Origin of the sequence: Pseudomonas putida (genome assembly GCF_002025705.1) — a bacterium.
Classification (GTDB): Bacteria; Pseudomonadota; Gammaproteobacteria; order Pseudomonadales; family Pseudomonadaceae; genus Aquipseudomonas; species Aquipseudomonas putida_J.
The window spans coordinates 1,731,158-1,788,828 of sequence record NZ_CP018846.1; the positions used below are offsets into that span (position 1 = coordinate 1,731,158).

General features: G+C 56.4%; 48 protein-coding genes (2 of these 48 running past the window's edge). 37 read left to right on the forward strand and 11 right to left on the reverse strand.

Features of this window, described 5'->3' with window-relative positions:
* The 12 genes from BUQ73_RS07910 to BUQ73_RS07965 all read left to right on the forward strand — a co-directional run.
* Window positions 1-1,083, forward strand: partial view of an aldehyde dehydrogenase family protein gene (locus tag BUQ73_RS07910; RefSeq protein WP_079227332.1) — the 3' portion only. Its footprint begins 426 nt before the window's first position; 1,083 of the gene's 1,509 nt are visible here — the last part of the coding sequence; its start codon lies beyond the left edge, outside the window; it ends in the stop codon at window positions 1,081-1,083.
* A gap of 96 nt (window positions 1,084-1,179) precedes the next feature.
* A complete protein-coding gene (locus BUQ73_RS07915) occupies window positions 1,180-1,359 on the forward strand; it encodes a hypothetical protein (RefSeq protein WP_079227333.1) in 180 nt (59 codons plus the stop codon).
* Window positions 1,356-2,825 (forward strand): cytosine permease, encoded by a 1,470-nt coding sequence (locus tag BUQ73_RS07920; protein ID WP_079227334.1) that lies wholly within the window; start codon window positions 1,356-1,358, stop codon window positions 2,823-2,825. Before BUQ73_RS07915 ends, BUQ73_RS07920 begins: the two co-directional genes overlap by 4 nt.
* A 4-nt stretch (window positions 2,826-2,829) precedes the next feature.
* Window positions 2,830-4,515: a choline dehydrogenase gene (betA, locus tag BUQ73_RS07925; protein WP_079227335.1), complete on the forward strand. Its 1,686-nt coding sequence runs from the start codon at window positions 2,830-2,832 to the stop codon at window positions 4,513-4,515.
* A gap of 359 nt (window positions 4,516-4,874) precedes the next feature.
* Window positions 4,875-6,299, forward strand: coding sequence for a D-serine/D-alanine/glycine transporter (gene cycA, locus BUQ73_RS07930; RefSeq protein ID WP_079227336.1), 1,425 nt, complete (start codon window positions 4,875-4,877; stop codon window positions 6,297-6,299).
* Between the two features lie 81 nt (window positions 6,300-6,380).
* Window positions 6,381-7,910, forward strand: a complete 1,530-nt coding sequence (locus BUQ73_RS07935; RefSeq protein ID WP_079227337.1) for a sigma-54-dependent transcriptional regulator — start codon at window positions 6,381-6,383, stop codon at window positions 7,908-7,910.
* 259 nt (window positions 7,911-8,169) lie between these two features.
* Window positions 8,170-8,547 carry a glycine cleavage system protein GcvH gene (gcvH, locus tag BUQ73_RS07940; RefSeq protein WP_079227338.1) on the forward strand — a complete coding sequence of 126 codons (378 nt, stop codon included), beginning with the start codon at window positions 8,170-8,172 and terminating at the stop codon, window positions 8,545-8,547.
* A gap of 14 nt (window positions 8,548-8,561) precedes the next feature.
* On the forward strand, window positions 8,562-11,432 hold the full coding sequence (gene gcvP, locus BUQ73_RS07945) for an aminomethyl-transferring glycine dehydrogenase (protein WP_079227339.1): 2,871 nt from the start codon (window positions 8,562-8,564) through the stop codon (window positions 11,430-11,432).
* 46 nt (window positions 11,433-11,478) lie between these two features.
* Window positions 11,479-12,735 carry a serine hydroxymethyltransferase gene (glyA, locus tag BUQ73_RS07950; RefSeq protein WP_079227340.1) on the forward strand — a complete coding sequence of 419 codons (1,257 nt, stop codon included), beginning with the start codon at window positions 11,479-11,481 and terminating at the stop codon, window positions 12,733-12,735.
* A 21-nt stretch (window positions 12,736-12,756) separates the two neighbouring features.
* Window positions 12,757-13,881, forward strand: coding sequence for a glycine cleavage system aminomethyltransferase GcvT (gene gcvT, locus BUQ73_RS07955; protein WP_079227341.1), 1,125 nt, complete (start codon window positions 12,757-12,759; stop codon window positions 13,879-13,881).
* A 24-nt stretch (window positions 13,882-13,905) separates the two neighbouring features.
* Window positions 13,906-14,880: a lipoyl synthase gene (gene lipA / locus BUQ73_RS07960; protein WP_079227342.1), complete on the forward strand. Its 975-nt coding sequence runs from the start codon at window positions 13,906-13,908 to the stop codon at window positions 14,878-14,880.
* A gap of 258 nt (window positions 14,881-15,138) precedes the next feature.
* Entirely contained in the window at window positions 15,139-16,701 is a 1,563-nt protein-coding gene (locus BUQ73_RS07965) for a glycosyltransferase family 39 protein (protein WP_152031516.1), read from the forward strand.
* Window positions 16,702-16,929: 228 nt separating this feature from the next.
* On the opposite strand, the gene BUQ73_RS27905 is transcribed toward BUQ73_RS07965, so the two are convergent.
* Window positions 16,930-17,142, reverse strand: a complete 213-nt coding sequence (locus BUQ73_RS27905) for a hypothetical protein (RefSeq protein WP_152031517.1) — start codon at window positions 17,140-17,142, stop codon at window positions 16,930-16,932.
* 368 nt (window positions 17,143-17,510) lie between these two features.
* Here BUQ73_RS27905 and BUQ73_RS07975 point away from each other — a divergent pair, with 368 nt between their 5' ends.
* The 3 genes from BUQ73_RS07975 to BUQ73_RS07985 are packed head-to-tail and all read left to right on the forward strand — an operon-like array spanning window position 17,511 to window position 19,077.
* Window positions 17,511-17,885, forward strand: coding sequence for a hypothetical protein (locus tag BUQ73_RS07975; protein WP_079227345.1), 375 nt, complete (start codon window positions 17,511-17,513; stop codon window positions 17,883-17,885).
* Between the two features lie 46 nt (window positions 17,886-17,931).
* On the forward strand, window positions 17,932-18,564 hold the full coding sequence (locus BUQ73_RS07980; RefSeq protein WP_079227346.1) for a hypothetical protein: 633 nt from the start codon (window positions 17,932-17,934) through the stop codon (window positions 18,562-18,564).
* Between the two features lie 9 nt (window positions 18,565-18,573).
* Window positions 18,574-19,077 carry a hypothetical protein gene (locus BUQ73_RS07985; RefSeq protein WP_152031518.1) on the forward strand — a complete coding sequence of 168 codons (504 nt, stop codon included), beginning with the start codon at window positions 18,574-18,576 and terminating at the stop codon, window positions 19,075-19,077.
* 32 nt (window positions 19,078-19,109) lie between these two features.
* Here the strand turns inward: BUQ73_RS07985 and BUQ73_RS07990 are convergent, their stop codons facing one another.
* The 3 genes from BUQ73_RS07990 to BUQ73_RS08000 all read right to left on the reverse strand — a co-directional run bounded on the left by BUQ73_RS07990 (window position 19,110) and on the right by BUQ73_RS08000 (window position 24,071).
* Entirely contained in the window at window positions 19,110-19,418 is a 309-nt protein-coding gene (locus BUQ73_RS07990; protein ID WP_079227347.1) for a helix-turn-helix domain-containing protein, read from the reverse strand.
* 345 nt (window positions 19,419-19,763) lie between these two features.
* Window positions 19,764-23,054: a VPA1262 family protein gene (locus BUQ73_RS07995; RefSeq protein WP_079227348.1), complete on the reverse strand. Its 3,291-nt coding sequence runs from the start codon at window positions 23,052-23,054 to the stop codon at window positions 19,764-19,766.
* A 204-nt stretch (window positions 23,055-23,258) separates the two neighbouring features.
* On the reverse strand, window positions 23,259-24,071 hold the full coding sequence (locus BUQ73_RS08000; protein ID WP_079227349.1) for a hypothetical protein: 813 nt from the start codon (window positions 24,069-24,071) through the stop codon (window positions 23,259-23,261).
* A gap of 373 nt (window positions 24,072-24,444) precedes the next feature.
* Here BUQ73_RS08000 and BUQ73_RS08005 point away from each other — a divergent pair, with 373 nt between their 5' ends.
* Both BUQ73_RS08005 and BUQ73_RS08010 read left to right on the forward strand, forming a co-directional pair.
* Window positions 24,445-24,720 carry a hypothetical protein gene (locus BUQ73_RS08005; protein WP_079227350.1) on the forward strand — a complete coding sequence of 92 codons (276 nt, stop codon included), beginning with the start codon at window positions 24,445-24,447 and terminating at the stop codon, window positions 24,718-24,720.
* 108 nt (window positions 24,721-24,828) lie between these two features.
* Entirely contained in the window at window positions 24,829-25,401 is a 573-nt protein-coding gene (locus BUQ73_RS08010; RefSeq protein ID WP_079227351.1) for a hypothetical protein, read from the forward strand.
* Window positions 25,402-25,661: 260 nt separating this feature from the next.
* Here the strand turns inward: BUQ73_RS08010 and BUQ73_RS27910 are convergent, their stop codons facing one another.
* Together BUQ73_RS27910 and BUQ73_RS08015 are read right to left on the reverse strand one after the other, a co-directional pair.
* On the reverse strand, window positions 25,662-26,279 hold the full coding sequence (locus BUQ73_RS27910; protein ID WP_152031519.1) for a hypothetical protein: 618 nt from the start codon (window positions 26,277-26,279) through the stop codon (window positions 25,662-25,664).
* Window positions 26,280-26,512: 233 nt separating this feature from the next.
* Entirely contained in the window at window positions 26,513-27,046 is a 534-nt protein-coding gene (locus tag BUQ73_RS08015) for a hypothetical protein (RefSeq protein ID WP_152031520.1), read from the reverse strand.
* A gap of 575 nt (window positions 27,047-27,621) precedes the next feature.
* On the opposite strand from BUQ73_RS08015, the gene BUQ73_RS08020 reads away from it, so the two are divergent.
* From BUQ73_RS08020 to BUQ73_RS08030, 3 genes are all read left to right on the forward strand, one after another.
* On the forward strand, window positions 27,622-27,897 hold the full coding sequence (locus tag BUQ73_RS08020) for a hypothetical protein (RefSeq protein WP_079230500.1): 276 nt from the start codon (window positions 27,622-27,624) through the stop codon (window positions 27,895-27,897).
* On the forward strand, window positions 27,894-28,793 hold the full coding sequence (locus tag BUQ73_RS08025) for a TIR domain-containing protein (RefSeq protein WP_079227353.1): 900 nt from the start codon (window positions 27,894-27,896) through the stop codon (window positions 28,791-28,793). The genes BUQ73_RS08020 and BUQ73_RS08025 overlap by 4 nt, the downstream gene beginning before the upstream one ends.
* 687 nt (window positions 28,794-29,480) lie before the next feature.
* On the forward strand, window positions 29,481-29,852 hold the full coding sequence (locus tag BUQ73_RS08030) for a histone-like nucleoid-structuring protein, MvaT/MvaU family (protein WP_079227354.1): 372 nt from the start codon (window positions 29,481-29,483) through the stop codon (window positions 29,850-29,852).
* A gap of 121 nt (window positions 29,853-29,973) precedes the next feature.
* Here BUQ73_RS08030 and BUQ73_RS08035 read toward each other — a convergent pair whose 3' ends face one another.
* A complete protein-coding gene (locus BUQ73_RS08035; protein ID WP_079227355.1) occupies window positions 29,974-30,978 on the reverse strand; it encodes a DUF4917 family protein in 1,005 nt (334 codons plus the stop codon).
* 282 nt (window positions 30,979-31,260) lie between these two features.
* On the opposite strand from BUQ73_RS08035, the gene hemB reads away from it, so the two are divergent.
* Window positions 31,261-32,271, forward strand: a complete 1,011-nt coding sequence (gene hemB, locus BUQ73_RS08040; RefSeq protein WP_079227356.1) for a porphobilinogen synthase — start codon at window positions 31,261-31,263, stop codon at window positions 32,269-32,271.
* Between the two features lie 154 nt (window positions 32,272-32,425).
* Here hemB and BUQ73_RS08045 read toward each other — a convergent pair whose 3' ends face one another.
* The 3 genes from BUQ73_RS08045 to BUQ73_RS08055 form a co-directional block, all read right to left on the reverse strand.
* Window positions 32,426-33,157, reverse strand: coding sequence for a DUF4198 domain-containing protein (locus BUQ73_RS08045; RefSeq protein WP_079227357.1), 732 nt, complete (start codon window positions 33,155-33,157; stop codon window positions 32,426-32,428).
* Window positions 33,158-33,176: 19 nt separating this feature from the next.
* The gene (locus BUQ73_RS08050) at window positions 33,177-35,288 is read right to left on the reverse strand and encodes a TonB-dependent siderophore receptor (protein ID WP_079227358.1); all 2,112 of its coding nucleotides are present in this window, start codon (window positions 35,286-35,288) and stop codon (window positions 33,177-33,179) included.
* A 129-nt stretch (window positions 35,289-35,417) separates the two neighbouring features.
* Entirely contained in the window at window positions 35,418-36,311 is an 894-nt protein-coding gene (locus BUQ73_RS08055) for a LysR substrate-binding domain-containing protein (protein ID WP_079227359.1), read from the reverse strand.
* Window positions 36,312-36,458: 147 nt separating this feature from the next.
* On the opposite strand from BUQ73_RS08055, the gene BUQ73_RS08060 reads away from it, so the two are divergent.
* The 8 genes from BUQ73_RS08060 to feoB all read left to right on the forward strand — a co-directional run bounded on the left by BUQ73_RS08060 (window position 36,459) and on the right by feoB (window position 46,419).
* On the forward strand, window positions 36,459-37,328 hold the full coding sequence (locus BUQ73_RS08060) for a transketolase (RefSeq protein ID WP_079227360.1): 870 nt from the start codon (window positions 36,459-36,461) through the stop codon (window positions 37,326-37,328).
* A gap of 41 nt (window positions 37,329-37,369) precedes the next feature.
* Window positions 37,370-38,326 (forward strand): transketolase family protein, encoded by a 957-nt coding sequence (locus BUQ73_RS08065; RefSeq protein ID WP_079230501.1) that lies wholly within the window; start codon window positions 37,370-37,372, stop codon window positions 38,324-38,326.
* A 139-nt stretch (window positions 38,327-38,465) separates the two neighbouring features.
* Complete coding sequence (locus BUQ73_RS08070; RefSeq protein WP_079227361.1) at window positions 38,466-39,770, forward strand: MFS transporter; 1,305 nt, start codon at window positions 38,466-38,468, stop codon at window positions 39,768-39,770.
* Between the two features lie 455 nt (window positions 39,771-40,225).
* Window positions 40,226-42,265, forward strand: a complete 2,040-nt coding sequence (locus BUQ73_RS08080) for a pyrroloquinoline quinone-dependent dehydrogenase (protein ID WP_079227362.1) — start codon at window positions 40,226-40,228, stop codon at window positions 42,263-42,265.
* Window positions 42,266-42,329: 64 nt separating this feature from the next.
* Window positions 42,330-43,082 (forward strand): SDR family NAD(P)-dependent oxidoreductase, encoded by a 753-nt coding sequence (locus BUQ73_RS08085; protein ID WP_079227363.1) that lies wholly within the window; start codon window positions 42,330-42,332, stop codon window positions 43,080-43,082.
* A gap of 68 nt (window positions 43,083-43,150) precedes the next feature.
* On the forward strand, window positions 43,151-43,783 hold the full coding sequence (gene grxB / locus BUQ73_RS08090) for a glutaredoxin 2 (RefSeq protein ID WP_079227364.1): 633 nt from the start codon (window positions 43,151-43,153) through the stop codon (window positions 43,781-43,783).
* 570 nt (window positions 43,784-44,353) lie between these two features.
* On the forward strand, window positions 44,354-44,590 hold the full coding sequence (locus BUQ73_RS28915) for a FeoA family protein (protein WP_079227365.1): 237 nt from the start codon (window positions 44,354-44,356) through the stop codon (window positions 44,588-44,590).
* On the forward strand, window positions 44,590-46,419 hold the full coding sequence (feoB, locus tag BUQ73_RS08100) for a ferrous iron transporter B (protein ID WP_079227366.1): 1,830 nt from the start codon (window positions 44,590-44,592) through the stop codon (window positions 46,417-46,419). Before BUQ73_RS28915 ends, feoB begins: the two co-directional genes overlap by 1 nt.
* 308 nt (window positions 46,420-46,727) lie before the next feature.
* On the opposite strand, the gene BUQ73_RS08105 is transcribed toward feoB, so the two are convergent.
* Window positions 46,728-47,639 (reverse strand): LysR family transcriptional regulator, encoded by a 912-nt coding sequence (locus BUQ73_RS08105; protein ID WP_079227367.1) that lies wholly within the window; start codon window positions 47,637-47,639, stop codon window positions 46,728-46,730.
* A 315-nt stretch (window positions 47,640-47,954) separates the two neighbouring features.
* Between BUQ73_RS08105 and BUQ73_RS08110 the strand changes: the two genes are divergently transcribed.
* The 8 genes from BUQ73_RS08110 to BUQ73_RS08145 form a co-directional block, all read left to right on the forward strand.
* Window positions 47,955-48,698, forward strand: a complete 744-nt coding sequence (locus BUQ73_RS08110) for an energy transducer TonB (protein ID WP_079227368.1) — start codon at window positions 47,955-47,957, stop codon at window positions 48,696-48,698.
* 27 nt (window positions 48,699-48,725) lie between these two features.
* Window positions 48,726-49,430 (forward strand): MotA/TolQ/ExbB proton channel family protein, encoded by a 705-nt coding sequence (locus BUQ73_RS08115; RefSeq protein WP_079227369.1) that lies wholly within the window; start codon window positions 48,726-48,728, stop codon window positions 49,428-49,430.
* Between the two features lies 1 nt (window position 49,431).
* Window positions 49,432-49,833, forward strand: a complete 402-nt coding sequence (locus BUQ73_RS08120) for an ExbD/TolR family protein (RefSeq protein ID WP_079227370.1) — start codon at window positions 49,432-49,434, stop codon at window positions 49,831-49,833.
* 97 nt (window positions 49,834-49,930) lie between these two features.
* Window positions 49,931-51,796, forward strand: coding sequence for an extracellular solute-binding protein (locus tag BUQ73_RS08125; protein WP_079227371.1), 1,866 nt, complete (start codon window positions 49,931-49,933; stop codon window positions 51,794-51,796).
* Window positions 51,797-52,855: a microcin C ABC transporter permease YejB gene (locus BUQ73_RS08130; RefSeq protein WP_079227372.1), complete on the forward strand. Its 1,059-nt coding sequence runs from the start codon at window positions 51,797-51,799 to the stop codon at window positions 52,853-52,855.
* Window positions 52,855-53,877 (forward strand): ABC transporter permease, encoded by a 1,023-nt coding sequence (locus BUQ73_RS08135; RefSeq protein ID WP_079227373.1) that lies wholly within the window; start codon window positions 52,855-52,857, stop codon window positions 53,875-53,877. Before BUQ73_RS08130 ends, BUQ73_RS08135 begins: the two co-directional genes overlap by 1 nt.
* Before the next feature lies 1 nt (window position 53,878).
* Entirely contained in the window at window positions 53,879-55,477 is a 1,599-nt protein-coding gene (locus BUQ73_RS08140; protein ID WP_079227374.1) for an ABC transporter ATP-binding protein, read from the forward strand.
* 86 nt (window positions 55,478-55,563) lie between these two features.
* Window positions 55,564-57,671: the 5' portion of a TonB-dependent receptor gene (locus BUQ73_RS08145; RefSeq protein ID WP_079227375.1), read on the forward strand. The gene runs 226 nt beyond the window's last position; 2,108 of the gene's 2,334 nt are visible here — the first part of the coding sequence; it begins with the start codon at window positions 55,564-55,566; its stop codon lies off the right edge, out of view.

Here is a 57,671-nt window from a genome sequence, read left to right on the forward strand (position 1 = left end):
AAGATTCATGGGCGCACCGTCGAGCCTTCATTGCCGGGCAACTACCTGGCTTATACCCGCAAAGAAGCGGTCGGCGTGGTCGGTGCCATCGTGCCCTGGAACTTCCCGCTGCAAACCATGGCCTGGAAGCTCGGCGCGGCGCTGGCGACCGGCTGCACGGTCGTGGTCAAACCAGCGGAGTTGACGTCTCTGTCGGCGCTGCGCTTTGCCGAGCTGGTGCAGGCGGCGGGCATCCCGGATGGCGTGCTGAACATCGTCACCGGGCGAGGCAGCGTGGTTGGCACGGCGATGTCCAGCCACCCGGGCATCGACAAGCTGAGCTTTACCGGCTCTACCCCGGTGGGTTGCTCGGTGGGCAAGGCGGCGATGGACCAGATGAAGCGCCTGACCCTGGAACTTGGCGGCAAGTCGCCGGTGATCGTGTTTGCCGATGCCGACATCGACGCGGCGGCCGAGGCAGTCGCCAACGGCGTGTTCTTCAACTCGGGGCAGGTATGTGATGCCGGTACCCGCGCCTATGTCGAGCGCAGCGTCTACCCGGCCTTCCTCGAGGCGCTGGCCCGGTACACCGCCACGCTGAAGATCGCCCCAGGCCTGGACCCTGACTGCTTCATCAGCCCGATGGTGTCGCGCCAGCAACAGCAGCGGGTGCTGGAATACATTGCCCTGGGCAAGGACGAAGGCGCGCAGGTGTACTACGGTGGCGAGCCGGTGCAAGGCCCGGGCTTCTTCGTGCAGCCAACCATCTTCGCCCACTGCAACAACGACATGCGCATCGTCCGCGAGGAGATCTTCGGCCCGGTGCTGGTGACCATGCCCTTCGACTCTCAAGAGCAGGCCCTGTCGCTGGCCAACGATTCGGAATACGGTCTGGCGGCGGCGATCTACTCCAACGACCTGGGCAAGGTCCATGGGCTGATCCCGCGCCTGCGCGCCGGCACCGTCTACGTCAATGCCCACAGCACACTGGACCCGTCCATGCCGTTTGGTGGCTACAAACAGTCGGGCTATGGCAAGGACATGGGTGCTGAACAACTGGAGTTTCTGCTGGAGACCAAGGCGGTCTGGATCACCTTGCCCTGAGGTACAGGGCTGGCCTGCGTCGCCTGGTTTGGCGAGCGACGCGGGCCACATGAACGCATCGAATTTCAAGAACAAGAACCCGTCGAGGTGATGCCAATGAACAGCCAAGTGGATACCGAGCGTGCACAAGACCTGGAAAGGCGCCTGCGTGCCTATGAAGAACTGGAGGGCAGGGCGCACTGGCCCGGCGCGTTGAGCGCGGCGGATGTTGTCGCCCTTGCCGTGCTGACCCTGGTCATGGTGGCAGGGGCGTATTGCCTGGGGGGCCAGCCATGAGCCGGTCCAGAGAGCAGGAGTTTCGTCTGGCCGCCGAGCGCGGCGATACGCCCTTGTTGCCGGGCGAGCGGGTCTGGGGTTTCTGGGGTTATGCCTACGCCAACTCGGCGTTGGCGGTGGCTACCTGGGTATTCCTGATCGGTGGGGCCACCGCGCTGTTCGTCGGGCCGTTGCAAGGGATTGCGGCGATTATCATCGGCAATATCATCGGCGTGGTACTCGCGGCATCGTCCACTTGCCTGCCGTGCGGCAAGTACGGTGTCGAGCAGTTCACCTTCCTGCGCAGCATGTTCGGCCTCAATGGCAGCCGGCTGGTCTACATCCTTTCGGTGGTGATCCTGACCATGGGTTGGCTGGCGGTGCTGGGGCTGATGTGCGGGCGGGCGCTGGACAACCTGGAAACCCTGGTACAGCACAGCCAGCCCGACAGCAACGACTGGCTGGTGACTGCAGGGGCTTTGCTGGCCATCGTGCTGGCGGCGCTGGTGGCCATGCGCGGGCCGGACATGATCCGCCGCCTGAGCGCGGTGATCGCGCCCAGCCTGATCCTGATCATGCTGGCGCTGATGTACTTCATCTCCCGCCGTTACAGCTTCGGCGAACTGCTGGCCATGCCGCCCTTGCAGCCTCCGTTCGAAAACCCTCACGTCAACTTCATGGTTGCGGTAGAAATCAACATCGCCGCGGGCTTTTCCTGGTGGCCCTACATTGGCAACCTGTCGCGCCTGTGCAGTAATCAGCGTACGGCGTTCTGGCCCAATCTGGTGGGCATCTTCGGCGCCGCTTCGCTGGGTGAGTCGGTCAGCCTGTTCGCTGCCACCACACTGGGCAGTAGCGACCCCACCGCCTGGATGCGGCTGGCCGGTGGCATGGCGTTTGGCGTCATCGCCCTGAGTTTCCTGGCGCTGGCCAACCTGACGGGCATGGTCAACATCCTCTACACGGCGGTCATCGGCCTGCGTCAGTTGGCCGGGGAGCGGTTGCGCAATGTGGGCTGGGGAATACTGATCGGACTGTTCTGCATCATCCCGGTGGTGATCGTGGTGTTCCTCCCGGGTATCTACGACGGCTTCTTCATCTTCCTGGTGTGGACGTCGGCACTGAACAGTGCACTGGCCGGTATCGGCATCGCCGACTACTTCTTCCTGCGCAAGCAACGCCTGAACCTGCGCCATCTGTATGCCGAGCAAAGCGGCTCGCCGTTGCGCTTCTGCAAAGGCTTCAACCCCATCGCGTTGCTGGCGCTGGTGGCTGGGTTTGCCATCTACGTGCTGGTGTTCAACCCGCAGACCCTGGCCCATACCGACTTCTTCACCTTCGCCACCGCCTCGCTGCCGTCCTGCCTGCTGGCCGGGCTGGTGCATTACGGCCTGACCCGGCTGCTGGCCACACGCCTGGGCTGGGGCGGCTACCCAAAGGGCAATGAACGCAACATCGAGGCCGCAGGCCTTCGCGTACAGGACTAGAACAATGAAAAAACGATACGACTACATCATCATTGGCGCGGGCTCTGCTGGCTGCGTGCTGGCCAACCGCCTGACCGAAGATGCCGGCATCTCGGTGCTGGTGCTGGAGTTCGGCGGCAGTGACCGCAGCGTGCTCATCCAGATGCCCAGTGCGTTCTCCTTGCCGATGAATACCAAGAAGTACAACTGGCGCTACGAAACCGCCGCCGAAGCCCACCTGGACGGCCGGCGCCTGCACTGCCCGAGGGGTAAAGTGCTGGGTGGTTCGTCCTCGATCAACGGGCTGGTGTATATCCGTGGCCATGCCTGCGACTTCGATGAGTGGGAAAGCCTGGGCGCGAAGAACTGGAGCTATCGCAACTGCCTGCCGTACTTCAAGCGCGCCGAGAACTTCAAGTTTGGTGGCGATGACTACCGCGGTGGCGCAGGGCCGCTGGCCACCAACAACGGCAACAACATGCAGAACCCGCTGTACGGTGCCTGGGTAGAAGCCGGCGCCGAGGCGGGCTACATCAAGACCGCTGACTGCAATGGCTACATGCAGGAAGGATTCGGCGCCATGCACATGACTGTGAAGGACGGGGTGCGCTGGTCCACCGCCAATGCCTACCTGCGCCCGGCCATGAAGCGGCCGAACCTGACCGTGGTGACCCACGCCATGACCCGGCGCATCCTGCTCGACGGCAAGCGCGCAGTGGGCGTGGAATACGACGAGGGCGGCCAGACCCACACGGTCCATTGCAACCGCGAGGTGCTGGTGTCGTCCGGCCCGATCGGTTCGCCGCACCTGTTGCAGCGCTCGGGTATCGGCCCCGAGGCGGTGCTGAAAAAGGCTGGCATCAAGGTGCTGCACGACCTGCCGGGTGTGGGCGAGAACCTGCAGGACCACTCGGAAATCTACATCCAGTACGCCTGCAAGGAACCTGTGACCCTCAACGGCAAGATGAGCCTGCTGGGCAAGGCCATGATCGGTCTGCGCTGGCTGCTGTTCAAGGATGGCCTGGGCGCCAGCAACCACTTCGAGGCGGGAGGTTTCATCCGTTCGTCCAAGGGGCTGCGCTGGCCGGACATCCAGTTCCACTTTTTGCCGGCGGCCATGCGCTACGACGGTGACAAGCCGTTCAAGGGCCATGGTTTCATGGTGCTGACCGGGCCGAACAAGCCCAAGAGCCGCGGGTATGTGCGGGCCCTGTCGGCCGACCCTTATGAGCACCCGGAAATCCGCTTCAACTACCTGCAAAGCGAGGAGGACCGCGAGGGCTTCCGCCGCTGTGTGCGCCTGACCCGCGAGATCATCGCCCAACCGGCCATGGACCGCTTCCGTGGCGTGGAACTGGCGCCTGGGCCGCAGGTACAGACCGATGAGCAGATCGATGCCTTCGTGCGTGCCAACATGGAAAGCACCATGCACCCGTGCGGGTCTTGCCGCATGGGTGAGGACGACATGGCAGTGGTCGACTCCACGCTGCGAGTGCGCGGCCTGCAGGGGCTGCGGGTGATCGATTCGTCGGTGTTCCCGAGCGAGCCAAATGGCAACCTCAATGCGCCGACCATCATGCTGGCCGAACGTGCTGCCGACCTGGTGCGCGGGCGTGAGCCGCTGGCGCCGGTCAATGTGCCGGTCGGATTGGTGGATGGGTGGGAAGACGCACAGCGAAGCCGCGCGCCACGGCGTGAGGTTGGGGCGTGATCAGGCGTGGGTGAGACTACGCGGTCCCACAGAAATAGCGCTGGCCCAAGAGGCGTGCTGAAGCCGCCCCGGTTGGACCGATAGCGCTCCAATGTAGTGATATCGATACAGCGCAGGGCAGGGCAGGGTATACGACGCTTCGGCGTCGTATACCGCATCATTATCCCCACCCCCTGGAGTGGCTTCATTACAGCAATTAAAGTTGATACCCGCGTAGAGCCGTGTATTTAAAGGCCTATAGCCTTTGGCACAGACCTTGCTCTTTCCCTTGCAGCCGGCCCGCTGTTCAACGGCATATCCGGTCAGAAAGTTGAACTTGTGACGTTATAAAAACAATTAAACTAGCAAGGTAAATAACAATGAATAACCTGCCGCAGGGTCACTGCCCGCCTGAGGGTGACACCCACGAACTCAAGCGCAATCTGTCAAACCGCCATATCCAGTTGATCGCCATCGGCGGCGCAATTGGCACGGGCCTGTTCATGGGCTCTGGCAAGACCATCAGCCTGGCTGGGCCTTCGATCATCTTCGTCTACATGATCATCGGCTTCATGCTGTTTTTCGTCATGCGGGCAATGGGCGAACTGTTGTTGTCCAACTTGCAGTACAAGTCATTCATCGATTTCTCAGCGGACCTGTTAGGCCCGTGGGCGGGGTTCTTTACCGGGTGGACCTACTGGTTCTGCTGGATCGTCACCGGTATTGCCGACGTTATCGCCATTTCCGCCTATTCACAGTTCTGGTTCCCGGATATTCCCTTGTGGTTACCCGCACTGGCCTGCGTCGGCCTGTTGCTGTCGCTTAACCTGATGACGGTGAAGATGTTCGGTGAACTGGAATTCTGGTTCGCCATGATCAAGATCGTGGCCATTTGCGCCTTGGTCTGCACCGGGGGGTACATGGTGGCGGCGGCCTATCAGTCGCCCACTGGCAACGTTGCCTCGCTGGCCAACCTGTGGAACGACGACGGGATGTTCCCCCACGGCGCCATGGGCTTTTTCGCCGGTTTCCAGATTGCGGTATTCGCCTTTGTCGGCATCGAGCTGGTCGGCACCACTGCGGCGGAAACCAAGAACCCCGAACGCAACCTGCCACGGGCCATCAACTCCATCCCGCTGCGCATCATCGTCTTCTACGTGCTGGCGCTGATTGCCATCATGGCCGTGACCCCTTGGCGAGAAGTGGTGGCCAACAAGAGCCCCTTCGTCGAACTGTTCGTGCTTGCCGGGCTGCCTGCCGCTGCGGGGATCATCAACTTCGTGGTACTGACCTCTGCGGCGTCTTCGGCCAACAGCGGCGTGTTCTCGACCAGCCGCATGCTTTATGGCCTGGCGGTGGAGGGGGATGCACCGGGCAGGTTCAGTGCGTTGTCGCGGCGTGCGGTGCCCTCCAACGGGCTGATCTTCTCCTGTGTGTGCCTGACCGCTGGCGCCCTGGTGATCTACCTGATGCCGAACATGCTCGACGCGTTCACCCTGATTACCACGGTGTCGGCGCTGCTGTTCATGTTTGTCTGGTCGATCATCCTGCTGTCGTACCTGGCGTACCGCAAACAGCGTGATCACCTGCACCGTGCGTCGAAATACAAGATGCCGGGCGGCACGGTCATGTGCTGGGTCTGCCTGGCGTTCTTCGCCTTCATCCTCAGCTTGCTTGCCCTGGAAGCGGACACCCGCATGGCGTTGTACGCCGTGCCCGTGTGGTTTGCCGTACTGGGCCTGTCCTACCGCTCCATTCGCCAGAAAAAACAGGAGCACGCCGCGCTGTCGCTTGAAGCGGAGTAACCGCCGCTATCACGTTCTGACCAAGGGGGCAGCGCCGGGTGTGCTGGCCCCTGTTGTCGTTTCGCCAACCAGGGAATCACGATGAGAATCCACGTCACCTTCATCGACCGTGTCGGTATCACCCAGGAAATCCTGGCACTGCTTGGGGCGCGCAACCTCAACCTGGACGCGGTAGAAATGATCCCGCCCAACGTCTACATCGACGCCCCGGCACTGTCACAGGTCGTGCTGGACGAACTCTACGGTGCGCTGTTGCGCGTGATCGGGGTGCAGGCTGTCGATCTGGTCGACTTCCTGCCCGGCCACCGCCGGCGCCTGCAACTGGAGGCACTGCTGGCGTCGATGAGTGACCCGGTGCTGGCGGTCGACCCCGGCGGCCATGTGTTGCTGGCCAACCCCACTCTGGTCAACCTCATTGGCCGCGAGCCGGCCGGTGAGCCGTTGTCGCGGCTGTTTGCCGAGGCCGACCTGGCCCAGACCCTGATCGACAAAGGCTTTCGCCTGCCCATGTGCGAGGTGGGCTTCCAGGGCCAGGCATTGTTGCTGGAAGCCACGCCTATCAGCGGCGGCGCCGATGCCCTGGTGGGCGGCTTGCTCACCCTGTATCCGCCAAGCCGGATCGGCGAACGCCTGGCGTCGTTGCTGCACGACCACAGCGAAGGGCTAGGGGGGCTGCTGGGGGATTCCATAGCACTCAAGGAACTCAAGGTGCGCCTGCACAAGGTGGCAGGCCTTGAGGCGCCTTTGCTGATCCAGGGCGAGACGGGCACCGGCAAGGAGCTGGTCGCCCGCGCCTGCCACGCCCTCAGTACCCGGCGCGATGCGTCGTTCCTGGCCCTCAACTGCGCCGCCTTGCCCGAGAGCCTGGCCGAAAGCGAATTGTTCGGTTACGCCGCCGGTGCCTTCACCGGCGCCCAGCGCGGCGGCAAGCCCGGCCTGCTGGAGCTGGGCGATGGCGGCATCGTGTTTCTTGATGAAGTGGGGGAGATGTCGCCTTACCTGCAGGCCAAGCTTTTGCGGTTTCTCAATGACGGCAGCTTCCGCCGCGTTGGCGGTGGCGGTGAGGTGCGGGTGAACGTGCGGGTGGTCTGCGCCACCCACCGCAACCTTGAAAGCATGGTGGTCGAAGGCAGCTTCCGCGAAGACCTCTACTACCGCCTCAACGTGCTCAACCTCAAGGTGCCGCCCTTGCGCGAGCGCGGCAAAGACATTGTGCTGCTGGCCGAGCACTTCCTGCGCCAAGCCTGCGCGCAGATACAGCGCTCGCCCTGCCGCCTGGCGCTGGCTACCCATCCGTTGCTGCTGAACAACCGCTGGGCAGGTAACGTGCGCCAGTTGCAGAACGTGATTTTCCGCGCCGCGGCCATCAGCGAAGGCGAGGTGATCGACTGCGACGACCTTGAGCTGGCCGGTACCGCCTTGAGCAGTCAGCAGCCTGACGCACACGAAATCACCAGCCTGGAAGCGGCCGTGCAGGGCTTTGAAAAATCCCTGCTGGAAAAGCTCTATGCGACCTATCCCTCGACCCGGCAACTGGCCGCACGGCTGCAGACCTCGCACACCGCCATCGGCCAGCGCCTGCGTAAATACGGCATCGCCACCCGTGCCTGACACCCTGGTGCCAATACGCTCCACTGGAGTGATTCCACTCCAGTTCGGCGAGGCCCCGCGTTCACTGGCACTCCCCGTTGCGCAGGCCTGCTGGTGCGACGAACTGGAGCTTTATCGTTCCGCCCGTGATGCTTGAAATCAAACTGATAATTAACGTAACTAGTTGAAATATAAGTGTTTTATTAAGTTGGCACTGCCCTTGCTCTTGTAGTTTTCAGTCCTGTACCGGGACCCACCTGATAACAAGAGAGGAAGATCCATGAGCATGCTGCGTTTTACCCCCGAACACGAATGGCTGCGTCTGGAAGCGACTGGCGAATTGACCGTCGGCATCACCACCTATGCCCAGGAGGCGCTGGGTGATGTGGTGTTCGTGCAACTGCCGGAGCCAGGCGAGTACGGCGAGGGCTATGAAGTCGCGGTGCTGGAGTCGGTGAAGGCCGCCAGCAATATCAGCATGCCACTGAACGGTACCGTGGTGGCGGTCAACCAGGCGCTGGCCGATGACCCGGAGCTGGTCAATGCCTCGCCCATGCAGGACGGCTGGTTCTTCCGTATCCAGGTGGCCAACCTCGCCGACCTCGACACCTTGATGGACCAGGACGGCTACGACCGCTTCCTGGCCGACAACGCCTGAGCCAGGGTATCGACATGCACAACTCATCTGTTCCATTGACCACGGATAACGAGTTCATCGCCCGCCACATCGGCCCGCGCGAACACGATATCGAGGCGATGCTGGCGCTGACCGGCCATGACTCCCTGCAAACCCTGGTCGACTGCGTCATCCCCGACAGCATCAAAGGCACCAGCGTGCTTGAACTGAGCAAAGGGCAGGGCGAGGCCGAGGCCCTGGCTGCGCTCAAGGCCATCGCCGCGAAGAACCAGCTGTTTCGCAACCACATCGGCCAAGGCTACTACCCGTGCCACATGCCGACGCCGATCCTGCGCAACCTGCTGGAAAACCCGGCCTGGTACACCGCCTACACGCCCTATCAGCCAGAGATTTCCCAAGGCCGCCTGGAAGCGCTGCTCAATTTCCAGACCTTGGTCTGTGACCTTACCGGCATGCAGATCGCCAACGCCTCCTTGCTCGACGAGGCCACCGCCGCGGCTGAAGCCATGACCTTCTGCAAGCGCCTGGCGAAGAGCAAGGCACCGGCCTTTTTCGCCTCCCGCCATTGCCACCCGCAAACCCTCGACGTGCTGCGCACCCGTGCCCAGCCGCTGGGTATAGAGGTCGTCATCGGTGATGAAGCGGCGCTGCAAGACCAGGACCTGCAGGCCTGCTTCGGCCTGCTGCTGCAGTACCCGGCCAGCACGGGCGCCATCGCCGACCACCGCGCCCTGGTGCAACGCGCCCATGCCGTCGGCGCACTGGTGGCGGTGTCCGCAGACTTGCTGGCGCTGACCTTGCTGACCTCGCCTGGCGAGTTCGATGCCGACGTGGTACTGGGCAGCGCCCAGCGCTTTGGCGTGCCGCTGGGCTTCGGCGGCCCGCACGCGGCGTACTTTGCCACGCGCGATGCGTTCAGGCGTGACATGCCCGGCCGCCTGGTCGGTGTCTCCATCGACCGCTTTGGCAAGCCGGCGCTGCGCCTGGCCATGCAGACCCGCGAGCAACACATCCGCCGCGAGAAAGCGACCAGCAACATCTGCACCGCGCAGGTGCTGCTGGCCAATATCGCCAGCATGTACGCGGTCTACCACGGCCCCCAAGGCCTGGCGCAGATCGCTCAGCGTGTGCACCGGCTGACGGCGGTGCTGGTGCAAGGGTTGGTGCAGCTCGGGCACCGGGTGGAGCAGGCGCACTTCTTCGATACCGTCAGCGTGGTCACCGCCAGGCCTGCGGCCGATGTGCTGGCTGCCGCCCAAGGGGCGCGCCTGAACCTGCGCCCGATCGATGCCCAGCGCGTTGGCCTGTCGCTGGATGAAACCTGCGAGCAGGCCAGTGTCGAGGCCTTGTGGCAGGTATTCGCTGCCCCGGGCCAGGCGCTTCCGGATTTCGTCGCCCTGGCTGAAGGCTGTGGCGATTACCTGCCGCTGCAACTGTTGCGCAAAACCCCTTTCCTGCAGCACCCGGTATTCAACCGCTACCATTCAGAAACTGCACTGATGCGCTACCTGCGCAGCCTGGCCGACAAGGACCTGGCGCTGGACCGCACCATGATCGCGCTGGGCTCGTGCACCATGAAGCTCAACGCCGCCAGCGAGATGATCCCGATCACCTGGCCCGAGTTCGGCAACCTGCACCCATTTGCCCCGGCCGAGCAGTCGCTTGGCTATCGGCAACTGACGGACGAGTTGCAGGCCATGCTCTGCGAGGCCACCGGCTATGACGCGATGTCACTGCAGCCCAATGCCGGCTCGCAAGGTGAATACGCCGGCCTGCTGGCTATCCGCGCCTACCACGCCAGCCGTGGCGAAGCGGGCCGCGATGTCTGCCTGATCCCGTCTTCGGCCCACGGCACCAACCCTGCAACGGCGCAGATGGCCGGCCTGCGTGTGGTGGTGGTCAATTGCGACGAGCGCGGCAACGTCGATGTGGCCGACCTGCAGGCCAAGGCCGAGCAGCACCGGGCGCAACTGGCCGCGCTGATGATCACCTACCCATCTACCCATGGGGTGTTCGAAGAGGGCATCACCCGCATCTGCGACATCATCCATGAGCACGGCGGCCAGGTGTACCTGGACGGCGCCAACATGAACGCCATGGTTGGCCTTTGCGCCCCGGGCAAGTTCGGCGGTGACGTGTCGCACCTCAACCTGCACAAGACATTCTGCATCCCGCACGGCGGTGGCGGGCCTGGGGTCGGCCCGATCGGGGTCAAGGCGCACCTGGCGCCGTTCCTGCCCGGCCACGCGCACATGGCGCACAAAGAGGGCGCTGTCTGCGCCGCACCTTATGGCAGTGCGAGCATCCTGCCGATCACCTGGATGTACATCCGCATGATGGGCGGCGAAGGGCTCAAGCGCGCCTCGCAGCTGGCGATTCTGAGTGCCAACTACATTGCCCGGCGCCTGGAGGAGCACTACCCGGTGCTGTACACCGGCGAAAACGGCCTGGTCGCCCATGAGTGCATTCTCGACCTGCGCCCGCTCAAGGACAGCAGCGGTATCAGCGTCGAAGACGTGGCCAAGCGCCTGATCGATTTTGGCTTCCACGCCCCGACCATGTCCTTCCCGGTGGCCGGCACGCTGATGGTCGAACCGACCGAGAGCGAGTCCAAGGAAGAACTGGATCGCTTCTGCGAGGCAATGATCTGCATTCGCGAGGAAATCCGCTCCGTGGAAAACGGCACCTTCGACAAGCTCGACAACCCGCTGAAAAACGCACCGCATACCGCCCATGAACTGGTGGGTGAATGGCCCCATCGCTATGGCCGGGAGCTGGCTGTGTATCCGCTGCAAACGCTGAGCGAGAACAAGTACTGGCCGCCAGTGGGGCGCGTGGACAACGTCTACGGTGACCGCAACCTGGCCTGTGCCTGCCCACCCATGTCGGTCTACCAGGACGCCTGATTGCCCAGGCCCGGACCTTGCCCCCAAACAATAAGGAAGCACCTGCATGTTCCATAAAAGCCTGACCCTGTCCGACTTCGACCCTGCGCTGCATGAGGCCATCTGCCGCGAGGTGCAACGCCAGGAAGACCACATCGAACTGATCGCCTCGGAAAACTACACCAGCCCGCAAGTGATGCAGGCCCAGGGCACCGAGCTGACCAACAAGTACGCCGAAGGCTACCCGGGCAAGCGCTATTACGGCGGTTGCGAGCACGTCGATGTGGTTGAGCAACTGGCCATCGAGCGCGCCAAGCAGCTGTTCGGCGCCGACTACGCCAACGTCCAGCCACACTCCGGTTCCTCGGCCAACGGCGCGGTCTATCTGGCCCTGCTGCAGGCCGGTGACACCATCCTCGGCATGAGCCTGGCCCACGGCGGCCACCTGACCCACGGTGCCAAGGTGTCGTCCTCGGGCAAGCTGTACAACGCAGTGCAATACGGCATCGACACCAGGACTGGCCTGATCGACTACGACGAAGTCGAGCGCCTGGCGGTCGAGCACAAGCCGAAGATGATCGTTGCCGGCTTCTCGGCCTACTCCAAGACCCTCGACTTCCCGCGTTTCCGCGCCATCGCCGACAAGGTCGGTGCGCTGCTGTTCGTCGACATGGCCCACGTCGCCGGCCTGGTTGCCGCTGGCCTGTACCCGAACCCGATCCCGTTCGCCGACGTGGTCACCACCACCACCCACAAGACCCTGCGCGGTCCACGTGGCGGCCTGATCCTGGCCAAGTCCAACGAAGAGATCGAAAAGAAGCTGAACGCCGCAGTATTCCCGGGCGCCCAGGGCGGCCCGCTGATGCACGTGATCGCCGCCAAGGCAGTGTGCTTCAAAGAAGCGCTGGAGCCAGAGTTCAAGAGCTACCAGAAACAAGTCATCGAAAACGCCCAGGCCATGGCCCAGGTGTTCGTCGACCGCGGCTACGACGTGGTCTCCGGCGGCACCGACAACCACCTGTTCCTGGTCAGCCTGATTCGCCAGGGCCTGACCGGCAAAGATGCCGACGCCGCCCTGGGCCGCGCGCACATCACCGTCAACAAGAACGCCGTACCGAACGACCCGCAGTCGCCGTTCGTCACTTCGGGCCTGCGCATCGGCACCCCGGCCGTTACCACCCGTGGTTTCAAGGTCGCCCAGTGCGTGGCTCTGGCTGGCTGGGTCTGCGACATCCTCGACCACCTGGGTGATGCCGATGTCGAGGCCCAGGTGGCCGCGTCGGTGGCCAAGCTGTGCGCGGCATACCCGGTCTATCGCGCCTGAGTCGACTACAAGGAATCGTTCATGTCTACAGCACAACTCAAACACACCCCCCTGCATGAGCTGCACCTGAAACTCGGCGCGCGCATGGTGCCTTTCGCCGGTTACGCCATGCCGGTGCAATACCCATTGGGGGTGCTCAAGGAGCACCTGCATACCCGTGAGCAGGCCGGCCTGTTCGACGTTTCGCACATGGGGCAGATTCGTCTGCGCGGCATCGGCGCTGCCAAGGCGCTGGAAGCACTGGTGCCGGTCGACATCCTCGACCTGCCGGTGGGCATGCAGCGTTATGCGCTGTTCACCAACGACGACGGCGGCATCCTCGATGACCTGATGGTGGCCAAGCTGGGCGATGACGAGCTGTTTCTGGTGGTCAACGCCGGTTGCAAGGACCAGGACCTGCAGCACCTCAGGCAGCACCTGGAAGGGCAGTGCGAGGTCGAGTCGCTGTTCGAAAGCCGCGCCTTGCTGGCCCTGCAGGGGCCTGCGGCGGCCAAGGTGCTGGGGCGCCTGGCGTCCCAGGTCGGTGCCATGACTTTCATGCAGTTTGCCAGCGTGAAGCTGCTGGGTGTCGACTGCTACGTCAGCCGCTCGGGCTACACCGGCGAGGATGGCTTCGAGATATCGGTCCCGGCCGAGGCGGCGGCAATGCTCGCCCGCACGCTGCTGGCCGAGCCCGAGGTCGAGGCCATCGGCCTGGGCGCCCGCGATTCGCTGCGGCTGGAGGCCGGGCTGTGCCTGTACGGCCATGACATGGACGTGCGTAGCACACCGATCGAGGCCAGCCTGGCTTGGGCCATTTCCAAGGTGCGGCGTGCTGAGGGCGAGCGGGCCGGCGGTTTTCCGGGGGCCGAACGCATCTTCGCCCAGCAACGCGAAGGTGTGGCCAGCAAGCGGGTGGGCCTGATACCCAAAGAGCGTGTCCCGGTGCGCGAAGGTGCGCTGATCGTCGATGCTGACGAACAGGAAATCGGCCGTGTGACCAGCGGGGGGTACGGCCCCAGCCTGGGCGGGCCGTTGGCGATGGGGTATGTGCACAGTGCGTACGCGGCGTTGGACACTGAAGTCTTCGCCCTGGTGCGTGGCAAGCGGGTGCCGATGCAGGTGGTGCGTACACCCTTCGTGGCACAACGTTATTACCGTGGCTGAAGCCTTGATTGCCGGAGCATGAATATGAACCAGACCTTGCCTGCCGACACGCGCCCGCAACCCCTGCAAGCCGGCGTGAAACTGCGCGGCGCCGAAAAGGTGGCACGCATCCCGGTGAAGATCCTGCCCACCGAGGAGGTACCGCGCAAACCTGACTGGATCCGCGTAGGGATTGCTACCTCACCGGAGGTCGCGCGGGTCAAGGCGCTGTTGCGCAAGCACAAGCTGCACAGTGTTTGCGAAGAAGCCTCGTGCCCGAACTTGAGCGAGTGCTTCTCCGGTGGCACGGCGACCTTCATGATCATGGGCGACATCTGCACCCGCCGATGCCCGTTCTGCGATGTCGGCCATGGACGGCCGAAACCGCTGGATGTCGATGAGCCGAAAAACCTGGCGATTGCCATAGCCGACTTGCGCCTGAAGTACGTGGTGATCACCTCGGTGGACCGTGACGACCTGCGCGACGGTGGTGCCCAGCACTTCGTCGATTGCCTGCGCGAGATCCGCACGCTGTCGCCAGGCATCAAACTGGAAACCCTGGTGCCGGACTACCGGGGGCGCATGGACGTGGCATTGGCCATCACCGAGCAGGAGCCGCCGGACGTGTTCAACCACAACCTGGAAACCGTGCCGCGCCTGTACAAGGCGGCACGCCCGGGCTCGGACTTTGAATGGTCGCTGGACCTGCTGGAGAATTTCAAACGCCGTCTACCCGGCGTGCCGACCAAATCCGGGTTGATGCTGGGCCTGGGTGAAACCGACGAAGAAGTGATCGAGGTGATGCAACGCATGCGCGAACACCAGGTCGACATGTTGACCCTGGGGCAGTACCTGCAACCGTCGCGCAGCCACCTGCCGGTGCAGCGTTTCGTGCACCCGGACACCTTTGCCTGGTTTGCCGAACAAGCCTTGGCGATGGGCTTCAAGAACGTGTCGTCCGGGCCGCTGGTGCGCTCGTCCTATCATGCCGACCAGCAAGTGCTGCAGGCGAACCGCTAATCCCCGGGGCTGCTGCGCAAGACCACTCTCACACCGTTCGTGCTCGACGTTTCAATGGGTACACAGGGGCGGTATGGGAGTGGTCTTGTGTGGCAGTGGTGCGCAACGTGAACGGGTCGACTTCTTCAAGCTCGGGTGAGCGGACAAGGCGGTAGTCTTTGACAGCAGGAGTTATTGGCGGCAGGCAGTAGTTTCGGTGGATGCTAGCCTTAGGTCGCGTGAATGCGTATTCAGGGACTGGACTGGGCTGGAGGACACATGAAGTTTCACGAATTCAACGTCAGTGGGAAAGCGCCCGTTCCCGGCACGGCGAAGCCATTCCAGACATTCCCTGTATGGGCCAGGAAGCTCTGGCCGCTGCCAATCCTGTTGCTCGCCACACTGGCTCGGCTGTATGGCTCGACCGCGTCTGCCATATGGTGCGACGAGGGCTCCAGCTTGTTGATGAGCCAGTACTCACCCTCGCTCATCTGGACCCACAGCGCCCATGATGTACATCCACCGCTTTACTTTCTGCTTCTACACGCCTGGATAGGCGCATTTGGGGACAGCCTCTTTTCGATCAGGTTTCTCAGCGTATTGACGGGTATCGGTACGGTAGCCCTGGGCATTTGGCTGGTCTATCAGGTTGCAACACGCTATGCGGCCGTCGTGGCCGGCGTGTTGTTGGCTTTGCTGCCCATTGCCGTGCGATATAGCCAGGAAGTACGCATGTACTCACTGATGGGGCTTTGGCTGCTGGGCGCAACCATCGCACTTGTCTATTGGGTAAGAAACCCTGGGCGCCACCGTTACCTGGTCATCTATGCGCTGTTGATGACAGCCAGTTTTTATACCCACTATTTCACTGGCCTTTGCGCACTTTCGCACTGGGCCTACCTGCTTGTTGTGCGCCGCGAAAAACAGCGCCTCATCACGCTGCCGGCATGGTGGGTCGCCAACAGCGTTATCGTGGTTCTGTATGCCCCCTGGATGCCCGGCCTGATAGACCTGCTGCAGCACCTTGACCAACTAAAGGCGGGTGGCGACATTGGCTGGATTCCGCCCATCAGCATGGACTCACTGCCATCGACAATCTGGCTGTTTTTGACCCTGACGGATGGCCAGGAGCTGAAGTGGCCGCTCTACCTCGCATTGCCACTGGCGCTGGCGCTGGTTACAGGCACTGTCTGCCTGCGTGATCGGAGCCCGCACAGATTTCACGTTTTACTGGCGATCTATACGTTTCTTCCGTTGATCGTGGTCTTTCTTGTCTCGTGGAAAGTGCCGCTGCTGGTCGAGCGCTACTTGATGTTTTCCGCCTTGGGGCTGCCGATGATACTGGCAGTCGCGATTGATCGAATGCGGCATCATTATCGCTACGCCGCCGTCGCCATGCTGGTGACAGTGCTGGCTGTGGAACTGGTCGGCTTGCGTAACGACTACCACACGGATGATGAGCAGTTCGACAAGTTGGTCAACTACGTCAATGAAAACTACCAGGCGAATGACCGTATCGTGGTCAGCGACCTTTTCTGGTATTTCGGCTATGTCTACTACAACAAGACTGGCTCGGTGCCGCTGCTCTTTACACCGCCCCAGGCCAATGGCGCTTCCGGGCGACCAGGCAATTATGGGTTTGGCACACTGGTCAACAATGATGCCGACAAGATCTATCTCGACAGCCTCGAAAAACTACCCGTCGGCCAAACCCGAGTGTGGTTGGTGAGCAACAGTGCACCGCCCGATGATTTCGCGTCCATTCCGAATAATTGGAACAAGGTCAGCACGCTGAAAGTTGGCGATACCCAGGTACGCCTTTATACGGTGGGGGGACAGTAGACGTCTTGGGTTGCGCGGGGGCGTTCACGTAGTCATACCAAACCAGGCGCTCGATGCGATAGATAGCTGATTTTGTGGGGGTGACCAAGGTCAATTCCATCGTAACTAACTGACATGCTTATAAAAATCACCAGAATCCATTTTGACTATGGGCAAAATGACGCTCCCGAGAGGTTCGACCTGCCTACCTCAGTTGTAGACCATTCGAAACTGAGCTTACCCCTCTACCTAAGACAGGCAAGCACCATGACTAACTACACGTTCAGAGCTGAATGCCTCGACGACGTCTTCAATTTCCTTAGTGCCTTGACCCTTGTACACCGAATCACCTTCTGCACCATTGAGCCAGACGACTGCTTCCCTGATGTGGAGGTTTTGCTTCGCACCGCAGGTACGCTTCAGCAACTCCGATCCATAGCGGGATCGATTGAAGATGGTCATGTCATCGCTGAGTCCTTGGAGCAGGTTGCTATCCAGTAGACCTTAGCCAAGGCGCCTTCCTTTATAGGTACCTCTCGATCCGGCTCCTTCGGTCACACCATGTGCGGCCTAACCCTCAACGCTCAGACCTCTGGCTCGCTCCTCATGGCCCCAAGTACCCCAAATCTCACCGTATCTCTGGACTGCCACCAAGCGAAAAAGGCTCAAGCCTAGACAGCGGCAGTAATTAGTGATCATAATGAACGCATGCTATAGCATGTTTAACGTGTGGGTTTATCGGTCACGATTAGGTAACCCAGCACGGCCTGGCCGAAGCAAAACCGATATCTCAAAGCAACTGGTCAATATGATTGACACTAGGAGGGCGTGTGGACGAAGAGCTTGAGAAAACTTTGCTCTCTAAGTTTCCAGAAATATTCGGCCAATATGGAGATCTCCCAGAAGGCCGGCGTTGGGGCATCGATTGCGGCAACGGCTGGTTCATGCTGCTGAGCGTTCTCTGTTACCAACTCCAGGACCACGTTGATCGTGGCGGCGGGCCGCAGGTAGTCGCTCGCCAGATCAAGCAAAAAATGGGGATGCTGATGTTCCTAACCTCGGGAGCTGACGAGTACTGCAAAGGGGCGATCGAGGTAGTGCAGTTGCTGTCGTTAAAAACGTGTGAGAGTTGTGGAAATGCAGGCCAAATCCGGCGGACACCTCAAGGCTGGAATCTGGTCCTGTGTGAACCATGCAATAAATAAGCTGACGCCGCCCGAGAGGCAAAATGTGCAGGAGGAGGGTGCCGTAATGATCGCTAGTCCCAGCCACAGGTTGATGTCTCACTGGGATGACGAACGTAGTCAATGCCAAAAACCTTGGCTGTACGTTGAGATCATCCGCTGCGATGAGGCCAACCCGTCATGGAAGCGGTCTCAGATGACCACCATGGGATCAGTCGAAGAGCTTGATGACGCGATCTCAAATGCAATGGGTTACGAAGTGGGCAAGGTGCATCTCGTTACCTACGTAGGCCCCAAAAGTATGATCGAACCAGACTGGCAATTCGAGACGGTACTCGGATTCAGACGCATTGATGCCGGGCTCGTTGCCACCCCAAGCTATGCGCTGGAAGTCGATGGGGGAATAATGCTAGCTGGCCAAATGGCTGCCTTTCGGGCTGACAGCGCGGAGGAAACGCTATTCGAAATTCGCACGTCCGCAGCGTCTGCGGACACCGACCAGATAGAGGAGGCCATTGCAGCACAGCGCAAGGCAGAGATGCTTGCGATTGACGTCTGCCGCGGGAATTTGATCAGCGCAAATCATTGGTTAACCGTTCCCCAAATTGAACTGGGTGGGTTGGCACCGTGTGAGGTTGTGTCAACCGCGGCGCTAAGCCCGCTGATTGGGAAATTGCTCACTGAGCGCGAGAGAAATTAGAGAGGACCAATGGAGAGCTATCGATCGCGTATCGCCGTTACGCATCCCAACATCCAGGGCGAGCTGAGCCTACGGCTGGGTGATATCTGGAAGTTAAAATCTGGCATGTCACCCGGCTGGCTGTTCAGGTCGTTCGTGTTCTCACCCCGGATGTTCGACATTGCGGTTCGGAATCTGCAATGCGAAGGGTATGCACAGGTTGGCGATAGCTTTCTGGATGCACACACCAACCTGGGAGACTGCCCACAAAAAACGTATGCGATTACGCTTTCTGAATGGGAGCGGGTCGGCACCAGCCTGGAGGTGGTGGAGGAGTTCCATTTCCGTGACGAGTCTGTATCGCGGCTTCAGGTTTGGGCAGTAGATCCGAAGGCCCTTTCGTTCGAAGCGTTGCGGATTGCCGTGGCAGTGTCATTTACAGATCTGGAGCTGGCGGACGAGCCGCGACTATCTGGAGCCCTGACGGAGTTAATGAGCGACTACAAAATCGAATTCGATCGAGGTGAAAAATGAACGCAGTATCGTTCGCAGCTCAGAGCTTTTGCTTACTCATCGGCACCGAGCTTGGTCTTAGCAATCGCTTTGTCCAGCTCCTTGAGAAGCTGCTTGGGAGTGATGCCTCGCTGGCGCGAGTAGCAAATGGCCAACGCAGTTAGGGGGTGTAGGCCCAAAAACTCACTGATTTCATCGAGCTTTTTCACCGTCGGGCTTTTGATGCCGCGCTCTAGCTCGCTCCAGTAGGCACGACCAGTCACATGATCGTAAATGTCTGCTTGGCGCAGATTTTTGCCCAGACGGATATCACGCAGGACGTTGCCCAGCTCAACGTTCAGATCCGTCTCATCGTCCGGCATGCCTACCTCGCAAAAAGGTAGGATATAGCCACATTTCTCGAAATTAATAAACCTGCTATAGCATGCGTGGCGGGTTTTGTTCCTTTTGTGTACCTATTTTTTTGCGGGAACGGTGGAGTGCGCGTCTTTCTTGGCCACGTGGAGTTGGGAACCGCATGGCGGAGGAGGGCTGGGAGAGGTGGCCGGACTAATTTCGGCAAGCCTCCCGCAGGCCTTTAGGGCAATCCTTGGCCCGCCCTGCTGACAGGCTGCCGGTAGGACGATGCGGCATCCTCAAGCTCACGGCTAAAACGGCTGAACTGAGAGTGCAAGGTGCTATTTATCCGCTGCCCAGTAGATTGGCGATTAGATTTCTCCAACCTCTTCGATAAATGCCGCAAACGCGTCTGTAGCCCCTCGGCGATTACGCCATTCTTCTAGTGTTCGAATTAGGGCGAGTTCCCTTGATGGCGTGCACAGATCAGCGAATTGACTCGGTAATATTGTTGAGTCTTCTTTGTAGTGCTCCAAATGGCGGCAGAATGCATAGATCCACATGGCGGCTTCCAGCGAACAGTTCCATGTGTTCCAGTTCATCGTGCTGGCCAACGGTTGCTGCACGTTCGCACGAACTTTTTTCAAAAGTTTCAGCAATGTTGCGATGGCATCGGTTTGGGTTTCAACGGTGCTTCGCGATAGCAGAAACGCCGCAATTTCGGTGGTGCGTCCCTCGCGTTCTCGGTTGAAGATCACAGTCTTGCCGAGTAATTTCTGATCAAGGTAAGAAAATAGTTCTTTCATCCATATATTGGATAGCAGCTCTGGTGTTAGTCGACCTTCCTCCAGGAGAGGTACAATTACCCCTGAAAACAACCAAGGCTCAGACCAGCCCAACTCGCGCATATGGCCGCGAAGACCATTTACAAGAAACTCTGTCTCCTCTTTTGTTAATTTGGGTGAGAGCTTTTCATAAAGTGCCTGCTGGACAATGGAGATTGATGCCTCGGATTTTTGCTCCCATGGTAGACCGCTCAAGAGCCAACATAGTGTTCGAATGCTTGTCTCTTGATCAAAGGATGCCAGTCGCTCGGTTACTCTCTTCGCACCGCCTTCAGTCTTAGACTCCTCTCTCAGGCTGGCCAGCCCCATCCACTTAAGCAGACCATTTGAACTTTGCAGTAGGCTTTCTTTTTGCTTATCCCCGATTCCAAACGCAATCGTGAGTGAAATCTCTCCAATAATTTGGCTCAGCAGGGATAGCTTTATAGCATCTCTATGATGATCGTTATCGAGTACAGACGCGTGTTGTTCCGACAGTTTTACCAGCTTTTCTGGAGCAAGGTGCCAAAGAATCTTGATTGCGTAGGCATCTGCCCATGTCAGCTTCTGGTATCTGGTCCGATATCGGAAGTGTTCATGTGAATAAGATCCGCGAAGAAAGATCTCCAAATTTTGCTGGAACAGTTGAGGTTGAACGGACTCAAAGGAAGTATCAGGGCTAATGTCGCTGATTCGCGAAAAAGCAGTGTTGAGAAATTTCTCAAGGAAATTCACAAGTTCATTTCTGTGCTCGCCAGTAGTATCCAGTGGTGCATCGCCGTGAGGCGTATGTGCGAGAATTTCAGCTATAATCTCCCATAGTTTGTGTGGTGCAGCTTCGGGCGCAACCAGGGACGCGACACACGCTTTAAAACCTGATGAATTAGAAATGCGCAGAGATTCGCCTTTAAGTAGGCCCAAATCATCTAGCTTCGAACGTAGGCATTCGTTGTGAAGGCCTCGCAGCGAATCTTTGCCGGTCCAAGTGGCAAGGACCGTGCCTGCGAGATCCAAACGTAGGAAACTCAATCGTTCGACTGCTATCCGGACTGGCTGATCTTGAAGTTTAGAGTCGAAAATTGGCTCTATTTCCTCGCCTTCAGCGCTGGTTCTATTCGCGGCCCTCGATATCAGTCGTGTGGCATAGTTGACGACTTCATGTAAGGCATCCATAGGGATCGGGGTGATAAGCAGAGGGTGATGTTCGTTTGCTTTTTGAATAGAGTTTGAAAGGTTGAAGCCTGAAACTGGAAGGCCATCTCGATCCACAATCAGCATATAACGATCATGTAAAGCGCCGGGCTTGAGTCCATAGATTTTAAGGTCAATACCCCGTCCTAGTGGCTTTAACTTCTTACAGCTAGCCAATAGGTTTTCGATGCGTCTGTCATCGGGGTCTTCGACGGAATCACTGGCCTTAGTGGTCGCTGAGCGCGGAGCGGCGGTGAAGACGATGTACTCGCCATTTTCGGACGCATTCGGGAAAAAAAGACCAATCCCAGCGTCTTCAAAGTAGGGGTCGAAAAATATAATTTGGTGATTCTTGTGCTTCGAGAATTGCACCTTGATCCATTCAACAAGTTGTAGGCGCTCGGTGCCATCGCCCTCGCTTAAACGACCAAAAAAACGTGCCTCGGATTTGGGTGGGTGTATAACACCGAGTAATTTACTGATCTTTTTGTTAGCAGCCACCCAGGGGTCTTCTTGCCGCCCACCAACTAGCGAGGAAAAACCCCTGTCGCCAAGATTTACTGATTGCGCAGCTTTCACCCTAGTAGAGCCGCGCAGGTGCTTTTTGAGGGCTCTGTCGAGCCAACCCAGTTTGACCTCCGCGCTGGATCCTCCTATCGCAATTCCAGATATAGAGATCTCACGGATATAATAGATCTTCCACCTACAACACAATGTGGCAGCGGTCTGCTCATTGGTCATTCCATAAATTTCGACTTCCGCCGAGTCAGAAATATCCCCCAGTCCTTCCGGTAAATCAAAGCTGCACTCGATCGTATCCTGCTTTTCTCTGTCGATCGGCATGATGCTTGAAAATACGCACTGTTCATCGTTCGTTATCTTTGCGTGAACGAGGAACTTCGAAAATCCTTGTAATTGATTCAGTCTTAATCTGATCGCTAGCCTGTTGCGTTCATCTCCCCAAGACACATCTAGCAGTTCTCTCTCGTAGTCGTCTAGTGTAGGGAATACGAGTAACTCTAAATCCCCGAAACGTGTTGCATCTTTGTTGGCGAAATCCAGGCCTGTACCTTCGTTCATTCGTTTGACAAGGAAACGAGCCATTTCTGAATCGTGGCCCCTCACTGTTGAGAATAATTTCTCCTTATCTAAGGTTGTGATGGCTGCGCTGAACACCGAAGCACTACCGTGTGGGCTCTGCGGGCCTGTTCTTTCATGTGCATCACGATTCAATAAGAAGGCGGCTGGCCTGTATGCGTAGTTGTCGGTTAGGTTGAAAGTTCCTATGCGTTTATTAAGCGAGTCAGATAGCTTAAGGCCAAGCTGTTGGCTAACTGTCTTTATGTCTTCGCCTTGAACAAGCTTGTTCAGTAATTTATCCGCAAGGGAGCTGTCAAAGTACAGTGTGGCGCGAATCACTTGAGCGCGACAGTCGCCCACAGCCTCAAATTTATCCTCGCTGGAGGCATTCCATCCGCCCGACGCATAGCTATATGGTAGAAGGCGACCATATATAAATCTATTTTCGAGGCCTTCTTCGGTCTGGATTTGTGCGATCCAAATCTGCAATGCGCATGCGCGTCCGGATGTGGTGAACAACCGGCTTAGTCTGGCGTCCTTGATCAAGTCATTAAGTTCGATTGGCATACCTTATCTCTCAGAGTGTCCTTTCTATACGATTCTTCATTGCGCAGCGAAGTTATTGTAGGGTCGTGAGGACGCCAAGCAATTTGATTGCTCCGCCAGTATTGCCGTTTGACAGTCGTCGAGTACTGGCTCTTGATCTGTCCTGCTTGGGGGAGAGGGCCACAAATGCCCAGGCCCAAAAAGAAACCTGGGCAGTCGCTGCTGTCAGTCGCGGAGGCCGGCGTCCACGTTGTCAAAGAAGTTAACGTTCAGCTCAAGCTGAAGGGAGCCGAAGCGCTTCATGAGTTTCTCTCTTACCGCGCCAGTGGCAACCGGTTCGAGATCAATCCAATAGCCATAGCGAAGGCCATCAGTCGAGCTATTGTCTGAGATCTCGGCGTCAACCAGCTCCTCGCACTCCTGAACGCTAAGCTCAAACTCGGCCGCCAGTGCCTCGGCCATAGTCAACGGACCGGGTGCCTGAGCCCAATGCGCCCATTCTGCCTCTCGATCGCGGTCGGCATCAGACTCCCCGCCAGTGATCGATAACCCCTCATCAGCCAACTGCCACTCTCCATCGCGGCGGCGAACCTTCAGTGTCGCATCAAGGTACAGAGCAGTGCCGTGGTACATGCGGTCCTGATCTTGCGTCCCCTGATAGGCTAGGGATACCGCAAGGGTCAGTAAGCCAAGCGCATCAGAGTACTCGGCTGACTTGACCTCTACGTTACGGATTTCGAAGTCAGAGGCATTCATTTCCGAGGTCGCGTCCGACAGCTGATCATCCAGTTCTTGCTGGAAGCTGCTGTAGACATCGTTCTCGTAGAGTGCGTCACGTAGGTCCTTTACCCCAAACGCCGCCTTGATCAGGCGCGAGTCGAGAGGGGTACGCTTTGCGACCTCGGAAAGCTCGTGGTAACTCGAAAATCCCGCTTGCTGCGCAACTCGTTCTAAAGCTGACGAAAGCTTGATAGCTTCAGCTTGGGCAAGCTGCTTCGCGTGGGTTTTGAGAATGTTGAGGCAAGAAAAATCAGACATGGAAAGGCTCCAATACCATCGACGCTATGGTTCCGATTGCCTGCTCACCGGGCAGCGTCATGGGTTGGCGTGCCGATGTCGAAATGGGGTGTTGCGATGGGCTATTGCTTCGCGAAACAGGCGCCAGGCGACCATCACCGCCTGGTGCGAGCATAGGACAGGTGACTGCCTAAGGCAACATGCCAGAGGTGTGGATCGTTGTGACCTGATGTAGAGGGGGCCGGCGTCCTAAAGCGGTAGTGACTGGCGGCGCAGGCATCAGGTTGACATCGCACTGTTCTAGTTCAGGAAGGTCTGTTGCTACCATGTGAGCACGTTGTGGAAATGCGCCAAGCCCGCAGCATCAGGGACAGTGAAGAGAAGGAAATTGCTAATGCATGAGAAGGAATCAGGTAAACCCGCTCTGCTACCCGAGGTAGCGTCCCCGCGTAAAATGTCTACCGCTTGGTCCGCTGCTGCGTTTGAGGAACTGGCAGCAGCCATCGAGTTCATCGAATTAGGTGTCGATGAGATTACGCCTTTGCAGCGAAAGATCTGGGAGCGGTACAAAGCCCAAACTGCGCAGTTCGCCCATGACATGCTCCTAGCCGAAGGGGATCTTAGCGAAATCGAAAGACGGCTGGGGGTAGACAGCACTTCCCCTCGCTAGCTGACCTGGTGCGCAAGGTCCTGCCTTGCAGGGCTTCAAAACAAGAGCGATGTTGCCCGACAAGGTCACGCATACTCGTTGATCATCCACCTCAGAGAAAGGACTCCTATGGACTATACCCTCCAAGAAATCATTACCCGCGATCGAGGTGAAGAAGCGTACGCCGAATATGAGGGTTTCCAGATTGTTGATACCGATCTGATCGTCCAGGCGGCTAGGCAAACGCTGGATGCAATCCCGCCATCCTTCGGGTCATGCGTAATGGTCAGTGCGGGGTTTGCGGCGATTCTCGATTCGCTTGGTGTACCGGCCGTTGTGGTTCTTGGAGATCTGAAGGTCGATGGCCGCTTCGCATTCGAATGCCGAGGCAACATTCCAGGAGCAACCTACGACGGAGAGGTAGTTGAGGCGACGTGGGATGGCCATGCTTGGGTTATGGTCGACAACGTGATCTGCGATCTCTCAATATTCCGTAGTGCCTACAACACCCCTAAGCCAAGCCATCTCCAGATCTTCATCAACCGTCACTTTGGCGAAGGGAAGGGAGCTTTGCTATGTCCGCCGGGCACGTTGCCACAAGATATGGAGTTCGTCCCCAAGTACGCTCTGACCGACGATCAGATCTGCGGCATCCTGGACGGTTTATCCAGGCAAGCAGCGCAACGAAGCGCATCGGCTTGAGGGTAGTTCCCACGAATTTTTGGAGGCGTGAGACGACGTTCATTCTACGATCTAAGCCATGATGACATTGCAGAGGCCGTCGCTGTGAGCACCCGAGATGCAGAATCCATCGCCGAAGAACTCCGCCTCTGTGAGGGGGCTAATTTGTCCTTTAGATCGTATGAGGAGGCTAAGGGGCAGGAAAGCTGCCTGCCGTGACGGGCTGTATCGGGTCGAAAGCGGTCGATCGCCAACGAGAGTTTATTAAAAATGGTAGTGGTTTACTTTGGCAGTGCTCCCAATAAATCAATAAGGGTGTCGGATCCAGTTGGAGATAGTATTAATTTCGGGAGAGTAATAACTGTCGCGCAAAAAAAAGTAATCGCAGTAATTAAAGCTGTTGCGAGCCAAGAAAAACTGTTAAGGAAATTAGATTTTGGATTGGCTTCCATGGTTGAATAAAGCCAAAGGAAATTATACAGCGCGAGCAGGATCACCATCGCTAAGCCAGCCCAGACAAAACCTACGGTAAACCAGCGATGATCATAGGCTGAAGCCGCCATTGCTTGCATGGTTGGCAGGGCTAAAAGTATGGCAAGGCATAGGGCCAAATTTTTAAGTCCATCAAAAAGAGTTTTAATGTCAGCGATAAAGGACTTGCTGATGAATGGTTCTGTCTTTCGTATTATAAGGTTCCTTTTGATTATCAGAAAATCCGTGCTATTAAGTTTATTGACTTTTTCTTCTGTATCTAGAAAGTAAGTTTTTTGTGATGTGATAACGGTCTGTCCGCCACGACCTCTCGGCTCTTTAGTTTCTTTGGTTTTTTCAATAACGATGTAAGTTTCTTTTGATTTACATTTGGCTTTGAAGCGACGGGTCTCGATAGCAGATGTCATTTTTCGTCTTTGCGTGTCGGATGAGATGAGTGATGTCGCATTGATATTATAGCGAATATCGGTCCCAACCCCCATGCGGCACGGCACTCATAAGCTTTGAAGGACAAAGGCATCGCTGATCTATCGCAGACCGAAAACTGGGTCCGCTATGGATCGACCCCGGCCTTTTAGACGGATGTAGCACCGAGCGAGCAACTAGAGATCGGTGAGTGGTTATGCCGGCCGAAGGGCCCCTAGGCAGGGGAGATCACCCCGGCGAGGCTGAGGCAGAAATACCCAAGAAGAAGGCAGGCTGCGCTCATGCCGCTGACCACTGTCGGTACCAGGAACACGAGCCAGACCTTTTGCGAGCATGTGCTGAAGTCTTGAAAGGCCTTTTCGAATTCAGAAATAACGTTGGCGTGAGGCCGTTTCGCCAGGATGGCTTGGGTCGCCCGCATATGTTTGGCGCTCCAAAACATCTTTACGATCTCCCAGGTGATGAATAGGGTGAGGGAGAGCGTGATGGCAAGGCCGCAGGCGTTGAAAAGCCAGTTGGGGATTTTCCCAGACAAGGTCGACCAGAAGGCGAAGTAGCCTGCGTAGCCCGCCACCATGATTAGGTTGGTATACGCATTGGCGTTGCCCATCAGTTTTTCGTTGAGTTGGATGAACGCGCTGATTTGCTTCTCTACGATCTGTTCTTGCTTCATTTCCTCAACCTCCTTGAACAAGCCATCAACCACGCGGTGCATATCACGGCACCACCGATCCCACTCGCTGTTCATCCTAAGCTCCCGATTCTCGGCCATCCATTATTTGGCGCCAACGCTTGCTCCATACACTGGACGTGCGGCGGTGCTTCCGCAAGCGGCGAACCTCAGTCACATCGGATTCAAATATTTCGCTTCTAATTCGAGAGCCTACATTTGAGGAGTGGCGGCTAGAGTCGTTAGCAGCCATTCGTAGCTGACCGCTAAGGACCCAACACTGACGCGAGTCCATTCAGCGGGTTTGAACTGCTGACTCGGTTACAGCCCGTGCCCTTCAACGTCACTCCCTGGACCGGACTCTTCGCGGGACAAGCCCGCTCCCTCAAGACCGCTGCTGATCTCCTTGGCGGCACCAGGTCCAAAGCACTACTCCATGGCCGGCAGCAATAGCCCTATGGGGGGGCTTACGATTTCGTGGAATAGACCCGCAACAGCCGCTAATCTCGGCTCTCCGGACGAGGCACTCCATGCTGTCCTCAATCCCGGGGCTTATCGGGCCTTCCTATCAAAATCCGGCACTGCCAAATCAGGGGCTCTACACGCACAAATTTAGTGATATCGTTCTGAGACCATACGCAGGGACCAGGACCATGATCAAAGGACTCGATAAGCTTCAGCGTCAGCTCAAAGAAGCCCAGGAAGTACTACAGCGCCTCGACGGTGATTTGTGTACCGTAAATTTCGATCCTCATGATCCTGCGAGCATTGAGCAGGCTGTACAGCAGGTCGAAGTCGTCATTGATGAGCTTGTTGGTCAGCATGGATCTAATCCGATCATTCAGCCTCTCGCAGCTGAGATGAAGGAGCGCTATCGCTCGGAAATTCTGGACCGCGCTGCTGCCGCGAGGCTGGAGACCGATGAATGATCCAGGTTGACCTGTTCTCGCAACTGAATAACGCTTTGTTTGACCTGCAAGCGGCAACTCCACAGACGTTCGAGCGCCCGCTGAAAAAGATCTCTGTACTGCTCAACAGCCCTGATCTTGAAGAAATCAATGCCTCCCTAAAAACCGGTCTTGATTTAAATGAATTTTTAACGAGTAGCGAAAAGACTAGCGGAAGTATGGTCGGGAGCGCAACGCTCCTGTGGCCTGACGATCAGCAGCAGACTTTTGGTCTAACTCTATTGTTAATCGATAAATTAGCAGTCGAGCCAAGTTTTGCAATAAATTTTGGGTTCCACTTCTTTTATTCGGGCAATAAAACAATTGCTGGTGTTAGGCAGCTAACCAAGCAACTTTTAATCCCTTTCATCAGGGATTACAAGCTGTTCGTTGAGGCGAGAGGAAGATCGGAGCAAGTCTTGAGGCTACCCATGTCAAATAAAGTATTCATCGTCCATGGTCATGACGACGGCGCGCGCGAGGCGGTAGCTCGTTTTCTCGAACGGATAGGCCTCGAGGCTATTATTCTTCATGAACAGGCTAACCAAGGTCGCACGGTGATCGAAAAGGTTGAAGCACATGGAGATGTCGGCTTCGCTGTTGTGCTCTTGACGCCTGATGACGAAGGCAGAGTTAAGGGAGGCGATTTGGAGCCTCGGGCACGGCAGAATGTGCTGCTGGAGTTGGGCTACTTTATCGGCCGACTTGGGCGCAGCAGGGTCTGCGCCCTTAAACGGGGCCAGCTGGAGATACCTAGTGACTTTGCCGGCGTAGTGTGGGAACGAATGGATGACACTGGCGGCTGGAAGCAAGCTTTAGGGCGCGAATTGCAGGCGGCTGGTCATCAAGTCGATTGGAATAAGGTCATGCGTGTGTAAGGCCTCTAAACGCAGTGTAACCAAGCTCTGGAGAGCTTGGATGAAGCCCGCGGGCGGAGCTTAAGCCTCTCTGCCCCGTTGCTGGCCGTGCAGCTCAGAGTACGATGTCACAGGTTTTGAGATGCTTTGGAGCAACTAGGATCTTGCCGGCCCGTTCACTCAGGGATGTTTTCTGCACGCCTCTTTAATATCACTGCGTTCCACCTGAATGCCGGGTGCTGCTTTTTCCTGCGCCTGCAATTTGGCAGCATCGCCTCAGCTTCGACTCCTTCTACTCGCCCTAGCTTTCTCGATCCCAATCCTTTCGATAGCTGTGTTGATCTGGGTGTGCCAAGCTGCCTAGTAATGAGCCGATTATTCGGACAATATCTCCTTTAGGTCCATCTGGTCCGCTGTGCACCGCACGGATTTTTGTCTGTCGTTTTGGGCCTCAGATTGTGGCCACTGGAACGATAGCGTCGACGAGGGTCTAGAGCTTACGGAAAGACGGATTTCATCATCTATTGTTACGTTATCTGCTAGCATCCAGTCGACCTGCTACATTAGAATTCTAGTGCAATGTAAGGCGTGCCATCACATGGTCAGGTGGGCGAACTAACCCTCCTAAGGCAGCTCTGAATATGAGTGCTGCGCTTCAATTTCAGATGTCACCCGACGACTTACTCACCTACTAAAGGGATATTCCTCATGTCGCGTTTAGCCGAATACAGAAAACTTGAGCAGACGCTGGCGGCACAGCTTGCTGAACTCGAGACGATGAAAAACGACGCGAGCTTGAAAAAGGAAATCGAGTTCGAGAAGAAGCTCCGCTCGCTGTTGGAGAGCTACGGTTTCAGCCTTCGCCACGTCGTTGATATTTTGGATCCGCAGGCGTCGTCGCGTCGTGGACCAGCTACCGCATCGGCAGCTAGGCCCGCCCGCAAAGCTCGTGCGGTGAAGGTCTACAAGAACCCGCACAATGGCGAGTTGATTGAGACAAAGGGCGGCAACCACAAACTCTTGAAAGAGTGGAAGCAGGAGTACGGTGCTGACGAGGTCGAGTCCTGGATCGCAAAGTGAGATAACCATCTCAGCTAGCTAAATGGGGGCAGTATTGCCCCCATTTTTTTGCCCCGTAACTTGTCGTGCTGTGAGTAGCGGGCTGAGCGGGGCAGGTTAGATCGTCTTGCGTTTCGCTTCCTCAATCCTCTTGCAAAGCCTCGGTAGGATTGTTCCAGCAGCCCAGGCTTTCTGAGTCATAGAAATCGACTTGGTCTACCCCGGCACGATGCATGATCTCCTCTGCTCGCTGAGCGAAAGCCTGGGATCCGCCTCGTACAGAAATCGCGACCCGCTGCGGTGGATTTCTGGTGATCTGCTCTACGATGTGCTGATCCTGATCCGACAGGCTCCAGCCGTAAATGGTGACTGATTCACCCATGGCGGGGATGACCTCCCGGAAGACGCGCTCCAGGTAGGACGAGCTTTCAATAGATTGTTTTTTGTGGTCGGCAGTCCCTTCGCACACGAAGAGCGGAATGGCGGCTCCCATCTCCCAATGCGCAAGAATCGCATCTAGCAGCCGTCCGCCCTCGGCCGCTCCTAGCTTGCTCTCGCGGCGGTCGTCGGTTCGTGTAAGAACCAGATTTCCGTGAGGGTAGAAGAACAGTGTGCTTCCGGCGGCGCGGTATGGAGCACGCAAAGCGTCCCAGTCATCGGTGAAGGTGCCGCCAATGAATCCATCCTTGAAATGCATCCCCAGCTGCCGATTGCCAAGCATCGCGGCCCAGTAAACGATTAGGTCATAATTTAGCGAAACGACCGTGTCGAAGTGGGTCATGAACGGATAGATCAGGCGCAGATGGGGCAGGGCGTCATCATAGTCGACGTGGGTGTCACGCACAGTGGAGATCAGGGCGGTTCGAACTTCGTCGTAGGCTTCTTCAACCCTTCCATGCGGAATTTCAAGAGCCTGGTTGACCAGGCTGGCCTGCCAGAGGCGACGAAGAACCAGTTCGAAGTCATTCACGCCAAAACGGTCGAAAATACCCGCCACTGCCGGCGTGATGTGCTCCAGCTCCTGCGCTTTCTCGAAAAGCGAGCCATATCCAAACTCGGGATGTACCGCCATGCTGGCCCCGTTGCCGAGTAGCAGGCTGTCGGTGTACCGATCCTGAATGTCTCTCCACTGCACAATCTCTGGCATGCCGCCGTCCTCCATTTTCGGGACGGTGGAGCGTAATGTTAAATCGACATGATGTCCTCAGCTTCGCTTGAGTAAGCTTATCGTCGACCAGGGGGCAAATGTATCGAGCTTTATTGCAATGATATAACATTTTAATTAATCGGCCCGCGTCGGTGGTATCGGTTACGGCGGCGGGGAAGTGATTGTCGCAACAGATCTGCGCTGCTGCCGAGCGCAATCGTTCTGCCAAAGCCGAGGCTGCACCAACTCTTGATTTTATAGCCCGTTCTACCTAGGAGCCCCATGACTCAGTTGTCATCAGCATTTGGAACCTATCCTGCCGTACGCCTTCGTCGTAATCGCGCCGATGACTGGACGCGCAGGCTAGTCGCAGAAAACAGCCTTTCTAGCGACGACCTGATTTGGCCGATCTTTCTCAAGGAAGGATCAGGTAAAAGCGAGGCCGTCAGCTCAATGCCGGGCCAAGTGCGTGTGAGTCTGAATGAGCTGACGGACCACGTGGGCCGCGCGGTGGAACTGGGCATTCCTGCCATCGCGTTGTTCCCGGCCACGCCCGTAGAGAAGAAGGACAGCGAGGGTAGTGAGGCTGTCAATCCAGATAACCTGATGTGCAGCGCTGCCAGGGTGCTCAAGTCGACGTATCCCGCGCTAGGTCTGATCGGCGATGTCGCCCTGGATCCTTATACGGACCATGGTCACGACGGAGTGATACGCGGTGGTCAGGTAGCTAATGACGAAAGCATCGAGGTGTTAGCGCGACAGGCTGTGATTCAGGCTCAAGCTGGGATCGACACAATTGCGCCGTCAGACATGATGGATGGGCGTATCGGACAAATCCGGGCTGCGCTGGATCATGCAGGCCTCATTGATACACGCCTCATGTCATATGCGGCGAAGTATGCCTCTGGCTTCTATGGTCCCTTCAGAGACGCATTAGGGTCATCGGGCGCACTCAAAGGCGACAAGCGAACCTACCAAATGGATCCTGCGAATAGTGATGAAGCTCTACGGGAGGTTGCGCTGGACCTCCGGGAAGGGGCGGATATGGTGATGGTCAAGCCCGGCATGCCCTACTTGGACATCATTCAACGGGTGAAGACGACATTTGCCGTACCTACATTCGCTTATCAGGTGAGTGGGGAATATTCAATGATCAAGGGGGCGATCGATCATGGATGGCTTGATCCAGATAAGGTCATCCTTGAGGCGCTAATGGCCTTTAAGCGGGCTGGATGCAGCGGAATCCTGACGTACTTCGCTGTCGAAGCCGCCGCACGGTTGAAGCGCGGCTGACTCTCGCCGCCCAGGTACCCACTGCCGGAAGGAGAAGCCCGTTAAGGGCTCCCTTCCTTGCCTAGTTGCCGGAGGATGGAATGGAGTCATCTGTGAAGGGTGGGCTTCATATCAATACCCCCTCGCATCTTCCATCGCATGGGGCAGCGAATGCTCAGTGGTGGTGCGGGGTCCCCACGAAGGTCAGGGAGGTGAATAGCCCACGCGATTCAATGTCGGCGTTGTCCTTCACTGGAACCTTCGTTTCGGCTGCAATGATGTTCAGTCCTTCATTGCGAACCACAACATTGGCTCGCCCTTGGGCATCAGTCTCGACGCTCACCGTGTCGGGCTCACCGCGGTAGTCGCTGAACAGCTTGATCCCTGCGGCTGGCTTCCCATCGACCAGCACTTGTACCGGCAATGTTTTCCCTGGGCCAACCTCAATCGGGTCGACCTGAGGGACAATAACCATCTTCAGCTTGTCCAGCGAGGGCAGCTTCGCTCCATGCTCGTTGATCGCCAGGGTGTACTTGAAGGTGTGGGTTGAGCCGGTGCCGCCGGCAACCTTGCTGCGGCCTTCATTGACCCACTTCTTGTCTTTGCCCTGCGTCCACAGCCCGTTGTCTAGCGCTACAGCCACGACGGCAGCCGGCTTGATCGGTTTGAGACGAACATGGTCTTCCAAGCGCTCGACAGTGACAGGTATCTGATGTCCGGCTACGTCGTACGCCCAAGCACCCTTAACCTTCTGGGGTTTGAATGCATCGTCTTCGGGGCCGTGGCCATAGACCACCTCGATATTGCCGCGACGTTGCTCAGTCCAGAGGCCGTGAGCGTTGGCTTGCATAGAAATTAGAGCACTGCCGGCAAGACTGATGGCCAGCAACGATTGGGAAAAGCGCATCTCAGATTCCTTCTGTTGGTCACATGCTTAGGGTGAGGCTGACGGTGAAGTTGCGAGGTTCGCCTGGGGCGATCCAGTAATTGCTATAGGACCGCTCGTAGTATTTCTCGTCGAACAGGTTGTTCAGGTTTAAACCGACAGTGACGTTGTCCGAAGCCTTGTAGTGGGCGAGCAGGTCCACGGTCTGGTAGGCGGGCAGCTCGAAACGGGTGCCTGCCTCGCCCGAGCGGTCACCCACGTAGCTGAATGCTGCGCCGACGTCTGATCCTTTGAGGGTGCCGTTCTGGAATTCGTAAACGCCCAGCACGCTACCACTTCGTTTTGCAACGCCAAGGATGCGACTGCCGGTGGGAATGGTGCGGTCGCCTTTAGTGACTTCAGCGTCTATGTAAGCGAAGGCTCCGATGACCCGGAAGGCGTCAGTGAGCTGACCCGTTACTTGCAGGTCCAACCCTTGGCTGCGAGCCTCTCCCATGGCGCGACTGGTATCGGTACCTGGGTCGATGGCCAGGACGTTTTCCTTTTCGATATGGAACGCCGCCAAGGTGGTGCTCAAGCGATCGTCGAATAGCTCACTCTTGATCCCCAGCTCATAGCCGACACCCTCTTCAGGATTGAAGCTTTTGCCTTGCGCATCTAAACCGTTGTTAGGTTTGAATGAGGTCGAGGCATTGGCGAACACGCCAACCTGTGGCGTCAGCTGATAGAGCAAGCCAGCACGCTGTGTGAAGGCGTCGTGCCTCTGTTTTTGGGTCGTGTTATTGGCGCGGCTGTCGATCTGCTGATCAATGTGTTCATACCGTGCTCCTATCATCCCTCGCAGATTCTCGGTGAAGATGATCTGGTCCTGAAGGTTCAGCGCGCGACTCTCAACGTGCTCGAGGTAGTCCGGTCCTGACCCGATCCCGCCCGGCTTGGACTGGCCGTAGACGGGATTAAAAATGTCGATAGCGTAGGGGATGTTCGTGAAGCTGATCTCGCGATGTCTCTTGCGGTAGTTTTCATACTCGCTGCCAATCAAGACCTCATGCTGCAACGACCCAGTATCAAAGAAGCCGCGTAGCTCGAGCTGAGTGATGCTGTCGTGCCACGTGAAGTCGCGAACCCGGTAGCGTCGATTTACGGTGTGTCCGTCGGCGTTAAGAGGGCGGGATTCGCTGGAGGTACCACTCAGCTCACCTTCCTTGTAATGACTGGCCAGGCGCACAGACCAACTGTCGTTGAGACTGTGGTCGAGAATGCCCTGGATCAGGTTGTTGTCGTTGTCGATTTTGTCGTCTGGCTCCCCGAGGAACGTTGAGCGCGAAACACCACTGAAGCTGTTGTTTGGCGCAACGATGGCTCGGTCAAAAATCGAGTCGTGGCGGACGAATTCAGTCTGCACCAGCAGTGTGGTCTCCGGGCTTAGCTCCCAGCGCAGGGAGGGAGCGACGAAGACACGGTGGCTTTCTACATGGTCACGGAAGCTATGGTTGTCTTCTACTGCCAGATTGACCCTGGTTAGCAACCTGCCTTCGTCATCGACAGGCGTGTTGAGGTCCAGCGCGGTGCGGTAGCGATCCCAGCTGCCGGCACTGGTTTCAAGGGTAGTGAAGGCCTCTCTTTGAGGCTGTTTGGTCACGATGTTCACCGTGCCACCTGGGTCGCCGCGGCCGTACAGACTCGCTGCTGGACCCTTGAGCACCTCAATTCGCTCGACATTGGACGCATCGGGAGTGGCTGGGTAGCCTCGGTTGGCGCTGAACCCATCCTTGTAGAATTCGGACGTCGTGAAGCCGCGAATGCTGTACTCGTAGAGAGTGAGGCCGCCGAAGTTGTTCTGCTTGGACACACCACCCGCGTAGTCCAAGGCGCGCTCCACCTGTGTAGTCCCCAGGTCCTTGAGCACCGAGGCGGGTACGACACTGATCGATTGGGGGATGTCCTTGATCGCCGTATCAGTCTTCGTGGCAGTGGCCGAGCGCGTAGCTCGGTACCCTTTTACTGGGCCGTTGGCCGTCTCATAGTCGCGATCGGCTGTGACTGTCACACCCTCAAGCTCGATAGTTCGAATAGGTTCTGCGGCGTAGAGTGGTGCACCGAGCACGCCGAAGGCGAAGCCGGTCAGGGAGGCGATTTTGCGGGACGACATGGACGTGGTTCCAGGTTATTATCGATACAATATAACATAACCCTTGCGTGGTATTGATAATCGTTTTTAGTGCTTTGAGTGAAATTTCGATGTGCTACGACGGCGGCTAACCGCGGCGTTAGGCTATGCCTAGAGCGGGTTTGACTTTGCCAGCTCGTCAAACAGCCAAGCCTTGAACTGGGCAAATGCATCGTGCTGGCGGTGGCGGCGGGGGTGGACCAGGTAATGGCCGACGTACCGGACGGAATTGCTCACGTCTCGAAGCGGGCAAACCAGCTTTCCCGACCTGAGTTCTCTATCAGCCAGCATGGTTGATTCCAGCACGACACCCAAGCCATCAACAGCGGCTGAAATCCCCATGGAGCTACGATCGAACGCCAAACCAAAATGGGAGGGGGTTTGCATGCCGTTAGCGGCAAACCAGCCTTTCCATTGCACAGATTGCCCGTCGCTTTGAATCAAGCTTTGCGAGTAGAGATCCTGCGGGGATCGGATCTGGCTGGCCAGCTCTGGACTGCACAGCGGCGTCAGCTCCTCAATCAGCAGTGGGATTTTTTCGTGTGCGGTGCGGTGGGGTTCGCCGTAGACGATATCCAGATCGAAATCGTCGTTTTCAAAGGTGGCGTAGTCCGTGCTGGCGGAGATTCTAAGCTCAATGCCGGGATGTTCGCGGACAAAACTCGTCAGCCTTGGAACGAGCCACTGACTGGCAAAAGTCGGAGCCGTATGCAGGCGCAGAGGAGCAGCTGGCTCAGCCGTTGCGATCGCAAGTCCTCGGCTCATTTCCTCCAAACCTCTTTGAACATGCTCGAGCAAGACACTGCCCTCAGGTGTGAGGGCAGTGTGGCGGGTACTGCGTGTGAAGAGCGCGATGCCGGCCGCGGTTTCCAGTTTTCGAATTGCGTGGCTTACCGCGCTGGCTGAAAGGTCCAGCTCTTTGGCTGCCATTACGAACGAGCAGGTCCGTCCCGCGGCCTCAAACACCCGCAGAGCTGGTAGGGGCAGGCGTTTGATACCTTTCATTAGTGAATCCCATTCATTGATTGGCGAATTTAAACCTTTTGTCGACCGCTTATTTTTGCATGAAGATCAAGGCGTTGCTCTATCTGTACTCGATGAATTTTTTACATCACTGAATGCAGATATCCCAGGTCACTAACGGAGGACAAGATGACCGAGAGTTCACTTACACACGCCGAAGATGTGTTTGCACGACTGTCTACTCACGCATGGCGCATCCGCCGATTCGCCCTGCGGATGGGCGAAGTACAAGGCCAAGGGTACGTAGGTCAGGCGCTTGGTTGGGCAGATGTATTGGCTGTCGCCTACTGCCACGCGATGAACATCCAGGCCAATGACCCAGAGTGGGATGGTCGGGACCGCTTCCTTCTTTCACACGGTCACTACGCCATTGCGCTTTACGCGGCACTTCTTGAAGCGGGCGTGTTGCCGGAAGAGGAGCTGGAGACCTACGGCTCCGACGACAGCCGACTGCCAATGTCTGGTATGGCCACCTACACCCCGGGCATGGAGATTTCGGGTGGCTCACTTGGGCAAGGTTTGGCGATCGCGGTTGGGCAGGCCCTAGGCTTGCGAATGAAGGGCAGCTCTTCCTTTATCTACAACTCCATGTCGGATGGTGAGCTGGACGAAGGCGCGGTATGGGAAGCAGCAATGTCTGCCTCTCACCACAAACTTTCGAATCTCATCAACCTGGTCGACATCAATCGTCAGCAAGCTGATGGACCGTCCCACGACATCCTCCAGTTTGAACCGTTGGTAGACAAGTGGGCAGCCTTTGGCTGGCATGTCCAGCGGGTTGATGGCAACGATTTGCAGGCGGTTATCGATGCGTTCGATCAAGCTCGGGCAGTTACTGGGGACAAGCCACGGGTGATTTTGTTCGACACACTGATGGGCAAGGGTGTGCCGTTTTTGGAGAACCGTGACAAGAATCACTTCATCCGAGTTGAGCCGGACGAGTGGCAGCGAGCTATTGCCGACCTCGATGAGATCTATGCGCCAAGGAGCCAACAGTGACTGCCGCCAATCCTGCAAAACCGAAACTCACCACTTCTTCGATGATCGCATCCATCGCGAGTGAAGGGCAGCGCACGACGTCAGCGCCTTTCGGTCACGCGTTGGTGAGGGAGGGCGAAAAGAACCCCCGGATCGTCGGCATGACTGCCGACCTCGGCAAATACACAGACCTCCACATCTTCGCTCAGAAATACCCCGAGCGCTTTTTGCAGATGGGCATGGCCGAACAGCTGCTGATGGCTGCTGCCGGCGGTATGGCTAAGGAAGGGTTCGTTCCATTTGCGACGACTTACGCTGTTTTTGCCACGCGGCGCGCGTATGACTTTATTCACCAGGTAATCGCTGAGGAAAACCTCAACGTAAAAATCTGCGCTGCATTGCCGGGTTTGACCACGGGCTATGGGCCGAGCCACCAAGCTACCGAAGATTTGGCCATGATGCGCGCGATCCCGCAGATGATGGTGATTGATCCTTGCGATGCGCTTGAAACCGAGCAATGCGTTGCAGCGATTGCTCAGCATCAGGGGCCTGTGTACATGCGGCTTCCTCGGGGTCGGGTCCCGCTGGTACTCGATGAGTACGACTATAAATTCGAGCTGGGCAAAGCGAAGCTGCTGCGTGATGGCAAGGACGTTCTGATTATTGCCTCTGGTTTGATGACCATGCGCTCCCTTGAGGTGGCTGACGCTTTAGCAAAAAGCTCGATCGAGGCCGCAGTCCTTCACGTTCCAACGATAAAACCGCTTGATGCTGAAACCATCCTTGAGCAATGCCGTCGCTCCGGTCGCTTGGTAGTAATCGCCGAAAACCACACCCAGATTGGCGGGCTCGGCGAAGCTATCGCGATGAGCCTTCTCCAAGCTCGAGTACACCCCGAGGTTCGCCATGTTGCACTCCCGGATCAGTTCCTCGATGCAGGTGCGCTGCCCACCCTGCATGACCGTTATGGCATCTCGACGGATGTGATGGTTGCGAACATTCAGCAATGGCTGAACTGAGCTAGCTGCTGATATCCGCTTCGCTGTCGCCGCTCTGCACTACTACTACCCACTGCCTGGGTGTGTAGGGCGGCCTTCGGTTGAGGCTCACTGGATTCCCCGTCACTGAATCGTCCCAATAAATATAAAGGAGATGGCGATGCAAAAAGACTCAGGTCTTCTGAGGAAGAAGCGCGTCTGGATCTATGCGTTTCTGTTCACGCTGACGTTGATCAATTACGTTGATCGGGTATCGCTTTCGGTTGCGTCGAAAGTGCTGAAGGAAGAGTTCGACATTTCGCCTGTGGCCATGGGCTACCTGTTCTCCTCCTTCGTCTGGCTGTACTTCCTCGCCCTGATTCCTATGGGCTACCTGGTCGGCCGCTTCGGGCCTAAAAAGGTCAATGGTTATGGTATCGGCGTATGGTCTGTCGCTACCGCCTGCACGGCTTTCTCTACAGGGTTCATCTCTTTGCTCAGCTGCCGGCTGATCATGGGCATGGGGGAGGCGACCACCTATCCCGCCGGCGCGCGTGTCATCCGCGAATGGATGCCGATGAAAGAGCGTGGCATGGCTACTGCCGTCTTCCATAGCGGCAGTCTTGTGGGTCCCGCTGTCGGTGCTATCGGCTTTGGGTGGCTCATCAGCACGTTCGGTTGGCGAATTGCTTTTGTGGTTGCTGGTGCTCTGGGCTTCATCTGGCTCGCCGCTTGGCTCAAATGGTACAGCCACCCTTCGAAAGCCCCTTGGCTGGGTGAGGATGAGCGGCAGGAAATTATTCAGGGCGGCGCTAGTGGTCAGGGCGATCAGTTGGACACGCCGTCACTTGGCCTCTCAGGGCTAGCGCGTTCTAGCACCATGTGGGCGATTGCTTTGTCCCACGGATGCGCTGTCTACGCGACTTACTTCTTCCTGACCTGGCTCCCTAGCTACCTTCAGGCTGAGAAGGGGCTGACGGTGATGACGAGCGGGATCTACACCGCAATTCCGTACCTGGGCGCCGCCGTACTGGCGATTCTCATCGGTCGTCTCAGTGACAAGGTGATGCGCCCTGGGGCGGCTGAGTCTGGTCAGCGCCGCATGGTTGTCGCCAGCGTGCTCCTTGCATCTGCCGTGATCTTCCTTGTTCCCGCCTTGGATAACACATGGGCAATTCTGTTTGTGATCACTATCTCCCTCGCCACATGTGCCTCGGCGGTTTCGCTCAATTTGTCGCTGGTGAATGACCTCGTTCGCTCTGAGGACGATGTCGGCACGGCAGCTGGATTCATCACCGCTGTGGGCAACTTATTTGGATTGCTGGCTCCGATTGTGACGGGCTACGTGGTTGCGGGCTCAGGCAGTTTCGCCCTCGCGTTCGTTGTTGTCGGTGCACTGCTCGTCGTGGGTGCCATGTTGTCGATGTTCTGTACCCGCCGCCCGATTGGCGTCCTCACGTCTGGCTCAATCGCAGTCGCGAGCTGATTCACCTGCCTGGTTTTTCTGAAGTAAGGAAGCATTAGAGTCATGAGCTTAAGTAGTAGCAGTGTGTCGCAGGAAGAGGGACAAGCCCGGCTTGTCCCTGGAGCTGGATGGCGGTGGGCGACAGCTAGTGTGTCCATAGCGCTCGGATTGTTTGGCATAGCCTTGCTTGTTGGAGGCGTGTGGCTAATAGCCCTCGGTGGGAGTTGGTACTACGGATTGGCCGGGGCTGGGTCGTTGTGCACGGCTGTACTGTTGTGGCGACAGCGCCAGGGGGCGCTGTACCTCTTTGCTGTGATCTGGGGGCTGACAGTTGTATGGGCTCTTTGGGAGGTCGGCTTGAATTGGTGGGGGCTTGTCCCCCGTCTCGTAGCCATGACCGTGATCTTGATTCTGATCCTGCTGCTGTCGCCCGCCTTGCGTCGCGTCCGTCACGACGCCCAGTAAAGAGACTTCTCATGCTTAAGCCCATTACCCACGGTGGCGCGCTCGCCATCGCCATTTCGAGTGCGCTTCTGACACCATCATCATATGCTCAGGAAGGTCTGCCCCAGCCCCAGGTGGGAAGTGACTGGCCTTTCTATGGAGGAGACGACAAGGCGCAGAGGTTTAGCCCCCTCAGCCAGATCACGCCGGAGAACGTAGGGCGTTTGGAACGCGCTTTCGTTTACCACACGCGGGACCTGCCAAACCCAGGGGCGCGATATTCTCCAGAAACAACGCCGCTGAAAGTCGGCAACGATCTGCTCATGTGTTCGGCCAAGAACATCCTGATTTCGATCAATGCAGCCAGCGGCAAGGAGAACTGGCGGTTTGATCCAGGTGTGCCCGATCAAGCAATCCCTCACGCTGCCGCATGTCGTGGGGTCGCTGTATACACGGCGCCAGAACTGCCAGAAACAGCGCAGTGCCGCACCCGTGTAGTTGAGGCTACGCTCGATGCACGCTTAGTAGCAGTGGATCTCCACACGGGTGAGCAATGTCGGGACTTTGGTCAGAATGGCTCAGTCGACCTGTGGGAGGGCATTGGTAAAAAGGTACCGGGTTGGTATGCGGTAACTGCCCCGCCTACGATCGTTAACGGTGTTGTGATCACCGGCGCCCAGGTCCGCGATGGTCAAGATGAAGACGCCCCCTCTGGTGTCATCCGCGGCTACGACGCGGTCACCGGCAAGCTTGCCTGGGCATGGGATCTGGGCAACCCTGACAACGTGCATGGACCCGCAGAAGGGGCTACGTACACTCGGGGTACTCCCAACATGTGGGCAGCTGCGGTCGGTGACGAGAAGCTTGGCTACGTCTACCTACCTATCAGCAACTCGTCGATCGACTACTACGGCTCAAACCGAAGTGAAGCCGAGAACAAGTACTCGACTTCGTTGGTGGCTGTTGACGTGAAAACGGGCAAAGATGTCTGGCATTTCCAGACTATCCGTCATGACGTCTGGGACTACGATTTGGGCAGTCAGCCGACGTTGCTCGATTATCCGGGGAAGGACGGAAAGCCCATTCCTGCTGTCCTCTTGCCCACCAAGCAGGGTGATATCTACATCTTTGACAGAGCTACGGGTGAGCCGCTGATTCCGATTGGAGAAGTGAAAGCTCCGAAAGGTGGTTCGGTAGAGCCAGAGTTCCTTGCCGACACTCAACCGACCTCGGAATGGCACACGCTGCGCAAAGCGCCAAAAACCGAAGCCGATATGTGGGGCTTTTCTCCCCTCGATCAGTTGATGTGCCGTATCCAATTCCGACGCGCGAATTACGAAGGCTATCTGACGCCTCCGTCGGCCGATCGCCCATGGATTCAATACCCCGGCTACAACGGTGGGTCGGATTGGGGCTCTGTTGCGATTGATCCTGTGCGTCGGCTCTTGATCGCCAACTACAACGACATCCCCAACCTCAATCAGCTGATTCCGAGGGAGCAGGCCGATGCAATGGGCCTGAAACCGATCTATGCGCCCAAGGCAGATGAGACGTCGTTGAACAAGGCGGGTAGCAAATCAGGCAAAGGTGAGGGCGGAGCTTCGGTCTATCCCCAAGTCAATGCGCCTTACGCGATCAGCGTGAACGCCGGCTGGCGCAATTGGGGCACAGGTGTCCCTTGCTCTGCACCTCCATACGGTGGCATTCGTGCGATCAGCTTGGATACCGGCAAGACCGTGTGGGATGAGCCTTTGGGAACTGCGCGCCGCAACGGCCCCTTCGGAATTCCTTCGCATCTCCCGTTGAACATCGGCTTGCCTAACAACGGCGGAACGGTGCTGACCGCGGGCGGCCTGATCTTCATCGGCGCCGCGACTGACAACCTGTTCCGTGCGATCGATACCGCAACCGGAAAAGTGGTGTGGGAGGATGTTCTGCCTGTTGGTGCTCAGGCCAACCCAATCTCCTATGAAGTAGATGGAGAGCAGTATGTGCTCGTCTCTGCTTCCGGTCATGCCTTCATGGAGACCGGTACCGGCGACGAAATCATTGCGTACAAGCTACGCAAGTAACACCGGAAAGGGGCGCTCGAATCAGGAGCGTCCCGTTCCCAAATACGTTTAACAGGAGGTATCCATGGATCTTGGTTTGCAGAACAAACGTGTACTCGTAAGCGGCGCCTCAAGAGGCATTGGGCGAGCTATCGTAGAACTCTTCCTGGAGGAGGGTGCTCAGGTCGAGTTCTGTGCACGTGGTCGCCAAGGTGTGGAGAACGCCGAGAGAGAGTTGGGCAACCGTGCCTTTGGTACCGCCGTTGATGTGACTGATGCGAAGCAGGTCGCCTCGTGGGTTTGCGCCGCGGCGGAGCGCATGGGTGGGCTTGATATCGTAGTTCCCAATGTCAGTGCGCTCGCTGGCGGTGAGGATCTTGAGACTTGGCAGCGTGCTTTTGAGACTGATCTCTTGGGCAGTGCAGCCATGGTGAAAGCAGCTCTGCCGTCTCTTCGCAATTCAGGTGCAGGGTCGATCGTGCTGATCTCCAGCGTTTCCGGGCGTGAGGTCGATATGTTCGCTGAGCCCTACGGCATTCTTAAAGCCGCGCTGCTCCATTACGGCAAGACCCTCTCTGCCCGTCATGCGGCCGATGGCATTCGCGTGAATTCTGTCTCACCTGGAAATGTGTATTTCAGTGATGGGGTGTGGGGAGGCATTGAACGCGAGCAGCCTGACACATTCGCCAAGTGCTTAGCTGACAATCCCATGGGCCGTATGGCTACACCTCAGGAGGTCGCCCGTGCAGTAGTGTTCCTGGCAAGCCCTGCTGCGAGCTTCACTACGGGGACTAACCTGCTCGTAGACGGAGGCCTTACCCGCGGCGTCCAATTCTGACCTCATACGGTACGATGTTGTCGTCGATAGCACGGCGGGAACCTCTGGAGATTTGCTAAGGAAGACGTATGAAACTGTACATCTACGAGCATTGCCCGTTCTGTACGCGGGCCAGAATGATTTTTGGTCTGAAGGGGCTTTTCGTCGAGACCTCCGTGATCATGGAGGGTGACGCAGACACTCCAATTCGGCTGATCGGTAAGAAGGCTGTGCCTATCCTCGAACGCCCTGATGGTAGCCACATGGGGGAGAGCCTCGACATCGTTCGGTATGTCGATTCGATTGGCGCTTCGGTGCTCACTGCACCAGTCGATGAGCACTTGGAGGACTGGGTCAAGAAAGCCTGGCCGCCTGCTCTCAAGCTATTCATCCCTCGCTTTACCAAAGGCACGTTTGCGGAGCTGGCCACGCCGGAAGCGCGCGAGTCTTACCGACTGAGGGAGGAGCGGGCGTTTGGCGATCTTCATGGACTGATGAACGCAACGCCCGAACTGCTGGTGGAGGTGAACACGCTGCTGCTTGAGCTTGCTCCACTGCTGAGAGAGAGGGAAAAAATTGGCATGACTGACATCGTCTTGTGGCCAGTGCTCCGGTCTCTAACCATCGTTCAAGGCATCGAGTTCCCTGAGGTTGTACTTCGTTACCTTGGGCGATTAGCTGAGAGAAGCGAGGTGCCGCTGCTCTTCGATCAACAAATCTGAGCGAACCATTTGGCGCTTCCAGCTCGCCCTGGAAGTGCCTGACTCTGCTTTAGCCATGGGCCGCTTTCAGCGAAAGAACCCAGCGGGTTGGGTGGGGGTTAGGAACCTGATGCCTCAGGAGTCCGTGGCTTGATCTTGGCCACAAACGGAGATTGCCTGAGTCGCCATCTATGGCCGCAGGACTCCCGTTGGCAGTCTGCTGAAAATCTTCCAGTCGGTCGTGGCAATTGGGCCTGTGGCCGCTTGTGCTCGAGCAGCCGTGAACCTTCAAACTCCCAAGACCCGTAAATGGCGAATTCCTCATAAAGCACTATGTCTCCGCGTCGGCACTTGGGGCATTTGATATCAATTCGGTCGCCTGCTTTCACGTGAAAACTCCTTCCTGAAGCAATCCACCAACAGTCTGACTGAGCCAATGGCCAGGTCGAAATTACCTGTTGGTCGAATTTTGATGACATCTGACCTCACAGCAGGCTTGGAGATGAAGATCCCTTCATAAACCTTGTAAATCGAGGCTTCCAGCCAATAGGCTTTCGCAACTATTTATCATTCTCATTATCAGGATCTCCTATGCGTTTGTGTGACTTGCCGGGGCGGCAAGAAGCCTGTGTTACTCAGGTGGAGCGAAATGGCGACACGGATCTGGTAGGGCAGCGCTTACAAGATATCGGCTTTGTTCCCGGGGAGCGTGTATCGATAGTCGCGCGTGCGCCCTGGGGCGGTGACCCCGTGCTAGTCCAAGTCGGCAGTACCCGCTTCGCCTTGCGGCTTTCAGAAGCACAAAAGATCCTAGTCAAGGAACCATGATGTCTGATTTACGTTTGGCCTTGGTTGGGACCCCCAACTGTGGAAAGACTGCGCTTTTCAACCTGCTTACAGGGGCAAAGCAGAAGGTTGCCAACTACGCCGGAGCAACGGTTGAACGCAAAGAAGGTGTCGTGCGGACCGCTTCTGGTAAAACCTGTCGAGTTTTGGATTTGCCCGGCACCTACAGCTTGTCTTCTCTTAGCCAGGACGAACAGGTCACGCTGAGAGTGCTCAAGGGCGAGTATCAGGGGGAGCGTCGGCCGGATCTACTTTTGTGTGTCACTGATGCTACCAATCTGCGGCTGCATCTTCGCTTTGTGCTTGAAGTCCAGCGGCTAGGAGTGCCTGCGATTCTGGTGCTCAACATGGCAGATGCGGCGCAAAATCGCGGCATTCTGATCGACACAGCCAAGCTTTCCGAGGCACTGGGAATGCCAGTGCTGGAAACAGTAGCGGTTCGGCGCGACGGGGCGGATGAGCTTCTTCATGCCCTTGATGAGCTGGGTCAGACCATACCGGCGCCGGCACCAGTACAGAATGGGGATTTGCATGCCCGCGTTCGAGAAATTTTAGAAAGCTGCGTGCGAACACCAGCGCTTACCGACAAACGAGTCGATGCAATTGATCGGTGGCTGATTCACCCCGTAGCGGGGCCGCTAGCGCTCCTCGCGGTGATGTTCCTGGTTTTCCAAGGCGTCTACTTGATCGGCAAACCCATCACGGACTGGGTCACAGGCGGCTTTGATGGCTTTTCCACGATGGTCGGAAGCGTGTTACCCGACGGCCCCCTGCAAGGGCTGATATGCGATGGGTTGATAAGCGGTTTAGGGACAGTCCTTGGCTTTATGCCAGAAATTCTGGTCCTGTTTTTCTTCATCTTCGTTCTCGAGGAGTCTGGCTATCTTCCCCGCGCCGCGTTCATCCTTGATCGGTTGATGCGCGGCGTGGGGCTTACAGGCCGCTCCTTCATCCCGTTGCTATCAAGCTTCGCTTGTGCAATCCCCGGGATCATTGGCGCTCGTAGCATCACTGACCGCTATGACAGGCTCACAACGATTCTCGTTGCGCCTTTGATGACGTGTTCAGCGCGGTTGCCCGTCTACGCGCTTTTGATAGGTGCTGTTATTCCCGACATTAAGGTCGCCGGAGTTTTTGGGCTACAGGGCATGGTGCTGCTATGGCTCTACCTAATGGGGATTCTCGGTGCCATGGCGGTTGGCTGGGTGTGCAAGCGCCTGCGTCCCACTGCTATGGAGCAGCCTATCTTGATCATGGAGCTACCGGCCTATCGACTACCCCGCCTACGTGATCTCGCACTGAAGCTTTGGGAAAGGGGATACCTATTTCTCAAGAAGCTGACAGGGGTCATCCTCGCGCTAACCATCATCATGTGGTTCATTTCGAGCTTCCCAGGACCTCCAGACGGAGCTGCTGGCGCTGCTATCGATTACAGCTTGGCAGGTCAACTCGGCAAAGTGCTTCAACCGCTGTTCGCGCCCCTTGGCTTTAACTGGCAGATCACGTTGGCTCTCATCCCTGCGTTCGCGGCGCGTGAGACCGCAGTCGCAACCTTGGCTACGGTCTATTCGGTGGCCAATGCTGATGATGTCGTTTCTCTGAGTCATGCGCTGGCTACTCAGGTCTCGCTCGCCAGTGCGTTGTCATTGATGGTGTGGTTCGCGTTCGCCCCGCAGTGCATGTCCACATTGGCCGTGATCCGCAAGGAGACTGCAAGCTGGAGGCAAGTCGCGCTGGCGTTCACCTATATGTTCGGCGTCGCCTATGCCATCGCCTTTCTGACCTACCAGCTCGTGCAGGTCTTCCAATGAACATGGGGCTGATGATGCAGTATGGGATAGTCAGCGTATTGGTGATCTGCGCGTTGAGAAGTTTATGGCGTCGCTTGCGACCCTCCAAAGCAGGGGGCTGCACAGACGGAGGATGCGGTTCCTGCTCGTCGGGATGTGGGCCCGCCGAACCGAATGCTTCAAGAATTATTGCGCAATCCACCATCCAGGAACGCGCCGCTCAACTCTATCCACCGACAAGCCCTACGCCTACCGCGACGGAAAAACGTGTCCCTCATCACCCTTGAGGTGTCGAGAGCCTCGCACCGGGCCTGTCAAGTCGCTCTAAATCAATGCTTACAGACCGATATGATGAACTGTTTGAACATACGTGATGACTCAGTGCCTTCGTCAGAGGCGCGACTGAGTAGGCCCACGTTTACAGCAGGTATGGAGTCTGCCAGCCTCCGAATGACGACCCGTTTTCCATCAAGCGTATAGTTGCGATGCAAAAAATCTGGAAGTATGGAAATGCCAAAGCCTCGCGAGATCATAGACCGCAAACCTTCCAGGGAGCTGGTGTTGAACCTCAATGAGAACATCGAGGATTCATCTGAGATGAAGGTTTTGAGCGAGTCATCTAGGCCATCGCTTTTAAGCACAATCAAGAGTTGAGACGCTATTTCCTCCAAGCCCAGAATTGTTTTGGACGCCGCCAAGCTGTGGAGCGGTGACATCCAAAGCTGCTGCTTTGAGCTAAAAAGCTCGGTGTAAACAATATCGTTGGGTAATGCCTCGTCAGCTCCCAAGGTAATCGCTAAGTCGATGCGTCTCTGCCTGAGGGCTGAAACCATTTCATTCCTATCAAGCTCGACCAGGTCAATCGGCTGGTAAGGAAAGCTACGGACGTACCGCGTAAGGTAGTCAGGCATGAAATAGCCCAGCATCAGCGCCGTGACTCCTACCCGAACGGGATCCGCTTGAGTTTCCGTCCTTCTCAGTTCAACTAGGGCCTGCCGTAAGCTGAGGACAATACCCCGAGCATGACCTTCAAAACGCTGGCCTTCGACGGTCAGACGGACTCCGTGCCGCTCGCGTTCGAAAAGCTTGCTTCCCAGGATGTCCTCCAACTGTTGGATTGCAACAGTCATAGCGGACTGAGAAACGTTAACGTTTTCAGCAGCTTGGGAGAATCTCCCGGCTTCAGCGGCTGCTAGGAAGTACCTCAGATGCCGCATCGAAATCTCGGTTTCTTTTGACATTAGATAAACAGATACCTAGATAAAAGTTTTTTGCGTTTTACAGAACTCACTATGCCTTCGTAAGCTCAGTCCTGTCTACGGCACCGAATCGTAGATAGCGGTAGAGCTAGCATCTGTTTTTGCTTAATAGCAGTGCACAGAATGCAGCGCCGCACCAAGCAAGGGCGTACAAGAAAAATCTAATAAGACGCGCGCCATGTTTTTTTCTTTACTGCCCGTTTTTCATAAGCCGTCCATGAGGGTGGCTTAACCAAAATCAGACCTCGTGCCTACTGCATATTTTGTGGCGGCGAGAAGGTTAGAAAAAGGTGGAGCATGGGCAGTTTGAATTCCGGTGATTTAGTCGACCAGTTGCCAGCGTCGGCAAGACCCTTCCAGTTTGATGACAGCGTCGAGCAACCGCGCGGAATTGCGCCTCGGTATGTCTTATCTGCTCTAGTCATTTCTTTTGCCATGCATTTCAGTGCCGTGTGGGTATTGAGCTTGCAAGAGACAGCTCCTTTGCAAGAACCACCGAAGGTGCCTGAAATGGCCATCGAGTTCGCAGCGCCGCCGCCACCACCTCCGCCACCTCCGCAAGTTGAGCCCGAGCCCGAGCCAGCAGAGGAGGCGAAACCGGTGGTCGAGGATGCTCCGCCGCCGCCGAAGCCGAAGGTTGTTCCTAAGCCTGTGCCTAAACCGAAGCCAAAACCACAGCCTAAACCGGTCCCGCAACCACCACAGCCGCCGCAGCCTGCGCCACCGCCGACTGCCCCGACTCCACCTGCGCCTCCACGGGAGACTCAGCCTTTGGCATCAGCGGCTGGCCTTCACAACCCTCCGCCACGTTATCCAGCGCAGGCGCAGAAAAGAGGGCAAGAGGGCACTGCTGTGCTCCGAATTCGCGTACTTGCCAACGGACGTGCTGGCGAGGTTCAGATCCAGCGCTCCAGCGGTCATAAGTCTCTTGATGACGCGGCCGTAGAAGCAGTGAGGGGATGGAGCTTTGTACCGGCCAAACGTGGGGACACGGCAATAGACGGCTGGGTTGCCGTTCCCCTGACTTTCAAACTGAATTGACCCGCACCAACGCCTGAGGACTTAATCATGCAAGCTGATTTGTTTAACCCATTCTCGTCTGTTGAGCACGCAACCATCTGGCTGCTGGTGTTGTTTTCCATTCTCACCTGGGCCATTGCGCTCATGAAGGGTGTGCAGTTTGGTCAACTGAAAAATGAAGACAAGCGTTTTCGTCGTGACTTCTGGGAGGCTAGGAATCTCGAAGAAGCGATCCTAAAAACGGCTGACCAACCAGGACCGACAGCTCGGATGGCTCGAGCTGGCTTTAAGGCAATTCAAGTTAAGCAGTCAAAGCAACCGGATCTGACTCAAGCGATTAATAGGCAGGACCGGCTCGAGCGTGCACTTCGTCAGCAGATCCAGCGTGAGCGCCGGACTCAAGAGTCAGCGTTGGCAATCCTTGCATCGGTTGGCTCTACATCTCCATTTATTGGTCTCTTTGGGACCGTTTGGGGAATCATGGAAGCGCTCAAAGGCATTAGCCTTTCTGGCAGCGCGAGCCTTGAAACCGTTGCAGGCCCAATCGGTGCGTCCTTGATCGCCACGGGTGTTGGCATTGCTGCCGCGGTTCCCGCAGTACTTGTGTACAACTACTTCCTGCGGCGTTTGAAAAGTAACGCAGCAGATCTCGATGATTTTGCGCACGACTTTTACGCCCTTGCGCAGCAGAGTGCATTCCAGCTTCAGGAACCGGTGGCGCAGTCGCGCAGTGCAGTTAAAGAGGTAAGCTGACATGGCATTCTCGACTCAAGATAGCGACGAAGTACTCTCAGAGATGAATGTAACGCCACTGGTAGATGTGATGCTTGTCCTGCTTGTGGTGTTTATTGTTACTGCTCCAATGCTGACTAATTCGATACCCATCAATTTGCCTAAGACTGATGCGGTGGCACCGGCTGATCAAAAAGATCCTCTCGTTGTAAGTATCAACGAAGAAGGTCGGTTTTATGTGAATAAGGACGAGATTCAATTTGAGTCCTTAGAGGCAAACCTCACCGCTGCAAAGCAGGCAAGCCCAGATGTCCGTGTTCAACTGAAAGCCGATGATGGCGTGAATTATGGTCAGGTGGCTAAGGCAATGGCTGCAATCGAGAAGGCGGGTATCACCAAGTTGTCGGTACTAACCGCTCGCTAAAGGATATGCGCAGTGATCTAAAAGCTTGACAGTTTCTGCACGCATTAATGATGTGCCGTATGCCACTTGCTACCCAGGCTATCCAGGATAGAGAGTTATGAATTTTCGTAAGCTGAGGCCATTTTTAGCGGCTTCCTTCTTGATGTCACAAGCGGTTCTTGCCACGCCGCAGCCTGCATTGACGCTCTATGGTGACACGCCCCGTTATGCAGCTGGATTCGAGCATTGGGACTATGTAAATCCCAATGCTCCGAAGGGAGGCATCCTGCGAATGGCACTGCCTGATCCCGTTCCGTTCGATCATCTGATCCCATATGTGGACGACGGAATGGGGCTAGCGCAGATTGACCAATGGGTATATTCACCGCTTGCTGTCCAAGCGCTTGACGACCCTTACGCAGTTTACGGCTTGGTTGCCCAAGGTATCGAGACCGCGCCTGACTCTAGCTGGGTCCGCTTTTCAATCAACCCGGCTGCCAGGTTTGCTGATGGAACGCCTATCACCGCGCGTGATGTGAAATACACATTTGACTTGTTGATGACGCAGGGCAGCCTGCGCTATCGGATGCAATATGCGGGTGTGAAGTCAGTCACTGTTGAGTCGGATAGAGAAGTACGTTTCGAGTTCAAAACCCCTGGAAATCGAAAACTCGCTATGAGTCTAGCGGATCTACGCCCGCTGCCCGAACATTGGTGGAAATCTCGAGATTTTTCCAAGGGCGGTGGATTTGAGCCTCCATTGGGTAGTGGTCCCTATCATGTTTTTAGCGTGGATCCTGGTCGGAGCGTAGTGTTCGCAAGAAACCCGGAGTGGTGGGGTAAGGATTTACCAGTTAACAAGGGGCAGTACAATTTTGAACGTATAAAAGTTGATGTCTTTACCGACGATACCGTGGCGCGTCAGGTGCTGATCGGTGGTGATTACGACCTGCGAATAGAAAAATCTGCTGCCGGGTTTGCAGTTGGGTATCAAGTGGATGCACTTAAGGACGGCCGCTTACAGAAAGATCACTTAGCAAAAGGAGAAATTTCTGGGCCGCAGGGGTTCATATTTAATCTCCAGCGTCCTGCGCTGAAAGATGTTCGGACACGCCAAGCCGTTGCCCAGCTGTGGGATTTTGAGTGGACCAACCGCAGCATGTATTACAACCAGTATCAGCGGCTGCAAAGCTTCTTTCCAAATAGTAACCTGGCCGCGACTGCGCTTCCAGACGAACAAGAGTTGGCGATCCTGGAACCTTTCCGTAATGAGGTGCCAGAGCAGGTTTTCAAACAGGTGTTCCAGACGCCAACTACCGACGGAAGCGGTGATATTCGCGATCACCAACTGGCGGCACTTGAACTGCTAAAAGCAGCGGGATGGCGCCCCAAAGGGAAATATCTCGTAGACGCGGAAGGTCAGCCGTTAGTTATCAACTTCATCGCGATTCAAAAGAGTTTTGAACGCGTATTCTTGCCCTTCAAACGTAACCTCGCGCAGATTGGGGTGACGTTAAACATCCGTATTCTGGACGCTGCGCAGTTCCAGCAAAGGCTTATGCGTCGTGATTTTGATCTGACCATCTCTCGGTTGCCGATGACCGCAGCACCGGGGCGTGAACTCTTTAGTTACTTTGGTTCCGCCGCGGCCACTGACCCGGGGGCAATGAACTTCTTTGGCTTGAAAAGTCCAGTGGTGGATAGGCTAATCGACGGCGTAGTGAACGCCAATTCTCAGGGCAGCCTTATTCACCATGCGCGAGCACTCGACCGAGTCTTGCAGTGGAATTATTACTGGATTCCCAGCTATGCAAACCGCGGCACAGGCGTCGTCTGGTGGAATCGGTTTGGCAGGCCGGCAAAAGAACCAGAGTTAAAGCTTAGCTTCGATACTTGGTGGCAGGTTAGCGAAGTTGCACTCAATAGTCGGCAAATGGAACAGCAAGTGGCTGCTACCGCTAACCATTCGCAGAAGGAGTTCTAAGTGGCTTCCTACATTATTCGCCGGCTGTTACTGATCATTCCGACGCTGCTGTGCATTCTTCTAATCAACTTCGTGATTGTTCAGTTTGCTCCTGGTGGCCCTGTGGAACAGGCAGCAGCACGACTGCAAGGGTTGTCTGGCCCAGCTTCAGGCTTGAGCAGCTCAGCGGAAGGGGCTAGTGCAGGGGCGGGCTTTTCACTGTCTCCGGAATTACTCCAACAGATCAAAGAGCGGTATGGGTTTGATAAAAGCCCGATCGAGCGGTTCGGGATGATGATAAGGCAATATGCCCTATTTGATTTCGGTGAAAGTTTTTTTCGAGGTGCTTCAGTCAATGATTTGGTGCTCCAAAAGTTGCCGGTAACCCTATCGATTGGGTTTTGGTCTCTGTTGATTACCTATCTAGTATCGATTCCATTGGGGATACGAAAGGCAGTGCGCAATGGTACCCGCTTCGACGTATGGACAAGCTGGGTAATCGTTACGGGATATGCAATGCCAGGCTTCCTGTTCGCAATGCTACTGCTAGTGTTCTTCGCTGGCGGGTCGTACTTCAACTGGTTCCCAGTCCGTGGGCTGGTTTCAGATGGCTTTGAGCAGCTATCTTTTGTAGGGAAAGTGGTTGACTACTTGTGGCACTTGGTTCTTCCGGTAACTGCATTGGTGACGAGCAGCTTTGCCGCTTTGACGATCTTGACTAAAAACAGCTTCCTGAATGAGATTGGTCGTCAATACGTAACAACAGCGCGTGCGAAAGGACTTACAGAGAATCAGGTCCTCTATAAACATGTGCTGCGAAACGCGATTCTTTTGGTGGTGTCAGGTGTGCCTGGTGCGATGGTGTCAATTTTCTTCGGTGGGGCATTGCTGATTGAGGTTGTTTTTTCTCTTGATGGAATGGGCAGGCTTGGCTATGAATCAGCAGTTGCTAGAGACTATCCCGTAGTGTTCGGTCTTCTTTTTCAATTTACTCTGGCAGGATTGTGCCTCAAGTTGATTGGCGATATTTGCTATTCCTTGATAGATCCTCGCATCAACCTCGCGGCGAGGAACGCCTGATGCTAGTTCTTACACCCATTGGTCAGCGACGTTGGAATCGATTCAAACAGAATCGTAGAGGGTGGTGGTCACTTTGGGTTTTTCTTACGCTCACCATATTGTGTTTGTGCAGCGAGATGATCGCTAACGATAAGCCCCTGGTGATGAGCGTTAAAGGAGAGCTATTTTTCCCGGCTTTTGTAAGCTACACCGAGCAGGAGGTCGGAGGTCAATTGCCGTTTGAGCCCGATTACAAGAGTCGCTACGTTAAAAATCTTGTAGAGAAAGAGGGTGGATGGATGATGTTTGCTCCGGTCTCATTCAGCTTCGATACGGTTAACTATGATCTTGCAGTCCCAACACCAAGCGCCCCGAGCACGGAAAATTGGTTAGGTACCGATGATCAGGCCAGGGATGTATTTGCAAGGGTGATTTACGGTCTGCGAGTGTCCATTGTATTTGCTTTGGCGATTACTCTCATTAGTTCGGTGATTGGCATAGCAGCAGGAGCAATCCAGGGATATTTTGGCGGCTGGGTTGACTTGGGTGGGCAGCGTTTGCTCGAAGTGTGGGCAGGTCTTCCTGTGTTTTTCATGCTGATCATTCTTTCGGGATTCATCGAGCCGGGGTTTTGGTCGATGCTAGGAATAGTCGCTGTATTCACTTGGACCGCGTTGGTTGAGGTGGTGCGAGCTGAGTTTCTTCGCGGTCGTGGCTTGGAGTATGTAAAAGCCGCTAGAGCCTTGGGGCTGAGCAATCGGACGATTATGTATCGGCACATTTTCCCAAATGCACTCACGGCAGTCGTTTCATTCCTTCCATTTGTTGCTACCGGCACGATCGGAGCCCTATCAGCTTTGGACTTCCTGGGCTTGGGAATGCCGTCCGGTAGCCCGTCAATGGGGGAGTTAATCGCCCAAGCACGAGATAACTTGCAAGCGCCTTGGCTAGCACTGACTGCTTTCGTAGCCATGGCAATGCTCCTCTCCCTTCTGGTTTTCATCGGCGAAGCCTTGCGCGACGCATTTGACCCGAGGTCCTGACATGAGCCAGAAACTAGTTCAAATCGCAAATTTGCAGGTTGCATTCAACGAGCGTGAAGTCGTCCACACCATCAGTTTTGACATACACAAGGGCGAATGCCTGGCGATCGTTGGTGAGTCCGGGTCGGGTAAGTCCGTAACCGCACATTCCATACTGCAACTGCTGCCTACAGCGACCACCACGGTGAGGGGCAGTATTCGGTATGAAGGAGAAGAGCTTCTAGGGTGTGATCCAGCGCGACTGAGGCAGTTGCGTGGTAACCGGATCGCGATGATATTCCAAGAACCGATGAGTTCCCTCAATCCGTTACAACGTGTAGGCACTCAGGTCGCAGAGGTTTTGCGGGTTCACCAAGGAATGAGTGAAGGGGAGGCCTCCGAGCGAACGCTGGGGCTGCTGGAGCTGGTTGGCATCCCGCAGCCGGAATACAGGATGCGCGCTTACCCCCATGAACTGTCTGGTGGCCAGCGTCAGCGTGTAATGATTGCGATGGCATTGGCATGCGAACCGGACTTGCTAATCGCCGATGAACCGACTACTGCCTTGGACGTGACTGTACAAGCCAAGATCATCGATTTACTGCGCGAGCTTCAGGGCAAGCTCGGCATGAGTCTGTTGATCATTAGCCACGATTTACATGTGGTACGTCGCATTGCCCAGCGCGTGGTAGTGATGCGTAAAGGGGAAATCGTGGAGCAGGGCGACTGCGAACAAGTGTTCGATGCGCCTGCTCATCCCTATACCCAAGAGCTACTAAATAGTGAGCCAGAGGGCTCACCTTATGCAAAAAGCGACCAGGGTGTTCTCCTCAGCGTTAAGGATTTGCGCGTTTGGTTTCCAATCCGTAGCGGGTGGTTTAACCGAAAGCCCAAATTTATTAAGGCTGTTGACGGAGTAGGGTTTCAGCTGGCGCGCGGCCAGACCTTAGGGATTGTCGGCGAATCGGGATCGGGAAAGTCTACCTTAGGACAGGCAATTTTGCGCCTCCAAGAATCGCAAGGTTCTATTTCATTTGCGGGAGAGCGGCTCGATCAACTTAACTCCAAGCAGATGCGCCCTTGGCGCAAAAAGATCCAAGTGGTTTTTCAGGATCCCTACGGAAGTCTCAATCCCAGGATGACAGTCGGTCAGATCATTTCTGAAGGGCTTGAGGTGCAGGGATATGGAAAGCCTGAGCAAAATCAGCGAGTCATTCGTGCGCTTGAAGAAGTAGCTTTGGATCCTGAATGCCAGCACCGATACCCCCACGAATTTTCAGGTGGACAGCGGCAACGCATAGCCATTGCACGCGCTCTGGTTTTGGAACCGGAGTTAATCTTGCTCGACGAGCCAACTTCCGCGCTTGACAGAACTGTGCAGAAGCAAGTTGTCGAGCTGTTGCGCAGTCTTCAAGTGAATCGTGGACTAACTTACATTTTCATTAGTCATGACTTGGCTGTGGTTAAAGCGCTGGCTCACGATTTAATGGTGGTGAAGGAAGGCAAAGTGGTCGAGCATGGGCCCGCTAAGTTGCTGTTTGCCCAGCCACGCCACCCCTACACAAAAGAGCTATTCAGGGCTGCATTCGTATGCGAAGAATCCGAACGAGAGTTTGGATGAGCGTGCCTGAGTAGCTTTGCATCGCAGACAACAAAAAGAAATAGAACCCATAAAACCTGCCAGGCCAATAATAAAGCGGAGTAAGTATGGATCACTGCAAGCTAAAGCGGTTGAGTGTCGCTGTTGCCAATGCTATCAGGTGTTCGTCAAAGCACTGTCACGCCGTAGTCCTTCTTAGCGCTGCGAGCTTGGCTTTTCCTGTCATGGCGGAAACAGGAAACAACAGCGACAGCTCGATGGCTACCCAGGAAGAGGTGCCGGTCGGCACTTTACAGGGAGTCATGGTCACCGCTAACAAGCGTGACGAAGAGGCGAAGGATGTTCCGATGTCTATCTCGGCTGTACGGAGTGATACGTTGATCCAGGAGGGCACTCCTACGATTGAAACCTTTTACACAAAAGTTCCGGGTTTGAGCCTTTCCTCGAGCCCTGGCGGCAGGACTGAGGTCGCAATGCGTGGCGTTACGACTGGTGCAGCAGCTGCTGGCAACCCCGTGGTTGGCTTCACGATCGATGATGCGCCTTTCGGCGGGTCCACTTTCGTCGGCGGGTCAAGCGTACTCGTTCCTAACATTGATCCTTTTGATCTAGACCATATTGAAGTTCTCCGGGGTCCACAGGGGACTCTCTACGGCGCGTCTAGCTTGGGCGGGCTCATAAAATATGTGACCGTAAAACCGGATACGAACAAATTTAGTGGTCAGCTTCAAATTGATGGCTCAATGGTAGACCATGGGGGGACTGGGTATGGCGCGCGCGGAGCTGTAAACCTCCCCATCATTTCGAACACCTTTGCGCTGCGCTTGAGTGCTTTCGATAGAGAGGATCCGGGTTGGGTTGACGATCCCCGACTAGGCAAAACGAATGTGAATGCTACCCGAACTACCGGTGGCCGTATTTCGAGCCTGTGGTTCCTCAACGATGAGATCACCGTACGCACGTCCTACCTACAGCAGCACACTGATGCTTACGCAGGTGCGGGGATTGACCGTACAAGTGCTTATGGCTCCTGGGTTGACGGTGATAATGACCATCGACGTGTAGACGAGGCAGATGGTTATTCGCGGACAATTAGATTTCTTGATACCAATGTAGAGGCAGATCTCGGATGGGCAACCCTTACCTCAGTCTCGGCCTATAGTGAGATTCGCAACAAAATTGGCCAGGATCTAAGTTCCAGTTTCGGATATTTGATCACGAGACAAGTCCCCGTGCTTGGAGCTGCATTGGGTTACGATCCCTCCACCATGGGGATGCGGTCTGAGACGCCAACTAGCGTGAACAAATTCTCGCAAGAACTGCGGTTGGACTCCCCTCAAGACGGGCGTGCATTTGACTGGCGTACCGGGTTGTTCTTTACCCGTGAATTGGTCTCTACCGGGCAGGATGTGTATATCGCTGATATCCAGACTGGTGTGAACCTAGGGCGACCTTCGCTTTATGACCTGGGAAGCGAGTTGGACTACCGAGAAACGGGTGCATACGCGATGGGAACCTATCATTTTACCGAACGGTTCCAGTTGCAGGCAGGTGTGAGGGCGGCACATAACAAGCAACGCTTTACGGACAGTACTGGTGGGCTGTTGAACGGTGCAACTGCGACAACGTTCTCTAAATCCCAAGAGACTGGCTACACCTTCATGGTCAGCCCTTCTTATAAAATCACTGAAGACCTGATGGTCTATGGTCGCGTCGCCACAGGCTATCGTCCTGGCGGTCCTAACCCGTCTAGTAATGTAAGTTCATCAATTCCAAGCTCATATGATTCAGATACAACTACTAACTATGAGCTTGGCCTGAAGGGTGAATTCTTCGATAAAACCCTATCCCTTGAAACCGCGCTGTTCTACATTGACTGGAAAGATGTTCAAACCACCCTTACAGACTCAGCCAGTAGCTTTAACTATATGGCAAATGGAGGGAAGGCTCGTAGTCAAGGCATCGAGAATAGCTTTACCTGGTTGCCGACCGATCGCCTTACGATCAATGGAACCTTGACCTATACCGATGCGCGATTTGTCGAGGCTGATCCACGCAATCCGGTAGTGCAAAACGGTGATCGCTTGCCTTACTCCCCGCGCTGGAGTAGCTCTCTCTCTGCGACTCAAGAGTTTCCCATTCTGGGGGCTTATACCGGGTATGCGGGGGCTACGGTCACGTATATGGGGGATCGTGGAGGAAGCTTCCCGAATCG

Bases quoted from the DNA above. Each gene is read 5' to 3' on its own strand.
- BUQ73_RS08110 (WP_079227368.1), top strand. From the start codon at position 47,955: ATGGGCAGTTTGAATTCCGGTGATTTAGTCGACCAGTTGCCAGCGTCG.
- BUQ73_RS08140 (WP_079227374.1), top strand. From the start codon at position 53,879: ATGAGCCAGAAACTAGTTCAAATCGCAAATTTGCAGGTTGCATTCAAC.
- gcvP (WP_079227339.1), top strand. From the start codon at position 8,562: ATGCACAACTCATCTGTTCCATTGACCACGGATAACGAGTTCATCGCC.
- BUQ73_RS08035 (WP_079227355.1), bottom strand. From the start codon at position 30,978: ATGCCAGAGATTGTGCAGTGGAGAGACATTCAGGATCGGTACACCGAC.
- BUQ73_RS08120 (WP_079227370.1), top strand. From the start codon at position 49,432: ATGGCATTCTCGACTCAAGATAGCGACGAAGTACTCTCAGAGATGAAT.
- BUQ73_RS08125 (WP_079227371.1), top strand. From the start codon at position 49,931: ATGAATTTTCGTAAGCTGAGGCCATTTTTAGCGGCTTCCTTCTTGATG.
- lipA (WP_079227342.1), top strand. From the start codon at position 13,906: ATGAACCAGACCTTGCCTGCCGACACGCGCCCGCAACCCCTGCAAGCC.
- cycA (WP_079227336.1), top strand. From the start codon at position 4,875: ATGAATAACCTGCCGCAGGGTCACTGCCCGCCTGAGGGTGACACCCAC.
- BUQ73_RS08105 (WP_079227367.1), bottom strand. From the start codon at position 47,639: ATGTCAAAAGAAACCGAGATTTCGATGCGGCATCTGAGGTACTTCCTA.
- BUQ73_RS07915 (WP_079227333.1), top strand. From the start codon at position 1,180: ATGAACAGCCAAGTGGATACCGAGCGTGCACAAGACCTGGAAAGGCGC.
- BUQ73_RS07965 (WP_152031516.1), top strand. From the start codon at position 15,139: ATGAAGTTTCACGAATTCAACGTCAGTGGGAAAGCGCCCGTTCCCGGC.
- grxB (WP_079227364.1), top strand. From the start codon at position 43,151: ATGAAACTGTACATCTACGAGCATTGCCCGTTCTGTACGCGGGCCAGA.
- hemB (WP_079227356.1), top strand. From the start codon at position 31,261: ATGACTCAGTTGTCATCAGCATTTGGAACCTATCCTGCCGTACGCCTT.
- BUQ73_RS07920 (WP_079227334.1), top strand. From the start codon at position 1,356: ATGAGCCGGTCCAGAGAGCAGGAGTTTCGTCTGGCCGCCGAGCGCGGC.
- BUQ73_RS08135 (WP_079227373.1), top strand. From the start codon at position 52,855: ATGCTAGTTCTTACACCCATTGGTCAGCGACGTTGGAATCGATTCAAA.
- BUQ73_RS08005 (WP_079227350.1), top strand. From the start codon at position 24,445: ATGCATGAGAAGGAATCAGGTAAACCCGCTCTGCTACCCGAGGTAGCG.
- BUQ73_RS08065 (WP_079230501.1), top strand. From the start codon at position 37,370: ATGATCGCATCCATCGCGAGTGAAGGGCAGCGCACGACGTCAGCGCCT.
- BUQ73_RS08010 (WP_079227351.1), top strand. From the start codon at position 24,829: ATGGACTATACCCTCCAAGAAATCATTACCCGCGATCGAGGTGAAGAA.
- betA (WP_079227335.1), top strand. From the start codon at position 2,830: ATGAAAAAACGATACGACTACATCATCATTGGCGCGGGCTCTGCTGGC.
- BUQ73_RS08015 (WP_152031520.1), bottom strand. From the start codon at position 27,046: ATGAACAGCGAGTGGGATCGGTGGTGCCGTGATATGCACCGCGTGGTT.
- BUQ73_RS07985 (WP_152031518.1), top strand. From the start codon at position 18,574: ATGGAGAGCTATCGATCGCGTATCGCCGTTACGCATCCCAACATCCAG.
- BUQ73_RS08050 (WP_079227358.1), bottom strand. From the start codon at position 35,288: ATGTCGTCCCGCAAAATCGCCTCCCTGACCGGCTTCGCCTTCGGCGTG.
- feoB (WP_079227366.1), top strand. From the start codon at position 44,590: ATGTCTGATTTACGTTTGGCCTTGGTTGGGACCCCCAACTGTGGAAAG.
- gcvT (WP_079227341.1), top strand. From the start codon at position 12,757: ATGTCTACAGCACAACTCAAACACACCCCCCTGCATGAGCTGCACCTG.
- BUQ73_RS08115 (WP_079227369.1), top strand. From the start codon at position 48,726: ATGCAAGCTGATTTGTTTAACCCATTCTCGTCTGTTGAGCACGCAACC.
- BUQ73_RS08070 (WP_079227361.1), top strand. From the start codon at position 38,466: ATGCAAAAAGACTCAGGTCTTCTGAGGAAGAAGCGCGTCTGGATCTAT.
- gcvH (WP_079227338.1), top strand. From the start codon at position 8,170: ATGAGCATGCTGCGTTTTACCCCCGAACACGAATGGCTGCGTCTGGAA.
- BUQ73_RS07990 (WP_079227347.1), bottom strand. From the start codon at position 19,418: ATGCCGGACGATGAGACGGATCTGAACGTTGAGCTGGGCAACGTCCTG.
- BUQ73_RS08080 (WP_079227362.1), top strand. From the start codon at position 40,226: ATGCTTAAGCCCATTACCCACGGTGGCGCGCTCGCCATCGCCATTTCG.
- BUQ73_RS07995 (WP_079227348.1), bottom strand. From the start codon at position 23,054: ATGCCAATCGAACTTAATGACTTGATCAAGGACGCCAGACTAAGCCGG.
- BUQ73_RS07980 (WP_079227346.1), top strand. From the start codon at position 17,932: ATGATCGCTAGTCCCAGCCACAGGTTGATGTCTCACTGGGATGACGAA.
- BUQ73_RS27905 (WP_152031517.1), bottom strand. From the start codon at position 17,142: ATGACCATCTTCAATCGATCCCGCTATGGATCGGAGTTGCTGAAGCGT.
- BUQ73_RS08030 (WP_079227354.1), top strand. From the start codon at position 29,481: ATGTCGCGTTTAGCCGAATACAGAAAACTTGAGCAGACGCTGGCGGCA.
- BUQ73_RS08000 (WP_079227349.1), bottom strand. From the start codon at position 24,071: ATGTCTGATTTTTCTTGCCTCAACATTCTCAAAACCCACGCGAAGCAG.
- glyA (WP_079227340.1), top strand. From the start codon at position 11,479: ATGTTCCATAAAAGCCTGACCCTGTCCGACTTCGACCCTGCGCTGCAT.
- BUQ73_RS28915 (WP_079227365.1), top strand. From the start codon at position 44,354: ATGCGTTTGTGTGACTTGCCGGGGCGGCAAGAAGCCTGTGTTACTCAG.
- BUQ73_RS08055 (WP_079227359.1), bottom strand. From the start codon at position 36,311: ATGAAAGGTATCAAACGCCTGCCCCTACCAGCTCTGCGGGTGTTTGAG.
- BUQ73_RS08085 (WP_079227363.1), top strand. From the start codon at position 42,330: ATGGATCTTGGTTTGCAGAACAAACGTGTACTCGTAAGCGGCGCCTCA.
- BUQ73_RS08045 (WP_079227357.1), bottom strand. From the start codon at position 33,157: ATGCGCTTTTCCCAATCGTTGCTGGCCATCAGTCTTGCCGGCAGTGCT.
- BUQ73_RS08025 (WP_079227353.1), top strand. From the start codon at position 27,894: ATGATCCAGGTTGACCTGTTCTCGCAACTGAATAACGCTTTGTTTGAC.
- BUQ73_RS08060 (WP_079227360.1), top strand. From the start codon at position 36,459: ATGACCGAGAGTTCACTTACACACGCCGAAGATGTGTTTGCACGACTG.
- BUQ73_RS27910 (WP_152031519.1), bottom strand. From the start codon at position 26,279: ATGACATCTGCTATCGAGACCCGTCGCTTCAAAGCCAAATGTAAATCA.
- BUQ73_RS08020 (WP_079230500.1), top strand. From the start codon at position 27,622: ATGATCAAAGGACTCGATAAGCTTCAGCGTCAGCTCAAAGAAGCCCAG.
- BUQ73_RS07935 (WP_079227337.1), top strand. From the start codon at position 6,381: ATGAGAATCCACGTCACCTTCATCGACCGTGTCGGTATCACCCAGGAA.